The organism is Arthrobacter sp. HY1533 (genome assembly GCF_027568515.1).
In the GTDB taxonomy this organism is placed as follows: Bacteria; Actinomycetota; Actinomycetes; order Actinomycetales; family Micrococcaceae; genus Specibacter.
Window position 1 is genome coordinate 568,513 of sequence record NZ_JANKZF010000001.1, and the last position, 56,431, is coordinate 624,943.

General features: G+C 66.9%; 52 protein-coding genes, 2 tRNA genes and 1 riboswitch (2 of these 55 running past the window's edge). Of the genes, 9 read left to right on the forward strand and 45 right to left on the reverse strand.

Features of this window, described 5'->3' with window-relative positions; translation table 11 throughout:
- The 4 genes in view from PCK14_RS02615 to PCK14_RS02630 are tightly spaced (each overlapping or abutting the next) and all read right to left on the reverse strand, a layout consistent with a single transcriptional unit that may run on beyond the window.
- Positions 1–235, reverse strand: the 5' end (the start) of a protein-coding gene (locus tag PCK14_RS02615; protein ID WP_269936892.1) for an HIT family protein. Its footprint begins 341 nt before the window's first position; the window shows 235 of its 576 coding nt (coding positions 1–235); it begins with the start codon at positions 233–235; its stop codon lies beyond the left edge, outside the window.
- Positions 232–2,259, reverse strand: a complete 2,028-nt coding sequence (thrS, locus tag PCK14_RS02620; RefSeq protein ID WP_269936893.1) for a threonine--tRNA ligase — start codon at positions 2,257–2,259, stop codon at positions 232–234. The genes PCK14_RS02615 and thrS overlap by 4 nt, the downstream gene beginning before the upstream one ends.
- Complete coding sequence (locus PCK14_RS02625; RefSeq protein ID WP_269936894.1) at positions 2,210–5,755, reverse strand: DNA polymerase III subunit alpha; 3,546 nt, start codon at positions 5,753–5,755, stop codon at positions 2,210–2,212. Before PCK14_RS02625 ends, thrS begins: the two co-directional genes overlap by 50 nt.
- On the reverse strand, positions 5,748–6,095 hold the full coding sequence (locus tag PCK14_RS02630; protein WP_269936895.1) for a hypothetical protein: 348 nt from the start codon (positions 6,093–6,095) through the stop codon (positions 5,748–5,750). Before PCK14_RS02630 ends, PCK14_RS02625 begins: the two co-directional genes overlap by 8 nt.
- 276 nt (positions 6,096–6,371) lie before the next feature.
- On the opposite strand from PCK14_RS02630, the gene PCK14_RS02635 reads away from it, so the two are divergent.
- Together PCK14_RS02635 and PCK14_RS02640 are read left to right on the forward strand one after the other, a co-directional pair.
- Positions 6,372–6,878 carry a GNAT family N-acetyltransferase gene (locus PCK14_RS02635; protein ID WP_269936896.1) on the forward strand — a complete coding sequence of 169 codons (507 nt, stop codon included), beginning with the start codon at positions 6,372–6,374 and terminating at the stop codon, positions 6,876–6,878.
- Between the two features lie 9 nt (positions 6,879–6,887).
- Positions 6,888–7,310 (forward strand): VOC family protein, encoded by a 423-nt coding sequence (locus tag PCK14_RS02640; RefSeq protein WP_269936897.1) that lies wholly within the window; start codon positions 6,888–6,890, stop codon positions 7,308–7,310.
- Positions 7,311–7,342: 32 nt separating this feature from the next.
- On the opposite strand, the gene PCK14_RS02645 is transcribed toward PCK14_RS02640, so the two are convergent.
- On the reverse strand, positions 7,343–8,068 hold the full coding sequence (locus PCK14_RS02645) for an SOS response-associated peptidase (RefSeq protein WP_269936898.1): 726 nt from the start codon (positions 8,066–8,068) through the stop codon (positions 7,343–7,345).
- A 116-nt stretch (positions 8,069–8,184) separates the two neighbouring features.
- On the opposite strand from PCK14_RS02645, the gene PCK14_RS02650 reads away from it, so the two are divergent.
- From PCK14_RS02650 to PCK14_RS02660, 3 genes are all read left to right on the forward strand, one after another.
- On the forward strand, positions 8,185–8,442 hold the full coding sequence (locus PCK14_RS02650) for a mycoredoxin (RefSeq protein WP_269936899.1): 258 nt from the start codon (positions 8,185–8,187) through the stop codon (positions 8,440–8,442).
- A gap of 79 nt (positions 8,443–8,521) precedes the next feature.
- Entirely contained in the window at positions 8,522–9,610 is a 1,089-nt protein-coding gene (locus PCK14_RS02655; RefSeq protein WP_269936900.1) for an S-(hydroxymethyl)mycothiol dehydrogenase, read from the forward strand.
- On the forward strand, positions 9,607–10,227 hold the full coding sequence (locus PCK14_RS02660; RefSeq protein ID WP_269936901.1) for an MBL fold metallo-hydrolase: 621 nt from the start codon (positions 9,607–9,609) through the stop codon (positions 10,225–10,227). Before PCK14_RS02655 ends, PCK14_RS02660 begins: the two co-directional genes overlap by 4 nt.
- A 76-nt stretch (positions 10,228–10,303) precedes the next feature.
- Here the strand turns inward: PCK14_RS02660 and PCK14_RS02665 are convergent, their stop codons facing one another.
- The 3 genes from PCK14_RS02665 to PCK14_RS02675 form a co-directional block, all read right to left on the reverse strand.
- Positions 10,304–11,023 carry a lipoate--protein ligase family protein gene (locus PCK14_RS02665; RefSeq protein ID WP_269936984.1) on the reverse strand — a complete coding sequence of 240 codons (720 nt, stop codon included), beginning with the start codon at positions 11,021–11,023 and terminating at the stop codon, positions 10,304–10,306.
- A gap of 11 nt (positions 11,024–11,034) precedes the next feature.
- Positions 11,035–11,907: a thioesterase family protein gene (locus tag PCK14_RS02670; protein WP_269936902.1), complete on the reverse strand. Its 873-nt coding sequence runs from the start codon at positions 11,905–11,907 to the stop codon at positions 11,035–11,037.
- A 70-nt stretch (positions 11,908–11,977) separates the two neighbouring features.
- Complete coding sequence (locus PCK14_RS02675; RefSeq protein ID WP_269936903.1) at positions 11,978–12,520, reverse strand: DedA family protein; 543 nt, start codon at positions 12,518–12,520, stop codon at positions 11,978–11,980.
- Between the two features lie 234 nt (positions 12,521–12,754).
- Here PCK14_RS02675 and PCK14_RS02680 point away from each other — a divergent pair, with 234 nt between their 5' ends.
- Both PCK14_RS02680 and PCK14_RS02685 read left to right on the forward strand, forming a co-directional pair.
- Positions 12,755–14,383 (forward strand): AMP-binding protein, encoded by a 1,629-nt coding sequence (locus PCK14_RS02680; RefSeq protein ID WP_269936904.1) that lies wholly within the window; start codon positions 12,755–12,757, stop codon positions 14,381–14,383.
- A gap of 288 nt (positions 14,384–14,671) precedes the next feature.
- Positions 14,672–16,051, forward strand: a complete 1,380-nt coding sequence (locus PCK14_RS02685; RefSeq protein ID WP_269936905.1) for a reverse transcriptase family protein — start codon at positions 14,672–14,674, stop codon at positions 16,049–16,051.
- Here PCK14_RS02685 and PCK14_RS02690 read toward each other — a convergent pair.
- From PCK14_RS02690 to PCK14_RS02730, 9 genes are all read right to left on the reverse strand, one after another.
- Positions 16,041–16,505 (reverse strand): NUDIX domain-containing protein, encoded by a 465-nt coding sequence (locus PCK14_RS02690; RefSeq protein WP_269936985.1) that lies wholly within the window; start codon positions 16,503–16,505, stop codon positions 16,041–16,043. The genes PCK14_RS02685 and PCK14_RS02690 overlap by 11 nt on opposite strands.
- A 131-nt stretch (positions 16,506–16,636) precedes the next feature.
- On the reverse strand, positions 16,637–17,101 hold the full coding sequence (yiaA, locus tag PCK14_RS02695) for an inner membrane protein YiaA (RefSeq protein WP_269936906.1): 465 nt from the start codon (positions 17,099–17,101) through the stop codon (positions 16,637–16,639).
- A gap of 147 nt (positions 17,102–17,248) precedes the next feature.
- The gene (nrdF, locus tag PCK14_RS02700) at positions 17,249–18,226 is read right to left on the reverse strand and encodes a class 1b ribonucleoside-diphosphate reductase subunit beta (protein ID WP_269936907.1); all 978 of its coding nucleotides are present in this window, start codon (positions 18,224–18,226) and stop codon (positions 17,249–17,251) included.
- A 112-nt stretch (positions 18,227–18,338) separates the two neighbouring features.
- Complete coding sequence (gene nrdE, locus PCK14_RS02705; RefSeq protein ID WP_269936908.1) at positions 18,339–20,459, reverse strand: class 1b ribonucleoside-diphosphate reductase subunit alpha; 2,121 nt, start codon at positions 20,457–20,459, stop codon at positions 18,339–18,341.
- A gap of 14 nt (positions 20,460–20,473) precedes the next feature.
- Positions 20,474–20,950, reverse strand: a complete 477-nt coding sequence (nrdI, locus tag PCK14_RS02710) for a class Ib ribonucleoside-diphosphate reductase assembly flavoprotein NrdI (protein ID WP_269936909.1) — start codon at positions 20,948–20,950, stop codon at positions 20,474–20,476.
- 127 nt (positions 20,951–21,077) lie between these two features.
- Positions 21,078–21,326: a glutaredoxin-like protein NrdH gene (nrdH, locus tag PCK14_RS02715; RefSeq protein ID WP_269936910.1), complete on the reverse strand. Its 249-nt coding sequence runs from the start codon at positions 21,324–21,326 to the stop codon at positions 21,078–21,080.
- A 438-nt stretch (positions 21,327–21,764) separates the two neighbouring features.
- Entirely contained in the window at positions 21,765–22,985 is a 1,221-nt protein-coding gene (locus tag PCK14_RS02720; protein ID WP_269936986.1) for an MFS transporter, read from the reverse strand.
- An 11-nt stretch (positions 22,986–22,996) separates the two neighbouring features.
- The gene (locus tag PCK14_RS02725; RefSeq protein ID WP_269936911.1) at positions 22,997–23,581 is read right to left on the reverse strand and encodes a TetR/AcrR family transcriptional regulator; all 585 of its coding nucleotides are present in this window, start codon (positions 23,579–23,581) and stop codon (positions 22,997–22,999) included.
- On the reverse strand, positions 23,578–24,162 hold the full coding sequence (locus tag PCK14_RS02730; protein ID WP_269936912.1) for a sugar O-acetyltransferase: 585 nt from the start codon (positions 24,160–24,162) through the stop codon (positions 23,578–23,580). The genes PCK14_RS02725 and PCK14_RS02730 overlap by 4 nt, the downstream gene beginning before the upstream one ends.
- Positions 24,163–24,306: 144 nt before the next feature.
- On the opposite strand from PCK14_RS02730, the gene PCK14_RS02735 reads away from it, so the two are divergent.
- The gene (locus PCK14_RS02735; protein ID WP_269936913.1) at positions 24,307–25,239 is read left to right on the forward strand and encodes a LysR family transcriptional regulator; all 933 of its coding nucleotides are present in this window, start codon (positions 24,307–24,309) and stop codon (positions 25,237–25,239) included.
- 18 nt (positions 25,240–25,257) lie between these two features.
- Here the strand turns inward: PCK14_RS02735 and PCK14_RS02740 are convergent, their stop codons facing one another.
- The 10 genes from PCK14_RS02740 to PCK14_RS02785 all read right to left on the reverse strand — a co-directional run bounded on the left by PCK14_RS02740 (position 25,258) and on the right by PCK14_RS02785 (position 38,416).
- Positions 25,258–26,718, reverse strand: a complete 1,461-nt coding sequence (locus PCK14_RS02740; RefSeq protein WP_333474338.1) for an aldehyde dehydrogenase family protein — start codon at positions 26,716–26,718, stop codon at positions 25,258–25,260.
- 65 nt (positions 26,719–26,783) lie between these two features.
- Complete coding sequence (locus tag PCK14_RS02745) at positions 26,784–29,402, reverse strand: hypothetical protein (protein WP_269936914.1); 2,619 nt, start codon at positions 29,400–29,402, stop codon at positions 26,784–26,786.
- 172 nt (positions 29,403–29,574) lie between these two features.
- Entirely contained in the window at positions 29,575–31,890 is a 2,316-nt protein-coding gene (gene metE, locus PCK14_RS02750) for a 5-methyltetrahydropteroyltriglutamate--homocysteine S-methyltransferase (RefSeq protein WP_269936915.1), read from the reverse strand.
- Between the two features lie 54 nt (positions 31,891–31,944).
- Positions 31,945–32,898 carry a methylenetetrahydrofolate reductase gene (locus PCK14_RS02755; protein ID WP_269936916.1) on the reverse strand — a complete coding sequence of 318 codons (954 nt, stop codon included), beginning with the start codon at positions 32,896–32,898 and terminating at the stop codon, positions 31,945–31,947.
- Positions 32,899–33,273: 375 nt separating this feature from the next.
- Complete coding sequence (locus tag PCK14_RS02760) at positions 33,274–34,050, reverse strand: tetratricopeptide repeat protein (protein ID WP_269936917.1); 777 nt, start codon at positions 34,048–34,050, stop codon at positions 33,274–33,276.
- Positions 34,047–35,090 carry a VWA domain-containing protein gene (locus tag PCK14_RS02765; RefSeq protein WP_269936918.1) on the reverse strand — a complete coding sequence of 348 codons (1,044 nt, stop codon included), beginning with the start codon at positions 35,088–35,090 and terminating at the stop codon, positions 34,047–34,049. The genes PCK14_RS02760 and PCK14_RS02765 overlap by 4 nt, the downstream gene beginning before the upstream one ends.
- A complete protein-coding gene (locus PCK14_RS02770) occupies positions 35,087–36,070 on the reverse strand; it encodes a VWA domain-containing protein (protein WP_269936919.1) in 984 nt (327 codons plus the stop codon). Before PCK14_RS02770 ends, PCK14_RS02765 begins: the two co-directional genes overlap by 4 nt.
- Positions 36,061–36,531: a hypothetical protein gene (locus PCK14_RS02775; RefSeq protein WP_269936920.1), complete on the reverse strand. Its 471-nt coding sequence runs from the start codon at positions 36,529–36,531 to the stop codon at positions 36,061–36,063. Before PCK14_RS02775 ends, PCK14_RS02770 begins: the two co-directional genes overlap by 10 nt.
- Positions 36,521–37,402 (reverse strand): DUF58 domain-containing protein, encoded by an 882-nt coding sequence (locus tag PCK14_RS02780; RefSeq protein ID WP_269936921.1) that lies wholly within the window; start codon positions 37,400–37,402, stop codon positions 36,521–36,523. The genes PCK14_RS02775 and PCK14_RS02780 overlap by 11 nt, the downstream gene beginning before the upstream one ends.
- Positions 37,403–37,408: 6 nt before the next feature.
- Positions 37,409–38,416 carry an AAA family ATPase gene (locus PCK14_RS02785; protein WP_269936922.1) on the reverse strand — a complete coding sequence of 336 codons (1,008 nt, stop codon included), beginning with the start codon at positions 38,414–38,416 and terminating at the stop codon, positions 37,409–37,411.
- A 135-nt stretch (positions 38,417–38,551) separates the two neighbouring features.
- Here PCK14_RS02785 and PCK14_RS02790 point away from each other — a divergent pair, with 135 nt between their 5' ends.
- Entirely contained in the window at positions 38,552–38,749 is a 198-nt protein-coding gene (locus tag PCK14_RS02790; protein ID WP_269936923.1) for a hypothetical protein, read from the forward strand.
- 40 nt (positions 38,750–38,789) lie between these two features.
- On the opposite strand, the gene PCK14_RS02795 is transcribed toward PCK14_RS02790, so the two are convergent.
- The 18 genes from PCK14_RS02795 to PCK14_RS02880 all read right to left on the reverse strand — a co-directional run.
- A complete protein-coding gene (locus PCK14_RS02795; protein ID WP_269936924.1) occupies positions 38,790–40,058 on the reverse strand; it encodes an ROK family transcriptional regulator in 1,269 nt (422 codons plus the stop codon).
- A 141-nt stretch (positions 40,059–40,199) separates the two neighbouring features.
- Complete coding sequence (locus tag PCK14_RS02800; protein WP_333474339.1) at positions 40,200–41,369, reverse strand: class I SAM-dependent methyltransferase; 1,170 nt, start codon at positions 41,367–41,369, stop codon at positions 40,200–40,202.
- Between the two features lie 83 nt (positions 41,370–41,452).
- Positions 41,453–41,914 carry a YchJ family protein gene (locus PCK14_RS02805; protein ID WP_269936925.1) on the reverse strand — a complete coding sequence of 154 codons (462 nt, stop codon included), beginning with the start codon at positions 41,912–41,914 and terminating at the stop codon, positions 41,453–41,455.
- Positions 41,911–42,654, reverse strand: a complete 744-nt coding sequence (locus tag PCK14_RS02810) for a FadR/GntR family transcriptional regulator (RefSeq protein WP_269936926.1) — start codon at positions 42,652–42,654, stop codon at positions 41,911–41,913. The genes PCK14_RS02805 and PCK14_RS02810 overlap by 4 nt, the downstream gene beginning before the upstream one ends.
- A 155-nt stretch (positions 42,655–42,809) precedes the next feature.
- Positions 42,810–42,885: transfer RNA gene (locus PCK14_RS02815), tRNA-Ala, on the reverse strand.
- Between the two features lie 59 nt (positions 42,886–42,944).
- Positions 42,945–43,020, reverse strand: a tRNA-Ala gene (locus PCK14_RS02820).
- A gap of 103 nt (positions 43,021–43,123) precedes the next feature.
- A complete protein-coding gene (locus tag PCK14_RS02825; protein WP_269936927.1) occupies positions 43,124–43,873 on the reverse strand; it encodes a histidine phosphatase family protein in 750 nt (249 codons plus the stop codon).
- A gap of 34 nt (positions 43,874–43,907) precedes the next feature.
- Complete coding sequence (gene rsfS, locus PCK14_RS02830) at positions 43,908–44,315, reverse strand: ribosome silencing factor (RefSeq protein WP_269936928.1); 408 nt, start codon at positions 44,313–44,315, stop codon at positions 43,908–43,910.
- 64 nt (positions 44,316–44,379) lie between these two features.
- Positions 44,380–46,209 carry a hypothetical protein gene (locus tag PCK14_RS02835; RefSeq protein WP_269936929.1) on the reverse strand — a complete coding sequence of 610 codons (1,830 nt, stop codon included), beginning with the start codon at positions 46,207–46,209 and terminating at the stop codon, positions 44,380–44,382.
- Positions 46,209–46,826, reverse strand: a complete 618-nt coding sequence (gene nadD / locus PCK14_RS02840; protein WP_442864649.1) for a nicotinate-nucleotide adenylyltransferase — start codon at positions 46,824–46,826, stop codon at positions 46,209–46,211. Before nadD ends, PCK14_RS02835 begins: the two co-directional genes overlap by 1 nt.
- A 58-nt stretch (positions 46,827–46,884) precedes the next feature.
- A complete protein-coding gene (locus PCK14_RS02845) occupies positions 46,885–47,130 on the reverse strand; it encodes a hypothetical protein (RefSeq protein WP_269936930.1) in 246 nt (81 codons plus the stop codon).
- A 147-nt stretch (positions 47,131–47,277) separates the two neighbouring features.
- A complete protein-coding gene (locus PCK14_RS02850; protein WP_269936931.1) occupies positions 47,278–48,558 on the reverse strand; it encodes a glutamate-5-semialdehyde dehydrogenase in 1,281 nt (426 codons plus the stop codon).
- Between the two features lie 27 nt (positions 48,559–48,585).
- A complete protein-coding gene (gene proB, locus PCK14_RS02855; protein WP_269936932.1) occupies positions 48,586–49,764 on the reverse strand; it encodes a glutamate 5-kinase in 1,179 nt (392 codons plus the stop codon).
- The gene (gene obgE, locus PCK14_RS02860) at positions 49,764–51,377 is read right to left on the reverse strand and encodes a GTPase ObgE (RefSeq protein ID WP_269936933.1); all 1,614 of its coding nucleotides are present in this window, start codon (positions 51,375–51,377) and stop codon (positions 49,764–49,766) included. The genes proB and obgE overlap by 1 nt, the downstream gene beginning before the upstream one ends.
- A gap of 145 nt (positions 51,378–51,522) precedes the next feature.
- A complete protein-coding gene (gene rpmA, locus PCK14_RS02865) occupies positions 51,523–51,780 on the reverse strand; it encodes a 50S ribosomal protein L27 (protein ID WP_209682077.1) in 258 nt (85 codons plus the stop codon).
- Between the two features lie 59 nt (positions 51,781–51,839).
- The gene (rplU, locus tag PCK14_RS02870; protein WP_054011346.1) at positions 51,840–52,148 is read right to left on the reverse strand and encodes a 50S ribosomal protein L21; all 309 of its coding nucleotides are present in this window, start codon (positions 52,146–52,148) and stop codon (positions 51,840–51,842) included.
- A gap of 397 nt (positions 52,149–52,545) precedes the next feature.
- On the reverse strand, positions 52,546–54,093 hold the full coding sequence (locus PCK14_RS02875; RefSeq protein WP_269936934.1) for a bifunctional hydroxymethylpyrimidine kinase/phosphomethylpyrimidine kinase: 1,548 nt from the start codon (positions 54,091–54,093) through the stop codon (positions 52,546–52,548).
- Positions 54,084–54,182, reverse strand: a riboswitch (TPP riboswitch). Its footprint overlaps the gene before it by 10 nt.
- Positions 54,183–54,302: 120 nt before the next feature.
- On the reverse strand, positions 54,303–56,431 hold the 3' portion of the coding sequence (locus PCK14_RS02880) for an Rne/Rng family ribonuclease (protein ID WP_269936935.1). Its footprint extends 1,318 nt past the window's final position; the window shows 2,129 of its 3,447 coding nt (coding positions 1,319–3,447); the start codon falls outside the window, past its right edge — the gene reads right to left on this strand; the stop codon is at positions 54,303–54,305.

Consider the following 56,431-nt stretch of genomic DNA (forward strand, 5'->3'; position numbering starts at 1 on the left):
GGTACAGGTTCAGGACCACATAGGCGAGCTTGCCGCGGTGGACGATGAGGGAATCCTCGTCGCTGCGGTTCGGCGCCTCACAGAAAGGGCAGTTGTCCTTGCCCTTGAACTGGTCCTGCCCGCCCTTTACATAGGCGAGCCGGTGGGGCGTCCACAGGCGCTGAAAGGCATCAGGAACCCCGGGGAGTTCAAAATCGTCCACAACGGGTCCGGGCGCCCCACCAAGTTCACTCACGCCGTGCGGTTCCGCACGGCCTCAACGATGCGGCGAACTGCCTCTTCAACGGGCACGCCGTTGTCCTGGCTGCCGTCGCGGAAGCGGAAGGACACCGCATTGGCATCGGCGTCGTCCCCGCCGGCGATCAGCACGAACGGGATCTTGTCCTTGCTGGCGGTGCGGATCTTCTTGGGGAAGCGGTCGCTGGAGATGTCCACCTCGGCACGGATGCCGGCCTTCTTCAGCTGCGCGACGACGTCGAACATGTAGTCGTTGAACGCCTCGGCCACGGGGATGGCCACCACCTGGACGGGTGAGAGCCAGGCCGGGAAGGCGCCGGCGTAGTGTTCGGTCAGCACGCCCATGAAGCGTTCCACGGAGCCGAACAGGGCACGGTGGATCATGACGGGGCGCTGGCGCGTGCCATCGGCTGCCTGGTACTCAAGCTCGAAGCGCTCGGGCAGGTTGAAGTCCAGCTGGATGGTGGACATCTGCCAGGTGCGGCCCAGGGCGTCCTTGGCCTGCACGGAGATCTTGGGGCCGTAGAACGCGGCTCCACCGGGGTCGGCAACAAGTTCCAGGCCGGAGGCCTCGGCAACCTCGGCCAGCGTGCGCGTGGCTTCTTCCCAGACGTCGTCGTCGCCGACGAACTTCTCCTCGTTCTTCGTGGAGAGCTCCAGGTAGAAGTCCTCCAGTCCGTAGTCCTTGAGCAGGGACAGGACAAAGTTCAGCGTTTCGGTGAGCTCGTCCTTCATCTGCTCCTTGGTGCAGTAGATGTGGGCGTCGTCCTGTGTCATGCCGCGCACGCGCGTCAGGCCGTGCACCACGCCTGACTTCTCGTAGCGGTACACCGAGCCGAATTCGAACAGGCGCAGCGGCAGTTCGCGGTAGGAGCGGCCGCGGGAGCGGAAAATCAGGTTGTGCATGGGGCAGTTCATGGGCTTGAGGAAGTAGTCCTGGCCGGGCTTGCGCACCGTGCCGTCCTCGTTCAGCTCGGCATCAACGTGCATGGGCGGGAACATGCCGTCGCGGTACCAGTCAAGGTGGCCGGAGACCTCGTAGAGGTGGCCCTTGGTGATGTGCGGGGTGTACACGAACTCGTAGCCGGCCTCGACGTGGCGCTTGCGCGAGTAGTCCTCCATCTCCTTGCGGATGATGCCGCCCTTGGGGTGGAACACCGGCAGGCCGGAGCCCAGCTCGTCGGGGAAGGAGAACAGGTCCAGTTCCACGCCAAGCTTGCGGTGGTCGCGGCGCTCGGCCTCGGCGATGCGCTCCTGGTAGGCCTTGAGGGCTTCCTTGGTGGGCCAGGCCGTGCCGTAGATGCGCTGCAGCTGCTGGTTGTTCTGGTTGCCCAGCCAGTAGGCGGCGGAGGTGCGCGTCAGGGCGAAGGCGTTGGAGATGAGCTTGGTGTTCTGCAGGTGCGGGCCGCGGCACAGATCGCACCACACCTCTTCGCCGCTCTTGCGGTCGATGTTGGAGTAGATGGTGATCTCGCCGGCGCCGACCTCGACGTTCACGCCTTCTGCGGAGTCGCCGTCGTTCTTCTTGCCCAGCAGCTCCAGCTTGTAGGGCTCGTTGGCCATGGCAACGCGGGCCTCGTCCTCGGAGACGACGCGGCGGGCGAACTTCTGGTTCTGGTTGACGATCTTGAGCATCATCTTCTCAAGCGTCTTCAGGTCTTCAGGCGTGAAGGGCTCGGCCACGTCGAAGTCGAAGTAGAAGCCGTCGGTGATGTACGGGCCGATGCCGAGCTTGGCGTCGGGGCGCAGCTGCTGCACGGCCTGGGCCATGACGTGGGCGGTGGAGTGGCGCAGCACGTCCAGGCCGTCGGGGGAATCGATCGTGACGGCCTCAACGGAGGCGCCCTCTTCCAGGACGGCCGCGAGGTCCTTCAGCGCGCCGTCAACGCGCATGACAACAACGTCGCGGCGCTCAAAGAACAGCTCCGCACCCGTGGTGCCTGTGGCCACCGCAGTCGTCTCGCCGTCGACATTAATGGTGATCTGTGAATCCACTGGCACTGGTAACTCCTTGTTTGTCATGTACGGCCCCATATCCAAGCAACATACGGGGGTTGCTGTGGGCCTCTTCGATGGTATCGGTTTGGCGCGGCCCCAACCAACCCGGCGGGGCTCCCGCCGGCACCGGCAGCGAGGCCGTGTCCTGCAGGTCCCACGCCTCCAGTGCCTGGACAGTGATCCCGCGCGGCCCGGTGCGCCGCGTCAGCCCCCGGATCAGCAGCATGCGGGTGCCAAAAAGCAGCGGCCCGGACTTCTCCTGCGCCTCGGTGAAGAAGGTGGTGTCAACGCAGCCCGTGCCGTCGTCGACGCTGATGAACACCACACGCTTGCCGCCGCGCATGGGCGGTGTCTGGGTGGCCACCCGAACCCCGGCCACCAGCACCTCGGTGTTGTTGCGCAGGCCCAGGAGCGCGCTGGCACGGCTGACCCCCATCGAATCCAGCAGCGGCGCATAGCTTTCCATGAGGTGGCCGCTGACGTCCAGGGCCAGCAGGTCCAGCTCGGTGGCCACGGTCTCGGCCAGGCCCGCCGCGGGATGCCCGGCTGCGAGCGCGCCGAGTTCCACATCCTCCATGGGCAGGGCCAGCTGCCCTGTTATGGGTTCACCGCGCCTCCCCGACTTGTGCACGGGCAGGGAGTTGACGTGGGCCACGAGGTCGGCGCGGTTGGCGGTGCTTCCCGTGCGGCCCTTGGCCTGGTTGTGCAGCGAGTCAAGGGCACCGAGCTGGGCCAGGCGCTTGAGCGAGGGCCGGCTGAGCCTGGCCCTGTCCCGGAGATCGGCAAGGGAGGTGTAGGGCTGCCCGGCCAGGATGCGCTTGAGCTCCGTGCCGGAGAGCCCGTACACGCCGGCCAGGCTCAGCCTGACCCCGGTGGCCCCGGTTTCCGTCCGTTCGGCCAGGTATTCGCCGCGGCTGGCGTTGATGTCCAGGGGCAGGATGGGGATGCCCATGCGCCTTGCCTCGGCGACGAGCAGCCGGCGCGGGTACATGCCGGGGTCGTGCTCCCACAGCCCGGCCATGAACTCCGCCGGATGGTGCGCCTTCAGCCAGGCCGACTGGTAGGTGGGCACGGCAAAGGCCGCGCCGTGGGCCTTGCAGAAGCCAAAGCTGCCAAACGCGGCCAGGACCGCCCACACCTCCTCAATGACGGCGGCACTGTAGCCCTTGCCGGCAGCCTTGTCCCTGAAGGCCTTCTCCACCGCCGGTTCCACGGCGGGGTTGCCCAGTGCGCGGCGGAATTCATCGGCGCGGGACAGGGTGCAGCCCGTCATGGTGGCGAAGGTGCGCAGCACCTGTTCGTGGAACACCGTGACCCCATGTGTTTCGGCCAGCACGGGGACAAGGTCCGGGTGCGGGTAGTGCGGCCGGGCAAAGCCTGCCCGGCTCTCCAGGTACGGCTTGACCATGTTGGATTTCATGGGGCCGGGTCGGAACAGGGAGATGTCAATGACGAGGTCGCTGAACACCTCAGGGGCCATCTTGCCCACGAGCTCGCGCTGGCCGGGCGACTCGATCTGGAAGCAGCCCAGCGTGTGGGTGCTGCGGATCAGCTCAAAGGTGGGTTCGTCGTCGAGCGGGACGGCGTCAAGGTCAATGGCGCCGCCATCCCCAATGAAGGGCGCGTCCGGGGCGTGGCCGCCCTGGGCAGCCACAGCCTCCCTGGACGGGTGCAGCCTGATGACCTCCCGCACGGCATGCGCCATGGCGCTTTGCATGCGCACACCCAGGACGTCGAGCTTGAGCATGCCCATGGCGTCCATGTCGTGCTTGTCGAACTGGCTCATGGGCAGGCCCATGCCGCTGGGCTGGACGGGGGTGCGGGCCAACAGGGAGGAGTCACCCAGGATGACCCCGCACGGGTGCATGGAAATGTGCCGGGGCAGCCTGTCCAGCCGTTCCGTCAAATCCACCAGCATGTCCAGCTGCCCGCCGTGGCCGTGACCTCCGTGATCGCCGGGATCGCCGGGGCCATCCACCCCCCGGGAGGCCCGCACCTGGGCGGCGAAGTCGCGGAGTTCGGGCTTTTCCTCCAGGGCCTCCCGGAAGGAGCTGGCGGAGAAGCGCCACAGCTGCTTGGCGATCTGGTCGATCTCGTCCCGGTCCATGCCCAGCGCCAGCCCGGCGTCCCGGACGGCGCCGCGGGCGCGGTAGCTGTTCTGCATGCTCATGAGCGTCACCCGCTTGGCGCCGAAGCGCTCAAAGATGCGCCGGTACACGTTGTGCCGCTGCGCGCTCTCCACGTCCAGGTCAATGTCCGGCAGGGTGGAGCGGTCCCTGGACAGGAAGCGCTCAAAGAGGAGGTCGTTGGCGATGGGGTCCACGGCGCTGATGCCCAGCAGGTAGTTGACCAGCGAGGACGCCCCGGATCCCCTGGCCGCACGGCGCACCCCCATGCCGGCGATCATGTCCGAGACTTCCGCCACCGTGAGGAAGTAGGAGTCGAAGCCCAGCCCGCCGATCGTGTCCAGCTCCACCTCCAGCCGGGTGCGCACCTTCTCCAGTGCGTCGCCGCGCAGGGATCCAAAGCGCCGGTTCAGGCCGGCCTCGGTGCGCTGGCGCAGCTCGACACCGGCGGGGTGCACAAGCCCCAGCACGTCAAGCTCGGGAGTCCTTGGCTGCTTCCAGCCCAAATCCGCCACGGGGTCGATCCGGCACTTGTCCGCCAGCTGCGCCGTGTTGGCCCACAGCCTGGCAAGCTCGGCGCTGCCGTATCCGCCCTGGTGCACAACTTCATGCGCCACCGCCTCCATGGCTGCCGCACCCTTGAGCCAGGCCTGCCCCGTGGGCTGGAGGTCCTCCAGCTGGTCCAGGGGCGCAATGTTGCGGGCCGCGTCCAGGACATCGGCCGTTGCCGCGTCCTCCTCGCGGCTGTACCGCACGGCATTGCTCAGCACGGCGGGCACATCGAACTCCTGTGCGAGCTTGAGCATGCGCACGGCGTGGACTGTGCTCAACGGGGCGCCGGGCGTGCTCAGGTGGCTGACCACCTCAACCACCAGTGAGCCTTCCGGCATGGCATTGCGCCATTGCCGCAGGCGGGTGCGCGGCAGCAGGTAGCGCCGCCCGCCCAGCGCCCGGCCCACGGGAGAATAGGGGCCCAGCAGCACCGTGAGCGCCACCTTCCCGGTCTCCGGGTCAAGCACTGCGGCGGCCATCTCCTCCAGCGTCACCCCCACCCGGCTCCGGGCGTGCGCAGTGGAGACGAGGCGGCACAGTGCCGCGTAGCCGGCCGCGGGTGCCGGGAAGCTGCTGCCGTGGGCCAGGACCACCACCCGGCCGGTCGTTTCCAGCCCGTCCGGGCCTTCCTCCACAATGGCCAGGTCAACGCCCACGATGGGGTCGATCCCGGCGTCCATGCAGGCCTTGACGTGCTTGACCATCCCATACAGGCCATCCCTGTCCGTGACGGCCAGGGCGTCCCCGTCCACGGCCGCCGCCTGTGCCAGCTCCCCCGGCCACGACACGCCAAAGTGCGCACTGTAGGCCGAAGAACTATGCAAATGGACAAAGTTAGGCACTGTCCTGCTCCTTAAAGACATCATCGACGGCGTCATGGATCTTGATGACACGCCAGCTCCCGCCGGGTCGTTGCTGCACCACATCAAGGGTGAGGCAGCCGCCGTCGTCCGCAAGGCCATGCGGATCTTCCTTGCGCACCTGCAGCCGCCAGATCCGGGTGTCCACCATGCCCACGCCCTCCCCCGGGGGCATGCGGGTTTCCCGCTCCCACCAGGGCCGGCGCTCGTACCAGCACAGCGGTTCGTCGCAAACGCTCCAGCACCCACCACGCCACCACAGCCGCACGGGGGTTCCGCCGGGAGGGCACTCGACGGTGATGCCTTCCGTGAAGATTCCCATGCGCGCCCCGTCCCCATTCGGCAGCCCGCGCCGCGCAGCCACTAGGCACTGCGTTCCGAATGATACTGTTGTATTAGTACATATATTCTAATAAATTTAAGTGTACGCTCAACCTCACATGGATAGAACCGCAACGGGAAGCACACCCGGGCGGCATGGCCCCGCGCACAATGCGTCAAGTAGATGGCCCACAACGCAACTGGCGTCTAGCATGGCCTTATGGCCACCGGCTCAGTAGCGCTGCTGGCGCCACCACGATTTTTGAAGGAGCGTTCCATGACTGACATGGTCACCCTCATCGCCAAGACCGCCCCGCTGGAGCGGGACCTGAAGATCACCTCCCGCACGGTCCAGAAGTCCGACCTGGCCCGCCTCGGGGAGCTGTATTTCACGGCCTACGACGCAGGTGTAGCCGGCGACAGCGTGGACGCGGCCATTGCCGACATGCGGGATTCACTGGCCGGAAAGTACGGCCCGTTCCTGCCCGAGGCCTCCCATGTGGCGCTGGATGAAAACGGCAAGATTGTCGCCGCCGTGCTGGTGGTGGAGCACGCCGTGGGCGATGACACCCCAGACGCCCCGTTCATCATTGAGCTGATCACCGACCGCGGCCACCGCCGCCGCGGCCTGGCCGAAGACCTGGTCCTGGCCACCCTTGACACGCTTTTCAACGACGGCAAGAAAGATGTTGCCCTGCGGGTTGAATCCAGCAATTCCGCCGCCCTGGCCCTGTACCTCTCCCTTGACTTCCGCCGCTGGTCGCCGGAATCCAACGACGACTAGGGACACGCAATGGAGCAGCGCCTCACCTTTATTTCGCTGGGAGTCGCCGATGTGGCCCGTTCGCGTGAGTTTTATCTCACAGGCCTGGGCTGGACGGCCCACCAGGAGGTCCCGGGCCAGGTCATTTTCCTGCAACTGAACCACGGGCTCATCCTGTCCCTGTGGAACCGCACCGCGATGGCCGCCGAGCTGGGCGTCGAACCCGCCACCGGCGTCCCGCCCATCACGCTGAGCCACAATGTGGGCAGCCCGGCGGAGGTGGACGCCGTCCTGGCGCAGGCCGCACAGGCGGGTGCCGCCGTCGACCGTCCCGCCGTGCAGCAGGCATGGGGCGGCTACAGCGGATACTTTGCCGATCCCGACGGCTTCCGCTGGGAAGTTGCCTTCAACCCCACCTGGGCCGTGGACGACGCCGGCAACGTCACCGTCTGAGCCCTGACGCACGGGCGGCCCGCCCGCTACAACTACAACGCAACGGCCTCGATGAGTTCGGGGCCGTTGTTGCGCACATTGCCAACAGCGGCACCGACGGGATCCAGGACCCATTCGGCGGCCAGCTCCCATGCCTCCGCAAGTGCGGCCTCCAGCAGCGGCGCCGGCACCTTGTTTTCCGGGTCAAGCCATTCGGCCAGGCCTTCGGGGTCCAGCGGGATGGGCAGGCGGTCGTGCAGGGTGGCCAGTTCGCCTTCCTCCGGGGAGGGCATGGTCAGGATGCTGCAGGAGAGCAGCCACTGGTCAGCGGCGCCGTCCTCCTTGGCGGGATCCTTCCACCATTCATACAGGCCGGCAAAGGTGATGAGCTCCCCGCCCGGCCGGTGCACAAAGTACGGCTGCTTGCTCTTGCCGTCCGGGGACTTCTTCCATTCGTAGTAGCCCTCCACGGGCACCCCGCAGCGCCGCGCCTTGGCGGCGGCGCGGAAGGTGGGCTTTTCCAGCACTGTTTCGCTGCGGGCATTGAAGGCCCGCACGCCCACGGCGGGATCCTTGGCCCAACCAGGCACCAGGCCCCACTTGGCCACATGGACCTGGCGGTGCACGGCGCCGTCAATGATGCGCTCCAGCACTATGGGCACATCCGTGGTGGGGGCCACGTTCCACGATGCCCGCAGTTCCAGTGAGGCCTCCGCCTCGGCTTCAAGCTCTGCCACGAGGTCGCCCACGGCCCTGGCCATCACATATCGTCCGCACATGTCATCCATGGTGGCACAACTCGGGGAATATGCACCCGGCCCGGTAGCGTTGTCCCTGGCAGCGGGCACATGCGCTGCCAGCAAACCTTTCTACTGCAATCCAAGGAGCACCTGACGTGGACTTCACCCCCGAGGCCGGAACCATCACCATGTTTTCAACCACCTGGTGCGGCTACTGCAAGCGCCTGAAGAAGCAGCTGGATGCTTCCGGGATCGGCTACACGGAGATCAACATCGAGGAAGTCGACGGCACGGCCGAGCTCGTGGAGAGCCTGAACGACGGCAACCAGACCGTTCCCACAGTGCTTTTTCCGGACGGCTCCGCTGCCACCAACCCGTCACTGAAGGACGTCGTGGAACGCCTCGCCGCCTAGCTCCTTTCAGCCGTGTAGCCTGTGGGGAACCCCATTGGATGTTCCCGACAGGGACACGGCTGCTCAAGGAGCATGTTTCATGGTTCACAAAGTCAAAGGCGCAGTAGTTCTGGCCAAGAATGCCCCCGTCACCCTGGAGACTGTCCTGGTGCCGGATCCCGGACCCGGCGAGGTCCTGGTGGACATCCTGACCAGCGGCGTCTGCCACACAGACCTGCACTACAAGCAGGGTGGCATCAACGACGACTTCCCGTTCCTGCTGGGCCATGAGGCGACGGGCGTGGTCAACACCGTGGGCGCAGGCGTCACCAATGTGGTCCCCGGCGACCGGGTCATCCTGAACTGGCGTGCCGTGTGCGGCCATTGCCGCGCCTGCGCCAAGGGCCAGGCCCAGTACTGCTTCAACACAGCCAACGCCACCTCCAAGATGACGCTCGAGGACGGCACCGTGCTCTCCCCCGCCCTGGGCATTGGCGCGTTCATTGAAAAGACCCTTGTCGCCGCCGGCCAGTGCACCAAGGTCGACGCCGATGTGGACCCGGCCGCCGTCGGCCTCCTGGGCTGTGGCGTCATGGCCGGCCTCGGCGCCGCCATCAACACCGGCGGCGTCAAGCGCGGCGACACCGTGGCCGTGATCGGCTGCGGCGGCGTGGGCGCCGCCGCCATCGCAGGCGCCGCACTGGCCGGCGCCACCACCGTCATCGCTGTTGACCGTGACCCCAAGAAGCTGGCCGCAGCCGTGGCACTGGGAGCCACCCACACGGTGGATGCATCCACCGAGGACGCCGTTGTCGCCATCCAGAACCACACCGGCGGCTTCGGCGCCGATGTGGTGATTGACGCCGTCGGACGTCCCGAAACCTACAATCAGGCCTTCTACGCCCGCGACCTGGCCGGCACAGTTGTCCTTGTGGGCGTGCCCACGCCGGAGATGGTGCTGGAGCTTCCTTTGCTGGACGTGTTTGGCCGCGGCGGCTCGCTGAAATCCTCCTGGTACGGCGACTGCCTGCCGTCCCGCGACTTCCCCATGCTCGTGGAGCTGTACAAGCAGGGCAAGCTGGACCTGGACGCGTTTGTCAGCGAACGCATCACCATCAACGACATCGAAGCCGCGTTCACCAAGATGGGCGAAGGCTCCGTGCTGCGTTCGGTGGTGGAATTCGCATGAGCGCACGCATTGAACGGCTCATCACCTCCGGCACGTTTTCGCTCGACGGCGGCACCTGGGACGTGGACAACAACGTGTGGATCGTGGGCGATGACGCCGAGGTGTATGTGATCGACCCCGCGCACGACGCCGCGGCCATCGCCGCCGCCGTGGGCGGGCGTGCCGTCAAGGCGGTGCTGCTCACGCACGGGCATGACGACCACATCCGCTATGCCCGCGACTTTGCCACACTGGTCAACGCACCCGTCCTGATGAATCCGGCGGACCAGATGCTCTGGGAAGACATTTTTCCCGGCACCACGCCGGACGGCACCATCGCAGACGGGGATGTCTTTGAGGTGGCAGGCACTCAACTGACCGCACTCCACACCCCGGGCCACTCCCCCGGTTCCACGTGCTTCCACGCCCCGGAGCTGGGCACGGTGTTCACGGGCGACACCCTGTTCAACGGCGGGCCCGGGGCCACGGGCCGCTCCTACAGTGATTTCCCCACCATCGTGGCATCGATTGCCGGCCGACTCATGACGCTGCCGCCGGAGACCGTGGTCAACACAGGCCACGGCGATTCCACCACGGTGGCCGCCGAGGCGCCGGGGATCGCAGCCGCACAGGGCTAGGTTTCGAGCTGGCGCCAATCCAAACAGCAGCACATGCAGATTCTTCGCGAATTCATTGCATGTGCTGCTGTTTGAATTAAGGGAAAACCAGTTCCGTGTGCCGCGCATAGGCGGCCAGGACTGCCTGTTCGACGGCGTCCACGGTCACCCCGGGGACCAGGTCCTCGGCGGCGCCTGCCGTGGCGGGGTCCCAATCAAGCCCGAGGGCGGCATAGCAGTCCGTGAGGACCTGGCGGATGGGCGCCGACTGCTCCACGACAATCACCGAGCTGAACAGCCAGGCACCGGACACGACGCGCTGCGCGGTGCCCACAAGCTTGATCGAGGCATCAGGCCCACGCCCGTGGACGCTGAATTCGCCGGGGCAGTACTCCCCCGGGATCTCCCCCACTGCGGCGTCGACGCCGAGCGCCTGCAGCGCCTCCGTAAACAAGTCGCCGAAGAAGCCAAATCGGGCTTTGGCGGCCGCCACGGCATCCTGTTCGCGCTGGATGTGGTCCACCACCAGGGTGCCCCGGTGGTAGGCAGCGGCCCGGCCACCGGCGCGCCGCACGGCCGGGACAAATCCATGGCTGCGCGCGGCATCGCTCGCGGCGGCAAAGCCGGGCAGCTTGGCGTCACGCTGGCCGAAGGCAACTGTGGGCTCGGGCCGGTACAGGCGCAGCATGGCCTCCCGGGTGCCCGCCTTGACCTCCGCGAGGAGGTCAAGGGCGTGGTCCAGGTCGGCTTCCGCCCCCTGGTTCACCAGCTGGCGGTGGACCTGCAGGCGCGGGGCCAGCGGCGCGGCGGCGGCCATGTTCCCGGCGCTCACTGGGCGTGCGGGATGGGTCGGACGGTCAGGATTTGTTCGCTGCGCCCGAACGGCCCCTGTGCGTCGTGGAGCACGGAGGAGGTCAGGCCCACGCCGTCGCCGGCCAGGGTGACAGTGGTGTCCAGGCCCAGCCATTCGCCCACCGGATCACGGTAGAGGTGGATTGAAAGGTCCAGGTTGGGGAACATCCACCCGCCCGGCTCCGGCCGCAGTCGGGCGGAGACGCCGTTGGCGCTGTCGGCGAGTCCCAGCAGGCGCACGAGCGGTGAAGCGTGCTCGCCGCCGTCGAGCATGGTGTGGCCGCTGTGCAGCCAGGCACGGCCGCGGCCCGGCCGGTGGCCGGATGCTGCCCGGCCGGTGATGGTCTTGATGAAGCCGCCGGGCCACACGGACATGCCGTCCCAGGGCTCTGCCTCGTCCACGCCGGGGAGGGGCTCATCCTCGTAGGCCTCAACGGAGGAGGTGTCATTCTTCTGCAGGCGCCAGGCGGTGGCGCGCACCGCCGTGCGGCCGCCGGCCACGAGCTCGGCCTGCAGCAGTTCAATGGTTCGGCCGGGGCGCAGCAGCGTGGTCTCGATGGTGAACTCGCCGCCCGGGATGAGGCCCAGGATGTCGAAGTTGAAGCGGGCCAGGCGCATGTCGCTGCGCGGCTCAAACTGCTCAAGGGCGTGGACCAGGATGCCGGTCACCGGCGCCATGTGCTGTTCGTGCGGGTTCCAGGCACCCTGGGCGTGGATGGTGGACTCATAGCGGTTGCCGCCCAGGTGGCGGTAGTAGGAGTCCGGCGCGGTCGATGCGGCGGGCGCGCCGCCTGTTGCGCTGGCTGTTTCGGCCGTCGTGGCCACGGGGGAAGGTGATGATTCCGGCATGGCTAAGACTCTACCGCCAGCGGCTGCCGCTGCAGCACATGCTGCGCGCGGATTGGCGGCGGGGCCGGTGCTATGCCTGCAGCGTGGGCTTGATGGCCGCTTCCGGGGTCATGACGGGGCAGTCGTCCAAGGCGGCACGGTCCAGCTTGCGGGTGCGTGAGACGCGGAACAGGTGAACACCCAGGATGGCGCCGCCCACCAGCAGGACCAGGGCAATCAGGGCCAGCGGGGATCCGGCGGCTGCGGCAATGGCGGCATCAAAGGCGGCCATGCCGATGGTGGCGTAGACGGTGGCCCAGGCGATGGAACCCACCACGGTGGCGGGGATGTAGCGGCGCAGGGGCATGCGGCCCAGTCCTGCGGACATGTTGATGGCCGTCTGGACGCCGATGGTCAGGAAGCTGACGCTGACGGCGGGGGCGCCCCAGCGGGCAATGACCTTCTCGGCGCGCAGCACAGCCGGGGAATCCAGGTACTTCTGCATTTTCGTCTTGCGGCCACCGGCGGCGATGCCGCGGCCGGCCCAGTACGTTCCGTTGGAACGCAGCATCACAATGACGAACAGGATGAGGAAGGCCCACACGAATGGAAGGGAAACAATGCTGTCCATCATGAGTGCGAGGAACCCCCTGCTGAGAATTTATAATATGGCCACACAAGTGTGGGCTATTAGCCTTACCTTATCGTATCGACAATTCAATAGGTAAGCCTAATCAAACCCGAGCAGCGCTCAGCATCCAGCCGGGTCCGGCACCCCGGCGGCCGGGCACAGCCGCGCCCCGACGCCGCGAAAACCCCCTCCTGTGAGTTAGCGCACATTAACCAGCGCAGGTACTAGCATCGTCACATGACCACTGATGTTCATGAATCCCACACGTCCGGGCCCACCTCCACTGCCCTGCTGGTGGACACCGTCGGCAGCAATTTCCAGGCCACCGCCCGGCGTTTCCCGGACCGCGAGGCGCTGATAGACCTGCCGTCCGGCCGGCGCTGGAGTTACGCGGAACTCGACGCCGCGGTGGATGCCCTGGGCCGCGGGCTGCTGGCTGCCGGCATTGCCAAGGGCGACCGTGTGGGCATCTGGGCACCCAATGTGCCCGAGTGGGTGCTCATGCAGTACGCCACGGCCAAGATTGGCGCCATCCTGGTCAACGTCAACCCGGCCTACCGGGTCCACGAGCTGAAATACGCCGTGCAGCAGTCGGGCATGAAGATGATCGTGGCCCTGCCGGAGTTCAAGGGCTCCGACTACCAGGGCATGGTGGCCCAGGTCCGGCCCGAGTGCCCGGAGCTGGAACTGGCCGTCTACATTGGCACGCCATCCTGGGAGGCGCTCGTGGCGGGCGGGGAAGATTTGCCGGCCGACGCCGTCGAACGTGCCCTGGCGGCGCTGAAGCCGGACGATCCCATCAACATCCAGTACACCTCCGGCACCACAGGGTATCCCAAGGGCGCCACCCTGAGCCACAGGAACATTCTGAACAACGGCTTCTTCGTGACGGAGACGATTGGCTTCACGGAACAGGACAAATTGTGCGTGCCGGTGCCGTTCTACCACTGCTTCGGCATGGTCATGGCCAACCTGGGCGCCACGAGCCACGGGGCTGCGATCGTCATTCCGGCGGCCTCCTTCGACGCGGCGGCCACCCTTGCGGCGGTGGCACAGGAGCGCTGCACGGCGCTGTACGGGGTGCCCACCATGTTCATTGCCGAGCTGAACCTGCCGGATTTTGCCAGCTACGACCTCTCGAGCCTGCGCACCGGGATCATGGCTGGCTCCCCGTGCCCCGTGGAGGTCATGAAGCGTTGCATGGCGGAGATGCACATGGAAGGCGTCTCGATTGCGTACGGCATGACGGAGACCTCGCCCGTTTCGATGCAGACGCTGATGGACGACGACGTGGCGCACCGGACCGGGACAGTGGGCCAGGTGCACCCTCACCTTGAGGTGAAGATCGTGGACCCGGACACGGGCGCCACGGTGCCGCGCGGAACGCCGGGCGAGTTCTGCACGCGCGGCTATTCGGTCATGCTGGGCTACTGGAACGATCCCGAGAAGACTGCCGGCGCCATCGATGTGCAGGGGTGGATGCACACGGGCGACCTCGCCGTCATGTTCGACGACGGCTACGTCAACATCGTGGGGCGCATCAAGGACATGGTGATCAGGGGCGGGGAAAACCTCTACCCCCGGGAGATTGAGGAGTTCCTGTACCAGCACCCCGACATTGCCGACGTGCAGGTCATCGGGGTGCCGGATCCGCGCTACGGCGAGGAGCTGTGCGCCTGGCTGCTCATGAAGCCCGGTGCCGAGCCGCTGGATGCCGCCGCCGTGGCGGCCTACTGCGAGGGGCACCTGTCGCGCCACAAGATCCCGCGCTATGTCCTGGTGGTGAATGAATTCCCCATGACAGTCACGGGCAAGGTGCGCAAGATGGACATGCGCGAGCGGACCGTGGAGATCCTGGGCTTGTAGCGGACCGGTGATCGAGCCTGTCGAGATCCGGCACGTCGCCACTGAAACCCATAACCGTCAGGTGGCCGTGTTAGCGTGTCAGCAGGTGGAGGCCTCCTCGCGAGGTGGAGAAGCGTTTCATGTTCTCCTCCCCGGGGCTACCCCGGGGCACGCAGCATTTCCTGGACAAGCGCCGCACGTGGGGCGCAGCGCTCCGCGCAGCACGCCACGCGCACAGACAGACGGGTCGCGGGGAGGCTTCCACCGCCGACTTGCCCGCCGCGGCGGGAATCAACAGGGGGAATTCGCATGGGGACGAATGCCGGACACGCCACCCGGATGCTTGCTGCCCACACGCCGCATCCCTCCCCCGAAACTGTGGCGGCAGCCCTGTCACATGCTTTTCTCGCAGCAGACGGGTGGTCGCCCGAGGCACTGCTTGCCGCCGGCACCGTGACGATGGGGGCACGACGGCGCTGGCTGGGTCCGCTGGTCCGCTCCGTCCTTGCCGCGTACCACCGTAAACCTTCCGATGCGGCGCGGGAGCTGGCCGCCCACATTGCCGCTAGCGATGCCTTCGTGGGGGCTGTGGCCAAGGCCCAGGAGCAGCGCAAGCCCCTCAAGGTGGCCAGCTACACGGTGTCGGGGCCGGAACTGCGGCAAGGAAGCTTGGCTGTCCCTCCAATATCGGGCCTGGGACAACTGGCCGGATTCCTGGGGCTGGGCCTGGGTGAACTGGAATGGTTTGCCGACACCCGCCACTGGAACCGGCTGGCCCGCCGTGGCCCCCTGCACCACTACCGGTACGTGTGGCACCAGCGGCCGGGCCGGACGCCGCGGCTGCTGGAGATTCCGGGAATGAGACTGCGGGCGGTCCAGCGCCAGGTTTTGGACGGATTGCTGGCCCCCATCCCGCTGCACGGTGCCGCACACGGCTTCGTACCCGGCCGCAGCGCCGCCAGCGGGGCCGCGCGCCACACCGGCGCGCACGTGCTCATCGCCCTCGACCTGGCCAGCTTCTTCACGAATGTCACCGCCGGGAAGGTTTATGGCGCCCTCCGCGGGGCGGGCTATCCGGAAGCCGTGGCCCACAGCCTGACCGGGCTGTGCACCCATGTGGCTCCCCCTCACGTCATCACCGCCATGCCACCGGGAGGCCCGGCCAGTGAACGCTTTGCGCTGGCCCAGGCGCTGCGGCTTCCGCACCTGCCGCAGGGTGCGCCCACCTCCCCCGCACTGGCCAACATTTCCGTGCGCCGGCTCGACTCCCGGCTGCAGGGGTGGGCAGATGCTGCCGGTGCCAGTTACACGCGCTATGCCGATGACCTCAGTTTCAGCGGTGGTCCGCAACTTGCCCGCCGTGCGGACAGCTTTGTCCGCGGCGTGCGGCGCATTGTTGCCGACCAGGGCCATGCCGTGAATCCCCTCAAGACACGCGTGCGCCCGCGCAGCACGCGGCAGCAGGTCACCGGGATCGTGGTCAATGAACGCATCAACGCACCACGCCGGGAATTTGATGCCCTCAAGGCCGTGCTGCACAACTGTGCGGTGCACGGCCCCGAGTCACAGAACCGGGGGCAGCATCCGGACTTCCAGGCCCAGCTGCTGGGGCGGATTGCCTGGATGGAACAGCTCAATCCTTCCCGCGGCGCGCGGTTGCGGCGTGACTACGGGCGGATCAGCTGGTAGCTGAGGGTTTCGGCAGTCGCTCCCGCAGCCCCGACCAAGCCGCACCGAATCCGGGGTGCAGCGGCAGCCCGGCCACGGCGTCAAGCGGCACCCATTCCAGGGCCAGGCTTTCGGGGTCGCTGATGACGGGCTCAAAAGGAACTTCCACGGACACTGCAACTGTGGTGTAGCTCCAGTAGCCCACGTCGTAGACGGAGGTGAACAGCAGTTCCACATTGGCCCGGGGAACGCCCGCCTCCTCCCACGCCTCGCGCAGGGCGCCGTCCACTGCCGATTCACCCTCATGGAGGGCGCCGCCCGGCAGGCCCCACGTGCCGCCGTGGTGGGACCAGACGGCCCGGTGCTGCAGCAGGACCCCGCGGCCGGCGTCGAACACCAGGAGGCCTGCGGAACCAAACTTGCCCCAGAACTTCCCGGCCTCCCCCTCCACCCAGGCATCGCCGGAATTCTTCATGCTGCCCAGATGTCCCGGACGCACCAGCGCCGCGGCGTCCTGGATGAACCTGGCTGCCGCGGCGCTGCGCTGTGCGTGGGTGTTGCGCTCATTCATGGACTTCACAGTACCAACAGCGCCGAGCCCCCTGCCTAAAATTCCTGCTTGTCAAGGAACCCGGGGCGGGCCTGCACATGCTGCTCCGGGTAGGCTGCCTTGTGCGCGGCGAGGTCCCTGATGTTCTTCTGCACGGCCACGACTGCGAACAGGCTCATGGCGAAACCGATGCCGTAGAAGCCCTTCTCCGACAGCAGCAGGCTGGCGTTCCACAGCCCGATGGCGAGCAGAAGAAGTGCCGCCAGCAGGGCAAACCAGGCGATGCCGAGGTAGATGGGCGTGACCGGGATGTCTTCGGCCTTGTCGCGGACGGCCTTCTGCAGCGACACTGCGGCAAAGAGCCCGAACAGGAAGACGGTCAGGTAGAAGCCCTTCTCATTGAGCTCCATCTTCGCGTTCCAGAGCCCGATGAAGTAGACACCCATGCCCAGTCCCAGCGCAATCCAGGACGCGCCGATGAATGCCCCTGTTGGCTTCCCCAGCTGATTTGTCTCGCCCATGGCGTGTTCCCCTAACCTTGTCAACGAATTTATCCATTCTATGGATTAACAGCATAGAGGACCGGTGGGCAACACACGTGATTTCCAAAAACAAATGCGCGCAAGCCGACCCTTGCGGATCAGCTTGCGCGCATTGGAAAGAGTGGGCTAGAAGTCCCAGTCGTCGTCTTCGGTGTTGACTGCCTTGCCGATGACGTAGGAGGAACCTGAACCGGAGAAGAAGTCGTGGTTCTCATCCGCGTTCGGTGACAGGGCCGACAGGATGGCCGGGTTCACGTCCGTCACTGCGGCCGGGAACATGGCCTCGTAGCCCAGGTTCATGAGCGCCTTGTTGGCGTTGTAGTGCAGGAACTTCTTGACGTCCTCGGCCAGGCCAACGGAGTCGTAGAGGTCGTGCGTGTACTGGACCTCGTTCTCGTACAGCTCAAACATGAGCTCGAAGGTGTACGCCTTCAACTCTTCCTTGCGCTCTTCGGAGAGGCCTTCCAGGCCCTTCTGGTACTTGTAGCCGATGTAGTAGCCGTGCACGGCCTCGTCGCGGATGATCAAGCGGATCAGGTCAGCGGTGTTTGTCAGCTTGGCGCGTGAGGACCAGTACATGGGCAGGTAGAAGCCCGAGTAGAACAGGAAGGACTCCAGCAAGGTGGAGGCAATCTTGCGCTTGAGGGGGTCGTCGCCGTAGTAGTAGGACTCAATGATCTGAGCCTTCTTCTGCAGGTTCGGGTTCTCAACGGACCAGCGGAAGGCCTCGTCGATTTCCTTCGTGGAGCACAGGGTGGAGAAGATCGAGGAGTAGCTCTTGGCGTGCACGGACTCCATGAACGCAATGTTCGTGTAGACGGCTTCCTCGTGCGGGGTGATGGCGTCCGGGATGAGCGAGACGGCGCCCACTGTGCCCTGCAGGGTGTCCAGCAGCGTCAGGCCGGTGAACACGCGCATGGTCAGCAGCTGCTCTTCCGGGGTCAGCGTTGCCCACGACTGGATGTCGTTGGACAGCGGCACCTTCTCCGGCAGCCAGAAGTTGTTGACCAGGCGGTTCCAGACTTCAACGTCCTTCTCATCCTGGATGCGGTTCCAGTTGATGGCCGCCACGTGGCTCGCCAACTTCAGCTTGTCCGGTGTCATCGCTGCTTTTCTCCCTTGTGTAAATCCTGCTGGCCCGTAGGGCCTGGTCTATCTTAAGCCAAAGGCACGACGGCGGGAGTCCCCCGCCGTCGTGCGCTTCAGTTGTGTATTGCTACAGCGCGCAGCTGACGCAACCCTCTACCTCGGTCCCTTCCAGCGCGAGCTGGCGGAGGCGGATGTAGTAGATGGTCTTGATGCCCTTGCGCCAGGCGTAGATCTGCGCCTTGTTGATGTCACGCGTGGTGGCGGTGTCCTTGAAGAACAAGGTCAGGGACAGGCCCTGGTCCACGTGCTGCGTGGCGGCGGCGTAGGTGTCGATGATCTTCTCGAAGCCGATCTCGTACGCATCCTTGTAGTACTCAAGGTTGTCGTTGCTCAGGTACGGCGCCGGGTAGTACACGCGGCCCAGCTTGCCTTCCTTGCGGATCTCAATCATCGAGGCGATCGGGTGGATCGAGGACGTCGAGTTGTTGATGTAGCTGATGGAACCGGTGGGCGGGACGGCCTGCAGGTTCTGGTTGTAGATGCCGTGCTCCATGACGGAGGCCTTCAGCGCACGCCAGTCCTCCTGCGTGGGGATGTGCACGCCCTCGAACATCTCCGTGACCTTGGCGGTCTGGGGAACCCATTCGCCGTCGGTGTACTTGTCGAAGAACTCGCCGCTTGCGTACTTGGAGTTCTCGAAGTTGGCAAAGGTGCTGCCGGTTTCGATGGCCAACAGGTTCGAGGCACGGACGCAGTGGTACACAACCGTGTAGAAGTAAATGTTGGTGAAGTCCAGGCCCTCTTCGGAACCGTAGTGGACGCGCTCACGGGCAAGGTAGCCGTGCAGGTTCATCTGGCCCAGGCCAATGGCGCGGGACTGACTGTTGCCCTTGGCGATGGAGGGAACGCTGGTGATGTTGGACATGTCCGACACCGCCGAGAGCGTGCGGATGGCCGTCTCAATGGTGTTGCCCAGGTTCGGGGAATCCATGGCCTTGGCAATGTTCAGCGAACCCAGGTTGCAGGAGATGTCCTTGCCGGTCTCGGCGTAGGAGAGGTCATCGTTGTACGTGGTGGGCTGTGAAACCTGCAGGATCTCCGAGCACAGGTTGCTCATGATGATCTTGCCCTCGATGGGGTTCTCGCGGTTCACCGTGTCTTCAAACATGATGTACGGGTAGCCGGACTCGAACTGGATCTCGGCCAGGGTCTGGAAGAACTCGCGGGCCTTGATCTTGGTCTTCTTGATGCGGGCGTCGTCCACCATCTCGTAGTACTTCTCGGTGACCGAGATGTCGGAGAACGGCATGCCGTAGACCTTTTCGACGTCGTACGGGGAGAACAGGTACATGTCCTCGTCGCGCTTGGCCAGTTCAAAGGTGATGTCGGGGATGACAACGCCGAGGGAAAGGGTCTTGATGCGGACCTTCTCGTCGGCGTTCTCGCGCTTGGTGTCCAGGAAGCGGTTGATGTCCGGGTGGTGGGCGTGCAGGTACACGGCACCTGCACCCTGGCGGGCACCGAGCTGGTTGGCGTAGGAGAAGCTGTCCTCGAGGAGCTTCATCACGGGGATGACGCCGGAGGACTGGTTCTCGATCTGCTTGATGGGCGCGCCCACCTCACGGATGTTGGTCAGTGCGAAGGCAACGCCGCCGCCGCGCTTGGACAGCTGCAGTGCGGAGTTGATGGAGCGGCCAATGGACTCCATGTTGTCTTCAATGCGCAGCAGGAAGCAGGAGACCAGCTCGCCGCGCTGGGCCTTGCCGGCGTTCAGGAAGGTGGGGGTGGCGGGCTGGAAACGGCCGTCGATGATTTCATCGACAATCTTCATGGCCAGCTCTTCGTTGCCGCGGGCCAGGTGCAGGGCTACCATGCACACGCGGTCCTCGTAGCGCTCCAGGAAGCGGTTTCCGTCGAAGGTCTTCAGCGTGTAGGACGTGTAGAACTTGAAGGCGCCCAGGAACGTCTCGAAGCGGAACTTCTTCTTGTACGCCTTCTGGAACAGTTCGCGGGTGAAGTTCATCGTGTACTGGTCAAGCGTTTCGCGCTCGTAGTACTCGTTCTTCACCAGGTAGTCCAGCTTTTCTTCCAGGTCGTGGAAGAACACGGTGTTGTTGTTTACGTGCTGCAGGAAGTACTGGCGGGCGGCGGCGCGGTCGGCGTCGAACTGGATTTCACCCTTGGAGTTGTACAGGTTCAGCATGGCGTTGAGCTCGTGGTAGCCCAGGCCTTCCCATGCCGCAGGCATGTCCTTGGACGCCTTCACTGTTGAGTCTTGTTCTGAGACAATCGTGTCCAAAATTCTTCCAATCCTTCGCGAACGCGGTCCACATCAGCAGATGTGCCCATGAGTTCAAAACGGTACAAATGAGGTACTTGGCATTTCTCGGCGACGATGTCCCCGGCAATGCAGTAGGTTTCCCCGAAGTTGGTGTTCCCGGCGCCGATGACGCCGCGAATCCACTTGCGGTTTTCCTCGACGTTGAGGAATTTGATGACTTGCTTTGGCACTGCGCCCAGCCTGTTCTCCCCGCCATAGGTGGGAAGCACCAGGACAAATGGCTCCTGGGCCAGGAGGGTGTCTTCATGGGTGTAAAGGGGCAGCCGCGCTGCCTCTTCGCCGAGCTTGACCATGAATCGGTGGGTGTTGTCGGAGGCTGAGGAAAAGTAAATCAGCCGGCTGCCGGTGAGTCTGCCGTCCGGCGCGCCCACAGCGGGTTCTGCTGCAACTGCGTGCATGACAATCGCTTTCCAACTTCTTATCTTGCTGTCGCGGGGCCGGCCGCTTGACCGGCCAGCCCCACGGGGTGTGCGCAAGGCACGAGACGTTCCTGGTGGTCCGCGGGCACTGCCGCGGACCGGATCACTAGGCTACACTGGCGGACTCTACCGCTGCGGCCAGTTCGGCGATCTTGTCCGGGCGGAAACCCGACCAGTGGTCGGCGTCGGTGATTACTACCGGTGCCTGCTGGTAGCCCAGGCTCAGCACGTGCTCCAGGGCGGCCGGATCGGTGGAGATGTCCACGCTCTGGTACGTGATGCCCTTCTTGTCCAACGCACGGTAGGTGGCGTTGCACTGGACGCATGCAGGTTTGGTGTAAACCGTGACGGTCATGATGGTTGTTCCCCTTTGTCTGTATCTGCCTGTGGCTGCCAGTTTCGGCACGCTCGTTGTCGGTGGGACCAACGGTTCTCGCCACGGTCTCGCCAGCTGTTCGAGCTGTTTCAGCCGGCCTGTTCGGACCTGCCTGAATTCTGTATTCGATACTACATGTAGTGCAGACGCCCGAGGTTGACCCCTACATGATGTATTACAAGTATGTCATTTAATGCACCGTCCGTCCACAGGCCAGGGGATTTAAAAGCGCTAGAACTCAACGTTTAAATCCAGATGTCCACAGGGTGTGGAGGAGTAACCCACAAAATATTCACCCGCGTGTCGGATGCCCTCGGCGTGTCGCGCAGGGTCCAAATGAGTGGCCGGCACAACATGTGGTGGTGACCGGGGCAACGTTAATCCGCCGCCACATTCCAGCTGCACGGGCACGCCAGGCTAGCGCGCCTTCTTTCCCGCCAGCACCGGGGACAGCAGCAGCACCATGACGCCGGCCAGCGGCACCACCCAGAGCCCTGCCCGCAGTGAGGTGGCGTCGGCAATGGCGCCCACCACGGGCGGGGAAAGCAGGAAGCTGATGCGCATGAGCCAGCTCAGCACCGTCAGGCCGGTGCCCGGGCGCAGGCCCTCAATGTTGTCGGCGCCGTGCATGGCTGCGGGAACAAGCGTTGCGATGCCGAAGCCGGCCGCGGCAAAGCCGGCCAGGGAACCCGGAAGGCTGGGGAACAGCAGGGCCGTGCCCATGCCCAGGGCCACGAACGCCCCGCCGGCCTGGGCCACCAGGCGCTGGCCGAAGCGGTCGACGAGCCGGTCCCCCACCAGCCGGCCCACAAATTGGGCACCCACCAAGGCCACAAAACCCAGGCCGGCAATCGAGGCGGGGGCGGCGAAGCCCTCCTTCAAGTACAGGGCGGCCCAGGTGTTGCCGGCATCCTCAACGAGCGAACCGGCGGCTGCCACCAGCACCAGGGCCAACAGCACCAGGTACTTGCCGCGGCCACCGAAACGCGACGCGGTGCCGCTCGCCTGGGCGGGCCGGGCGCCGTCGGACGTCTCCTCGGCGGGCGCGGGCTCCGCAGACTCCTCCCCGGCGCCGGGCAGCAGGAAGCGCAAGCTGGCCAGCGACACAGCTGCGAACAGGGCGCCGGAAACGGCCAGGTGCAGCTGCACGGGGATGCCGAGCCCGGCAGCGGCAGCACCCATGAGCCCGCCCAGCACGGCGCCCATGCTCCACACGGCGTGGAAGGAGTTCAGGATGGAGCGGCCAAAGAGTTTCTGGACACGCAGTCCGTGCGAGTTCTGCCCCACGTCGGTGATGGCATCCATGGCCCCGGCAACGCCCAGGCCCGCGGCAAACAGCAGGCCGGTGGGTGCCATCCCGGCGCAGGCCAGGGCCAGTGCGGTCAACACGGTGCCGGCAACCGCCACGCGGGCGGAGCCGAAGCGGCGGATGAGCGCCCCGGCTGCGAGACCAGCCAGCATGGCACCCAGCGGGAACGCGGCGGCAGCCAGGCCAAAGCCAGCGTTGTCCAGGCCCAGCATGGCCTTGATCTCCGGGAAGCGCGGGAGCAGGTTGGCGAACAGGGCGCCGTTGGTCAGGAACAGCGCGGCAACGGCCACACGGGCCCGCCGCACGGGCTTGGCGACCGCACGGTCCATGGTCTTCAGGCTCAAGGGATTCTCACAATTCGTTCGACGGCTTCTTCGACCGTGCGCCGGGGCATCGGGTCAAGGGACAGGGCTCGGTGCATGGACAGGCCTTCAATGAGGGCGTCGAGCATGAGTGTGGTGGCGGGGTCAAAGAACCTGCCAAGGGCCACCCGGCTCCGGGCCATCCAGGCGTGGGTCACGCGCCGCAGTTCGGGGCGGCGGACTGCGAGCGCATAGAGCTCGTAGGACAGGACCATGGTGCGGGGGTCGTTGAGGAGTTCGCCCGTGATGAGGCTGACGACGGCGTCGCGCGCCTCCTCCTGGTTTCCCACCTGTGCCATGGCAGCCTCGAAGCCGTCGGCCGTGCGGTCGGCGAGCTTGGTGAAGGCCTCGCCGAGGAGTTCATCCAGGGTGGCGTAGTGGTACGTCAGCGACCCCAACGGGACTCCCGCTGCTGCGGCGATCTTGCGGTGCGTGGTGCCGGCCACCCCGTGTTCGGCAATCACATCCAGTGCGGCGTCGCTGATCCTGGCACGGCGCTCAGGGTCGTGGCGGCGGCGGGCCCTGCCCTGGGCCGGACCCGCACCTTCTTGCTCCGTGCTCATGGCAGCTGCTTGCTGATGCGTGCCGGGTTGCCCACCGCCACCACATTGGCCGGCAGGTCGCGGGTGACCACGGAGCCGGCCCCCACCACGGTGTTCTCCCCGATCGTGACGCCGGGCAGCACAATGACTCCCCCGCCCAGCCACACATTGTCGCCAATCACGATGGGCTTGGCCGCCTCGAGCTTGTCCCGGCGCAGCCATGGCTCCAGCGGGTGCGTGGGCGTCAGGAGCTGGACGTTGGGCCCGATCATGACGTCGGCACCAATGGTGATGGGTGCGACGTCCAGGGCGGTGAAGTTGTAGTTGATGAAGGTTCCCGCGCCAATGCTGATGTACCGGCCATAGTCCACGAACAGGGGCGGGCGGATCTCCACGTCCTCCCCCAGCGAGCCAATGAGCTCCGCCAGAAGGAGCTCCGCGGCGTCGCGGTCCTCGGGCCACAGCTGGCCGTAGCGGTGTGCCTGCGTGATGGCGCGCTGGGAGGCCACTGCCAGCTCGGCGTCCTCGGCGAGGTACAGGTCCCCGGCCTCCATGCGCTGGCGCATGGTGCGGGGGTCGTTGGCAAAATAGGGGTGCGTCAAGATGGTCCATCCTCGGCTCGGCAATTCGTTATGTACAAATGTACATAACGACGGCGCCTGCACCACCCCCGCTGCGCCACATTACGCGGGCCTGCGCCTATGCTTGGCTAGGAAACATCCCGGCCCGAAAGAAAGTGGGTTTCCGTGATCAACCCCGTGCACCTGCGCACCCTGCTGGAGGTGGTCCGGCGCGGTTCCTTTGCCGCCGCGGCCACGCAACTGGGGTACACGGCGTCGGCCGTTTCGCAGCAGATGTCCACGCTGGAGCGCGACAGCGGCGTCTCCCTGTTCACGCGCTCGGCCCGCAGCGTGCTGCCCACCGAGGCCGCCCTGGTCATGGCCCGGCATGCCACCAAGGTCCTGACCGACATTGACGCCCTGCTGGCTGCGAGCGCGCGCTCGGACGAGAGCGCCGGGCAGCCGCTGCGCCTTGGCATCTTTCCCTCCCTGGCCACGTATGTGCTGCCGAAGCTGCTGGGCGGCGCGGACTGGCCCGGGCTGGGCATCAACCTGCACGTCTCGGTGGGTGAGCCGCAACAGACCATTGGCGGGCTGCGCGCCGGCGGCGAGCTGGACGTGGCGCTCGTGTACCAGGTGGGGCAGTCTGGCCTGGCCTGGCCGCACTCGTTGAACCGGCAGTGGATTGGCGACGACAATTTCCGCGTGGTGCTGCCCAAGTCCTGGGGCATCCGTCCCGGCTCAGTGGTTGCCGCGGAGCAGCTCTCCGACATGCCGTGGATCATGCACCACCCCGGCACGAGCGACGCCGCCGTGATTGAGCGGCTCTTCGCCGCCTGCAACCTGCACCCCCGTGTTGCCGCCTACAGCGACGACTTCAATGCCAGCCTGAAACTGGCCAGCGTGGGGCTGGGCGCCGCCCTGGTGCCGGAACTGGCGCTGTCGGCGCGGCCGGACAACGTGGTGGTGCTGGATGTGCCCGACATCCGCCTGGCCCGGAACATCTTTGCCCTGCTCATCAACGAGAACCGCACCGCCCGCGTGGAGGTGTTCGTGGACAAGCTGGCCGGCATCCTGCAGGGGCTCACGAGCACCGGGACCGTGGACCCGGTGCCCTGAGCGCCCTGTTCGTTTGCCTCAGCCCTGGCGGAACTTCTTCGCCGGTGCCACAATGCGCCTGATGAGCTGATTCTTCACCCTGCCAAATGGCGGGTAGATGAAGGAGAGTGTGTCCGGGGCCAGCGACTTGTCCAGCACGGCCTTGTGGTGCGAGAAGGCGTCGATGGAATGCTCCCCGTGGTAGCGCCCCATGCCGCTCTCCCCCACCCCGCCAAAGGGCAGTCCCGGCACCGACAGGTGCGCCACGGGGACGCCAAAGTTCAGGGCGCCCGACGACGTCTGTTCCGTGAAGGCGCCGCGCACCCCCTGGTCTTCGCTGAAGACATACAGGGCCAGCGGCTTGTCCCGGCCGTTGATGAAGTCAATGGCCGCCGCGGCCGAGTCCACAGTGACCAGGGGCAGGACGGGGCCGAAGATCTCCCCCTCCATGAGCTGAGCCTGCGCATCGACGTGCAGCACTGTCGGTTCAATGTAGCGGGTCCCGGCATCGCTGCCGCCGCCGCTGACGAGGGATGAGCCGGCGTCGTGCTCCAGGTCCGCGGCCAGCAGCCCCGCAAGCCGGCCGAACGCGTCGTCGTTGATGATGCGCCCGTACGCCGGGCTCTGGGCCGGATCCTGCCCGTACAAATCCTCGATGGCCAGTGGCAGTTCCTTGGCGAGCTTGGCCAGGGCCGCATCCGTGCCGAGCACGTAGTCGGGGGCCACGCAGGTCTGGCCGGCATTCATGAACTTGCCCCAGGCGATCCGGCGGGCCGCGGCAATCATGTCAACGGTTTCGTCAATGTACACGGGCGACTTGCCGCCCAGTTCCAGCGTCACGGGCGTCAGGTGCTTGGCGGCGGCGGCCATGACGATGCGCCCCACGCGGCCGTTGCCGGTGTAGAAGATGTGGTCAAAGCGCTCTTCAAGCAGCGCAGTGGTCTCGGGCACCCCGCCCTCCACAATGCTTACGGCCCCGGCCAGGTATTCCGGGATCCAGCGGGCCAGGGCGGCCGAGCTCGCCGGGGCCAGTTCGCTGGGCTTGGCCACCACTGTATTCCCCGCGGCCAGCGCACCGATGACGGGGGCCAGCAGGAGCTGGATGGGGTAGTTCCAGGGCGCAATGACCAGCACCACGCCGAGCGGCTCGAGCACCGTCGTGGCCCGGGCCGGCTGGAGCGCGAGCGGCAACGCCGACTTGCGCGGTTTGAGCCACTGAGCCAGATTTGCCACGGTGTGGGTGATTTCCTGGGTCAGGAAGCCAATCTCGGTCAGCCAGGCCTCGGTGGGGTGCTTGCCGAGGTCGGCGGCGAGGGCGGCGGCAAAGTCGTCGCGGTGTTCAAGCAGCATCCGGTTCATGTCCTTGAGCCGGTCCAGGCGCCACGCAAGGGGCTTGCTGGCCCCGCTGTTGAACACTGCCCGGGCTGCCGCCACAGTTGCAGCAATGCCGTTTGTTGACATGGTGGTGGGGTCCTGGATGTCCAGGTGCTGTGCGCTCATGGCCCCAATCTACCCCCTAGTGTGCGGCGTGGTGTGGACGGTTGCGCCGCGGCTGGGGGTGCGGGCTACCTTGCGCGACGGGCATAGCGTTCGGCCGTCTTCTGGGCACGCGCGGCAGACCGGAAGTCAGATTCGGTGAAACCGAAGTTTGTGCAGGAACGCACCCAGGCGTAGGTCTGGGCCGCTGCCCCATGGTCACCGAGCCGGGTGAGGCACTCGGCCAGGGCGAACGCCGAGAGCCGGGCGCGCTGGCACAATTCAGGGTCCGGGTTGCCTGAAGCTATGTCCAGGATGCTGCGGTGCGCACTGGCCGCTTCCGGCAGCCGGTTCAGGTCATTCAGCAGTTGGGCCTTGTTCCGCAGCGCCTTGGTGCGCCGGAGCCGGCGTGACTGCGAATCGCCGCTGCTCGAGTGCACTGCGAGAACATGGTCGTAAGCTGCAATCGCCCCCTGGGCATCACCGAGATCGTCGATGAGGACCGCACGGTTGTACACGGCCTGTTGCCGGGTGGTCATGACGTCATCGTCAGTGGTGCTTGCGGCCACTGCATCGAGCGCCTCGTAGGCCGCGATGGCTGCCAGCGGGTCCCCCACCCGTCCCTGTGCAATGCCGAAGCGGAGGTAGGCCCGGGCGCGCATTCGCTCGGCCCGGAAGTCCAGCCGTTGCCGCACCACCATGCCCCGGCGGGCCACGTCGAGGAGTTCCACCCACTGCTGGGTGTCATTGAGGTGCCCGCCCCACATGTCCAGAGCCACCAGGCCAATGACTGCGATGTTCGGGTCGCTGCTGTCGTGGGCGGTGTGGGCCAGCTCGCGCCATATCTGCACAGCTTCTGCTGCACGTCCGGACGCATGGATGCCGTCTGCCTCGTGGAGTTGGCCACTCAGCACACGGTATTGCGCCTGCGCCTCGGAGCCGGGTGCTTTTTCCTCCGCGGCGGTCAGCGACAAGACGTTGAGGTTTTGCCTCGCGATCCGCACGGTGTCGGCAGTGTCGGCGTCGGCATCGCCCGCATGCCGGGCAATGAGTTCCTCAAGCACATGGATCGCCTGGTTGGTGGCTCCCCGCTCATGGGCGCGCACGGCCTGGTTCAGGCGCCGGCTGGCGTCGCGCCGGCGAATGCGCGGGTCCGCGTCATCGCCGAAGGCCTCGGCGAATCTGGCCTGCATGGCGTCGGCTTCCGACGGGGCCAGCTCCGGGTCGCGGCTTGCGGAAAAGAGCGCGTTCGCAGCCCACACCCGGACATCGAGATCGGGGTCCTGGCCAAATTCGGCCACCACGGAGTCAACGGCGCTGCTGGCCTGGGCGTAGTGCCCTGCCTCGCGCAGAAAGCGGCCCCTCCAGTAGTCGGCTTGAGCGAAGACGTGCCGCAAGTTGTTGGCGGGTGCGTTGGAAAACTTCGAACGCACCCCCGCCAATACAGACAATGCCTGCTCACGCTTGCCGAGGTCAGACAGGCGCAGTGCCCGGTCCACCAGCAGCCGGGCCATGGTTGCCGCCAGCTCGGGATCGGCTGCGGCGTCGGGAAAACGGTGTTCAAGCTCTTCCGAGAGGCGCACCGCCAGGGCCGGGTCCCGGCGGGGCGCCGAGGGCGATGTGGCACTTCCGGGGTCCGGGTATCCAAGAACCTCAACGATTTGGGCGGCCACCCTGAACCGTGCCACCGCCGTCCCGGAGTGCGCGTCATGGAGCGCAGCGGCGTCAGCGAGCTGGAGGATCTGCAGATCCGCGGCGGTGAGATCGGATACATCGCCTCCCCGGCCCAGGACGTGGGCGAGCACGGTTGCCCGTACCTGCGGGTCGGCGTTGGAACTGTAACGCTCGATCAGCCGCGCCCATTCGGCGGCGGCCATCTGCCCAGATTCCGCAGCGGGAATCCGGTCCAGCAGCCGTTCCAGGTGCCGGCAGCGCAACGTGGCATCCTGCCAATCATCCGCATAACCATCGTGGAGCGCGGCTGTGGCCTCGGCGAGCGCCTCCGCCGGGGCCGCTCCTGCATCAAGGGCCAGGTCCGCGAGACTGAGAGTCGCTGAATAGTAGAAACGCCGCGCCGGGGAACATTCGCTCCCTTCGCTGATCACTGCACGCAAAAGGTAGTCGACGTGGGACGCATCGTTGCCCTGCTCGATCCGCAACCGCGCCGCCGTGAACATGGCATTGATGCGGATGTGGCGCATACGGGTGTCGCCCTCAGCTGTCAGGCCCAGTGCCAACGACTCAAGTTCCACGGCGATGGAGGCGGCATCTTGGTTGAGCCATTCACGAATCATCTGCGCCGTCATGGCTGCTTCGGCGGCGGCCCGCCGCACGCCCAGGTGCTCCGAACCGTGCCCCCGTGCGGAAAATTCGCTGGCGCCGCGGAGTACGTCCACCAGCACCACCGGATCTGGGTCATCGTGCCCATGGATCCATTCGAACCGGCTCAATTCGGCCTCGGCACGTGCCGTGGCGGCTTCATCGCCGTCGAATGCCCCACACAACCGGTGCATCCGCTCCAGGTGCGCATCAATGGCCGCCTCCGGGAGCATCCCGACATCCAGGTCGATGAGGAGCCCCGTGGCTTTTGCGATGCCGACGGCCTCCTGGTCAGTGGCTGCGGGGCTGCATGCAAGGAGGAACCGTGTGAGCAACGCTTGCGCGTCCCCCTGGTCGCCTGCATCGATCAAGGCTTCGGCCGTGTCCACGACCTCCCCAATGGTGCTCCCGGACATATGACCTCTTCAGACTCGTGCCAGCTCTTTTCCACCGCTGAGCTTGAGCCTAGCAAGTGTGCAAACGCAAAAGGCGTTCCTTGCCTCCCAAAAGGGAAGGCAAGGAACGCCTTTGGTGTGGCTGGCTCTAGGGAGCAGCAGGCGGTTAGACCAGCTGTGCGCGGACTTCCTTCGTTGCGTTGACCAGGTTGCGCAGGGACTCTTCAGTCTCGGCGTAGCCGCGGGTCTTCAGGCCGCAGTCCGGGTTGACCCAGAGCTGGCGGGCCGGGACGTGCTTGACGGCGGTGCCCAGCAGTTCGGAGACCTCGGCCTGGCCGGGGACGCGGGGGCTGTGGATGTCGTACACGCCGGGGCCGACGCCGCGGCCAAAGCCGTGTGCTTCGAGGTCGTTGACAACGTCCATGCGTGAGCGGGCGGCCTCGATGGAGGTCACGTCGGCGTCCAGGCCGTCAATGGCGTCGATGATGACACCAAATTCGGAGTAGCACAGGTGGGTGTGGATCTGGGTGCCGTCCACTGCACCGGCGGTGGAGAGGCGGAAGGAGTTGACGGACCAGTCAAGGTAGGCGGCCTGGTCGGCCTTGCGCAGGGGCAGCAGCTCGCGCAGGGCGGGCTCGTCCACCTGGATGATCTGGATGCCGGCGGCTTCCAGGTCTGCGATCTCGTCGCGCAGGGCCAGGCCCACCTGGTTGGCGGTGTCGCCCAGGGGCTGGTCGTCGCGCACAAAGCTCCAGGCCAGGATGGTGACGGGGCCCGTGAGCATGCCCTTCATGGGCTTGTTGGTCAGTGACTGTGCGTATTCGGCCCACTCAACCGTGATGGCCTTTTCGCGCGTCACGTCTCCCCAGAGGATGGAGGGGCGGGTGCAGCGGCTGCCGTAGGACTGGACCCAGCCGTGGACGGTGACGTCGAAGCCTTCCAGGTTCTCGGCGAAGTACTGGACCATGTCGTTGCGCTCGGGCTCGCCGTGCACCAGGACGTCGAAGTCGAGCTCTTCCTGCAGGTCCACAACGCGCTTGATCTCATCCTTCATGAGCTGGCCGTATTCCTCGCCCGTGATGGCGCCCTTGTTGGCGCGGGCACGGGCACTGCGGATTTCGCTGGTCTGCGGGAAGGAGCCGATGGTGGTGGTGGGCAGCGGCGGCAGGTCAAGTGCTGCTTCCTGTGCGGCTTCACGGACCGAGTATTCGGAGCGGTTGAAGTCGGCGGGGGTCAGGGCGGCCAGGCGGTCGCGGACCTCGGGGCGCTTGACGCCGGGGGCCACGGCGCGGGAGGCGATGATGGCTGACGCTTCGGCAATGGCTGCAGCGGACGACGCCGGGTCCACCAGGTGGGCGGCCAGCGTCACCACTTCGGTGGCCTTCTGGTCGGCAAACGCCAACCAGCTGCGCAGTTCCTCGGACAGCTGGGTTTCCTCGGTGACGTCGTGCGGGACGTGCTGGGTGGAGGTGGAGGTGGAGACGGTGACCGTCAGGCCTGCTGCCGTGAGGACATCGAGGCGGGCGGCGGACTCGGCCAGGTCGTTGCGCCAGATGTTGTGGCCGTCGACCACGCCGGCAACCACTGTCTTGCCGGCCAGCAGGGCCAGCTCATCGGCGGACGGCACGGCACCCTTGAAGGCGTCAATGTGCAGGGCCTCGATGGGGGCGGCAGCCAGGGTGGGCAGCAATTCGGCGAGGGCGCCGAACGGGGTGGAAACCAGGATGGCGGGGCGGCCGGCGGCTGCGCCGAGGACCTCGTAGGAGCGGGCCACGGCGGCCTGGATCTCGGCGAGCGGCACGTCCTGGTCGGCAACCAGGGCCGGCTCGTCCAGCTGGACCCAGCTGGCGCCGGCGGCACCGAGGCGGGTGAGCAGTTCGGCGTAGACCGGGAGCACATCCTCAAGGCGGGACAGCGGCGAGAAACCGGCCGGGGCGTCGTCGGAGGCCTTGCTCAGCAGCAGGTAGGTCACGGGGCCCACCAGGTACGGGCGGGTCTCAAAGCCGTTGGCCAGGGCGTATTCGAACTGCTCCACGATGCGGTTGGAGGTGACGGAGAAGTTGGTCTCGGGGCCAATTTCCGGCACCAGGTAGTGGTAGTTGGTGTCGAACCACTTGGTCATTTCCAGGGGCTGCTGGTCTTCCGTGCCGCGGGCCAGGGTGAAGTAGGCGTTGATGTCCAGCTGGCCGGCTTCGTTGCGCAGCTCGCCGAAGCGGGCCGGGACGGCGCCAATGTGGGTTGTGGCGTCCAGCACCTGGTCGTAGTAGGAGAAGGTGCCGGGGATTGCGGCGGCTTCCTTCAGGCCCAGCTCGGCCAGGCGGGCCGCGGTGCCCAGCTGGATTTCCTTGGCTGCGGCGTCCAGCTCAACGGCGTCGATCTTGCCGGCCCAGAAGGCTTCGATGGCCTTCTTGAGTTCGCGGCGGCGGCCGATGCGGGGGTAGCCCAGCAGGGAGGCGGAGGGGAACACGGGTGCGTTTGTCATGGGAATTCCTTAGTTATTGTGAAGCAAAATGTGTGAAGTTGGTGGGGTTCGCGGCTAGGCCCGAACCAGGCGCTGCGGGGCCGTGCGCGGTGCCGGGCGCAGCAGTTGGAGCTTGTCCAGGACCTCGAGCGCGGCACCGTGCTCGTTGAACGTGTACAGGTGGATGCCGGGTGCCCCAGCATCCAGGGCGGCGCGGGCCAGGTCCACCGTGGCGGCCACCCCGATCCGCCGGCTTTGGCCGGCGTCGTCGGCCCGGCCCAGCGCGTCCAGCAGTGCCGGGGCGGGTTCGACGCCGGTCAAGTCGCCCAGGCGCTGCACGCGGCGCAGGCTGGTCAACGGCATGACGCCGGGAATGATGGGGATGCTGACCCCGGCCCGGCGTGCCCGGGTGACGAGGTCCTTGTACTGGTCGGCGTGGAAGAACACCTGCGTGATGGCGAAGTCGGCGCCGGAGCGCTGCTTGGCCAGCAGCACCTCAACGTCATGCTCCACGGACGGGGATTCGGGGTGGCGGGCCGGGTAGGCCGCAACCCCGATGGCCACCTTGCCGGCGCACAGCAGGGCCGAGCGGCGCTGCTCCACGCGGCGGATGAGTTCAATCAGGTCCTGGGCGTAGCCAAGGGAGCCTGCCCGGGGCTGGGAGGAGGCGTCCTTGGGCAGGTCGCCGCGGAGGGCGAGGATGCCGCGGACGCCGTGGTCCAGCAGTTCGGAGATGATCTCTGCCAGTTCATCGGCCGTGTTGCCCACGCAGGTCAGGTGTGCCAGGGGGCGCAGCGAGGTTTCGGTCAGCAGGCGGTTGAGCAGCTCAACGGCGGTGTCGCGGTTGCTGCCGTTGGCGCCGTAGGTGACTGCGACGTAGTCCGGGTTGGTTGTTTCCAGTTCCCGGATGGTGTCCCACAGCGTGGCTTCAGCGGCTTCGTTCCTGGGCGGGAACAGTTCGTAGGAGAGGGCTATGGGCGCCGTTTGTGTCGACGGCACCGATGCCTGGATGAGGCTCGGAGGAGACATTTGCTTGGTCCTTGAGGATGGTTCGCCCGTTGCCGCCATTGCTTCTAGAAAGCGGTGGCACCGTGCAATGTGTCGAGAAAGGGGGGCGGGGCGCCACTGTGCACGGCTCATGGAGCTGCAAGTGCGCGTGGATCCGCCAGCAAATGTCAGGCCCACATGGGGGCACCCACACCCCCGGTCCAACCGGGGGTCGCTGACACACGTTGAGGAACTAACGTAGTCACAATATTAGGCAGGGGAATTGCGTCTCAGCAAATCGGCAATCGAATTACGTCGCAACTTTACGTATTATTTCCGCCATTGCGTTCGGCCGGACCCGGAATGCGGGCACCTGGGCCGAATTTAATGCAAGGTTTTGTGTCGGCGCCTTGCGGGCTACCAGGGCTTGGCGTATTGTTCCGGTTCTTCGTCGGACAGCGCTTCCTTGAGCTTTTGGCCCTGGCTGCGCTCCTTCTGCGCCTGCTGGCCCTGCTGTTCCAGTTGTTTGAGCTTGTCCGCCGGCGGCTCCGGCGCATCCGTTCCGCCGTCGCCGTCGGAGGGCTGCTGCTGGCCGCCGTCGCCGTCGCCCTTTTGCTTTTGGGCCAGCCGCTCCCCCGCCTGCTTGAGTGATTCGCCCTCACCGTCGCTGTTGTTGGGGCTGTTGGTTGCGAAACAGTCGCGGGGGGCCGCGGCCACGAGCCCGCTGCCCTCGGCGTAGAGCTTGGCGGCCGACGCCGTGTCGCCGCCCTGTTCCTTGGCCGCGCCGAGCTTTTCCACGCTGAGCACCAGGTTCACCCGCACCCTGCACGATTCATCGAAAGGTGCGAGCTCCAGGGCGGCGGTGAACTCGTCCCGGGCCTTGTCGAAGTCGCCCTGCAGCACATGCCCGTCGCCCAGGGCGAAGTGCGCCTTGTACCGCTCCACCAGGTTGAGCGTACCCATGGCCTGCCCGGCCTTCACGGTGCCGGCCGCATTGCCGCCGGCAAAGGAGTCAGCAGCCTGGCCGGCGGCAATGGGCAGGCTCAGCAGCTTCACTGCCAGGACGGCCGCGGCCAGGAGTCCGGGCGCAGAGAGCAGCAGTAGCCGCCGGCGGCGGCGCAGCCGCGCCGGCAGCACAGCCTTGGCAGCCGGGCCGGTGCCCGGTGACTGCACGTTTACGGTGTCGATGCTCATGCGGCTCCCCTGTCGTTCCGGCGCCATCGGCTGCCCGCAGCACGCCCACTCGGTGCCGCAGGGGCTTGCATGTCACGCCGGAGCATGGTCAGCGAGCCCAGTTCCCACAGGGCCACGCCGAAGGCCGCCAGGGCCAGGACCCAGTAGAGTTCCCACCGCCCGGCCCCGGCCCGTGCGTCCGTTCCGGACGGATGGCTCGATGCCTTGGGCGCGGAATCTGCCAGGACAGGGCCCAGGCTGCCGGGCGCCTCCCGGTGCACATAGGGCACCTTGAACTGGCCGGCCACGTTGCGCAGCGCCTTTTCGTCAATGGTTGAAACGGCCGGCGTGAAGCCGGCGTTCTTGTCGGCAATCCATGGCCCGGGCTTGTCGCTGCCAAAGGAGTGGTCGCGCATCTTGCCGCCGGCTGCGGTGCCGTAGCCCAGCACCGCCCCGCCGTCCACCAGGGCCGGCGAGTCCTTGAAGGGTGACGGGGCGGTGGCCGCCGTCTGTTCGCCGTCGCCGAGGTAGTACACCAGCCGGGGCCTTTCGGGGTGGGCCTGCTGTGCCGCGGCCAGACGCCCGGCCAGCACGGAATCGGCCACGCTGATGCTGCTGCCCTTGGAGTTGTAGGCCGGGCGCGGGGCCATGACCTCTGTGAGTGTCCGCAGTGCCGTGGCGTCGCTGGTCAGGGGCAGCACCGCCGCGGCGCTGCTGTCGAAGGTGATGAGGCAGAAACGGGCGCCGGCAAACTCCTCGGCAAGGGCCATGATGTCGGCCTTCATCCCGTCCAGCCGGGGCGAGCTGCCGTTGTAGTCCTCGGCGGCCGAACTGGGCGTGGTGTCCACCACGAAGAAGACGTTCAGTTCGGTGTTGGCCACGGGGGCCGGGGCGCCGCCAAGACCCGGGCGTGCGGCGGCCAGCACCACAAGCAGCACCAGGGCGGCGTAGCGCCACCTGGCCGCGGTGCGGGCCTTGAACAGCAGCCACGAGGCGCCGGCGGCCAGGAGCACAGCGAGGGGCCAGAAAAGCCATGGCGCAATAATGGGCAGGAACGTCATCGCCGCAGCCTCCAACCGGCCACTCCCAGCACCGCCAGGGCCAACAGGGCAATGCCGAGCGGCCACGCCGGGTGGTCAAGCACGGTTTTCTGCGGGGCTCCCAGCAGCCGGGAAGCCTCGGTGGACTGGACCTTGGCAACTATCGATCCCACGGCCGCCTCCGATTCCAGGGCGTAGTACGCCCCTCCCGTGCTGTTGCTGGCGTCCTTGAGCCCCTTGGCTGCGGCCCCGAACAGGGAGGAGGAGCCATAGTCGTTCGGGTTCAGTGTGTACACGCGCACGCCCTGCTTCTTGGCCAGGGCGGCGGCCTCGGCCAACGTGAAGATGGGACGCCCTGCCAGCATGTTGTCGGAGGCAAACACGATGGAGCGGGAGCGTTCCGTCTCCCCCGTGGAGGGGAAGCCGTTGGCGCAGCTGGCCAGCCCGTCGCCAATGAGCGAGGAGCCGGGGGATTCATAGGTGCCGGCAAAGAATTCGTAGCCCTCCGCCGCGCCGCCCAGGGCCTTGCCGGCCGTGGCCAGCTCCGCGGAGACAAACTCGTAGTCGTCCGTGAGCGGGAAAACCGTCACGGCGCTGGAGTCGAAGATGACCATGCCAATGCGTTCCCCCTTGAAGTTGCCCACCAGCTTGGCGAACACATCCACGATGGCCTGGTCGGTGTCGAGCATGGAGCCTGAGACGTCAAGGCAGAGCATGATGTCCCGGTTGACGTGCTCCGGGCTGCTGGTGGTTTCGGTGCTGGGGCGTGCGGCTGCCGCGGCAAGCGAGAGTCCAAGGGCTGCCGTGGCTGCGAGCGCAGCGGCCAGCCAGGTGCGGCGCCGGGCCACGGCTGCCCGGTACCCGGGGAGGGCCGTGAGGCGGTCGGCGTGCGCCACGGGTGTGCGTGCGCCGGCGGGGATGCGCCGCCGCCACAGGATCACGGCCACGGCCGCCATGGCGGCAAGGGCCGCAGGAAGCAGCCACCATTGCGTCAACGCCACGAGGCCACCACGTTCCTGGCCGCAACCGCAGCATCACCCACGGCGGGTGTGCCGCCGTGGGCGGAAAACTCGCCCGGATAGAAAAGCTCGACGGCGTCACCCACCAGCGGGAGGCCGTGGCCGCGCAGCTGGGCCAGGGTCATGCGCTGGGTGTTCAGGCCCGTCATTTCGTGGGCGAAGGTGCGCACGGCGAGGCTCAGCGCCAGGAGGGCCTCGCGCCCGGCCAGCGCCCCGGCGTCGTGCTGGTTTTCAATGGAGGCAATCAGCTCCAGGTAGCGGCGCCGGACGGACTCGGGGTTTCGGGGTGCCACAAAGCCGGGCACGGCGGCGGCGGCCGTGGCCCGGGTGCTGGTCCACACCCAGGCCAGCCAGCCCAGGCAGAGCAGCAGCAGGGCGGCGCCGGCCAGCGGCCACCAGGGCGAATAGGCCACGGGGGCGTAGAAAGTTCCTTCAGCGGGCACGGCGGTGCCTTTCCAGCAGGGCGAAGACCTTGCCCACCACGTCGTGCGTTGATGCGAGCGTGGTGGAGGCAATGCCGAGGGATGCCAGCAGCGCCTCGATCCCCCGCGTGCGCTCCTCGACGGCGGCGGCATAGCTGGCGGCCAGTTCCGGGTCCTGGGCGAGCAGCAGGTGCACGGTGTCCAGTTCGGCGGCACCGACCCCTGTGCCGTGCACGGCGCCGGGCCCGGCCAGGGCGGCGTCGGCCACCTGGACCCAGAGGATTTCGTGCTGGGCCGCAAGCCGGCGCAGCACCGTGGCCAGGCGCGCGTCGGCGGCGACGTCGTCGGCCAGCACCACCAGGAGCGTGCGTTGGCGGGTGTGCAGGGCTACGTGCTCCAGGCGGGCGCACAGCTCGCTGGGTCCGCGGTCCAAATCCACTGCGTCCATGCAGCGCAGGAGCCGCTCCAGGTGGCCTTCGGTGCCCTTGGCCGGCAGTGACTCGGAGCGGTCCCCGTGGCCGTGGACCAGTGCCACGGAATCCCCGTGGCCCACGGCCAGCGAGCCAATGATCCCCATGGCCATGACGGCAATGTCCTTCTTGGGTTCCCCGCCCAGGGCGGCCGCTGCCATGTTGCGGCCGGTGTCGGCCACAAACAGGACCTGCTGGCGGCGGATGGCAACGTAGCGCTTGATGAGCGGCGCACCCGTGCGGGCCGTGGCCTTCCAGTCAATGTCCCGGACGTCATCGCCCGGGACGTAGGCGCGCAGGTCCTCGAAGTCCAGGCTGCGGCCGCGGAAGATGGAGGCATACTCGCCCTCCAGCAGGCCCCGGGCCCTGCGGTGGGCAAAGATGTACATCTTTGACTTCACCGCCAGAAGCAGGCTTGCCACGGCGGCCTAGGGTGTCTGGACGGAGTCGAGGACGGCGGCAATGACGGACTCCACCTTGATGTTCTCCGCCACCGCTTCAAAGCCCAGGATGATCCGGTGCCGCAGCACACGCTCGGCGAGGGCCTTGATGTCCTCGGGGATGACATGGCCGCGGCCCTGCAACAGGGCCAGTGCGCGGGCGGCCTGGGTGAAGGCGATGCTGGCGCGCGGGCTGGCCCCAAATTCAATGAGCCGGGCCAGTTTGGGGTCGATGTAGGCACTCGCGTGGCGGGTGACGTACACCAGGCCAACGATGTAGTGCACCAGGGACTCATCCAGGTACACCTTGCGGGCCGTGGCCTGCAGTTCACGGACATCGTCCAGGCTGGCCACGGGCGGCGGGGTGGATTCGGGCCGGTACACGCCGGCATCCAGTCGGCGGATCACCTCGGCCTCCTCGAGCGGGCTGGGGTAGTCCAGCACGTCCTTGAGCATGAAGCGGTCCATCTGCGCCTCGGGCAGCTGGTAGGTGCCCTCCTGCTCGATCGGGTTTTGGGTGGCCATGACCATAAAGGGCGACGGGAGCGGGTGCACCTCGCCGCCAATGGTGGTCTGGCGTTCCTGCATGGCCTCCAGCATGGCCGACTGGGTCTTGGCGCTGGAGCGGTTGATCTCATCGAGCAGCACAATGTTGGCATGCACGGGACCCAGCTGGGTCACGAAGCTGGCCTTGGCGGCGTCGTAGATCTGGGTGCCCACAATGTCGCTGGGCAGCAGGTCCGGTGTGCACTGGATGCGGTGGAAGCGGGCGCTGATGGAATCGGCCAGGGTCTGGGCGGCCGTGGTCTTGGCCAGGCCGGGAACGGATTCCAGGAGCACGTGCCCGCCCGTCAGCAGCGAGATCAGCAGTGTCTCGCGCAGCCGAGCCTGCCCCACCACTTTCGCCTCGAAACTGCCGGCAATGGCGTCGGCCACCTGCTGCGCCCTGGCCAGTTCGTCCGGCGTGATGTGGGCGCTTGCGGTGGTGGGTAGCACGTGTGCGGGCCTTCCGGGGAAAGGGTAGGGGATGTATTCCAAGCTACCAGCCTCGTCACCGGCCGCCGCGGGCGCAATGGGCAGATGTTCCCTTGGGCCCTGTGCGTGGCGCGGTGCGCGGGCTACAGTAGGGCCATGAACCAGTTGCCAGCCGCGTATGAAGCGTACCTGCAGGGCAAGAGCGAGGACTTTGTGGCCACTGTCCTGCCCGTCCTGCAGCAATCGGTCGCCGAGAAGACCCACGGCGTCCATGTGGTCATCAATCCCCATGTGGTCCAGGCCCACACGGACCCGGACATCCCGTTCGGTGAGATCCGCGAGGGAGTGGACTGAGGGCTGCGCGCCCGGTCCCCCGGGCGCCGGCCCGGCGGGACTAGTGTTTTGAGTCCAGGAGCAGCTGCGCCGCGTTCGGGCTGAACGTCTTCTCCATGACCAGGCAGGCGGCGCCGAAGGCTTCCTCGCCCGAGTTGACCACGGTTCCGGCCACATCCACCGAGTGGACGCTGCTGGTGACGCTCAGCCGTTCCAGCAGTGGCGGAATTTGCGCAAGGTGCGTCGGTGCCAGGGCCGGCCAGAACGGGCCGCCAAACACCACGCGGCTCACATCCAGCAGGTTGGTCAGCACGGAGACGGCCCCTGCCATGCGGCGGGCGGACTGCGCCAGGATGGCCGCGGCAGCCTCGTTGCCGTCGGCGGCGGCTTCGGCCAGGGCCGTCATGTCGTCCATGAGCTGGGTTGTGGACGCCGGGTCCACGGGCGGCAGCACGCCGGCCTCGCGTGCGGCGGCGGCCAGGGTTTCGGGCATGCTGGTGACCTTGACGCAGCCGCGGCGCCCGCAGTCGCACTCGGGCCCGTCGGGGTCGGTGATGATGTGCCCGATCTCCCCCACATTCCCGGAGGCACCGCGCACCACGGTGTCGTTGAGCACCAGGCCGGCACCAATGCCGGTTCCCACGTACACGTAGACAAAGTCGCTGGTGTCGCAGGCAGGCCCCGCCCACAGCTCGGCCACGGCCGACGCCGTCACGTCCTTGTCCATGACCACGGGCAGGCCGGTGGTTTCCATGAGGATGTCGCGCAGGGGCACGCGCGTCCAACCGGTCATGTGGGGCGGATCCACCACTGTGCCGCTGGCGGCGTCAACGGGGCCCGGCGTTGCCACGCCAACCCCGGCGATCCTGTGCTCCTCGATGCCCGAGGCGTCGATCATGGCCCGGATCCGGGCGCCCATGGCTGCCACGGCAACCGCCGGTGCGCTGTCCAGGTCGGTCGGTTCCACCACGGATTCCAGCACGGTGCCCACGGCGTCCAGCAGCGCGTAGTTGGTCAGGGCCGGGTCAATGTGCACGCCCACGGCATACATGCCGCGCGGGTTCAGCCGCAGGATGGTGCGCGGCTTGCCCGGGCCGGAGGTTTCCTTGCCGGCCTCAACGATCAGGCCGGAGTCCAGGAGGCGGCGGCAGATGTTGGAAACAGTTTGTGCGGCCAGCCCGGCGGAGGCGGCCAGCTCAACGCGGCTCAGGCCCTCCTCGGAACGGCGGATGGAATCCAGGATGACGGCTTGGTTGAAGTCGCCCATCTTGGGAAGATTTGTGCCGCGGCGCCGCTGGGGCACAGCAATCTCGGGAGCACCCAAAACCATATTCTCCTTGACGAAAAGTCCTTGACATTCAATGCAGCCAGTGACGCCGGCTTCCCATCCCCAGCTGACAGATTACCCCGCCGCGGGCCCGTGTGCGTGCACGCCACGGCGCAGGGCCGGCCCGGGTCGGCGCCGGGCCCCCTAGAGGGCCTTGGTGGACACCGTCACGGTGAACTTGCTGTTGCGCCCGGCCACGCGTGTGGGCCCCACCACGGATTCCAGGGCGCCCCGGTAGTCCAGGTGGCGGTTGTACACGCACCACAGCTCCCCGCCGGGGGCCAGCACGCGGGCCGCCGCGGCAAACAGCTTGTGGGCAATGCCTGCATGGACCGTGGCGCCCACATGGAACGGCGGGTTCAGCACGATCAATTCCGCCGATGCCCCGGCAAAGCCGGCCAGGGCATCATCGCGCACCGCCTCGATGCGCTCCGCAAGGCCGTTGGCCTGTGCCGTGGCGGCCGTTGAGGCCACGGCCGCCGCCGACTGGTCAGTGGCCGTGACGTGCAGCGCCGGCCGTACCTTGGCGAGGGCGGCGGCAATGGTGCCGTTGCCGCAGCCAAGGTCAATGGCCGTTGCCGCGCCGGGCCGCATTTCCGGCAGGAATTCCAGCAGGAAGCGGGTGCCCACATCAACCTTGGTGCCGCCAAACGTTGCCCCGTGAGCGCACAGCCACAGGTCCAGCTCGGGGTGGTGTTCCTTTTTGGGAAAGCCCGACGCCGGGTCCCCCTGCAGCGGTGACGTCGCCTTGAGCGGGCGGGACTTGCGCCACGCACGGCCCGGGACAACGCTGGCAAAGTGTTCGGCGAGGACCTTGTTCATGGCCAGCGCCATGTGCTTGACCCGCCCGCCGGCAAAGACCTGGACATTCGGGGAGGCGTGGGAGGCGATGAGCCCGGCCACCTCGGCAATTTCCTCCAGGCCGCGTGGCAGCTGCCACAGGACCACCTCGGCCCCGGCAAAGAGTTCCGGCACCAGCGGCATTGAGGTAAAGGCTTCGCCGAGGCCTGCCCGTTCGGCATTCGCGGCCAGGGCCCGTTCCCCGGACAGCCCGTCCTGGTGCACGCGCAGCCCGGCCAGGCCGTGCAGGCTTGCGGCTCCGAGAGTGAGGGCACCGTACCGGTCCCCCACCACGGCCACTTTTCCCGGGCCTGCGGCGGAGAGTGCCGCGGCGGCTTCCTGGAGGATCAGCTCGTCCGTGGCGTCGTGGGCAAAGAGGTTCTCCGCCTCGATGTCCGGGTGCCTGCGCAAAAGTCCAAAATCAAAGGTGTTCCCTGCCGCCGCTGCGGCGTCCATGCTGCTGTTTTGCTCCACCTGGCAACTCTACCGTGGGGCTTTTTGCCCGGGGCTGCGCCATGGTCCCGGGTGCCGCAAATCACAACTGCCGCCGGGGCGGCCTAGTGGATTTCCAGGGCCTCGACGTAGAGCCACTGGCCGTTCTCGCGCACAAAGGTGCTGGTCTCGGTGAACGATTCGCGTTCCCTGCGGTTGGTTGCCAGCCGGTGGTGGGCGCGGAAGGTGACGATGCCGTCCCCGTCAAAGGGGCCGCCGCGTTCGGTGCCCAGGATCTCCAGCAGGTGCCACTCGAGTCCCGGGTCAAGTTCCAGCGAGTCCGGGCGCGTGCCGGGGTGCCACGTGCGCAGCAGGTAGGCGGCGTCGCCGAGGGCGAAGGCCGTGAAGCGTGAGCGCATGAGTGCCTCGGCGGTGGGCGCGGGAACCGGCAGGCCGCCGTCGGCAGGCTGGGCCAGGTACCGCCCGCAGCAGTTGCCCAGGATCTCCCCGCTGTTGCAGGGGCAGCGCCGCCCAGCGGCCGGCCCGGTCATGGCTGCCGCTTCGGGGGCGCCTGCTTGTTCGTTCACTGGTGGGTGCTCCCTTGGTGCGGGTTGGTCTGGCTGTGGAACCATTCGATGTGTTCACGGAGCGCCGCGGCCGCTGCACCGCCGTCGTTGGCGAAGACTGCCGCGAGGATCTGTTCGTGCTGGCTGCGCAGGGTGGGCACGATCTCCTGCCAGAGCGGGTCGCTGCCAATGGAGGCGCTGACGTAGCCCTGGATGGCCGACCGCAGCGACTCCATCATGGCGGTGATGACGGCGTTGCCGGCCAGCGAGCTGAGCAGCACGTGGAAGGCGGCGTCGAGGACGTGGAACTCCTCGCGGCCAAGGGCGGGACTGTCCATGGCTGCCAGCAGGCTGCGCAGTTCCTTCTCGGTTGCGGCGTCGCGGGGGCGGCCGGCGGCCTCCACGGCGGCCCAGGTTTCCATCATGACGCGGGTCTGGACAATGTCGGCGACAGGAAAGTGGCTGGTGGCCATGTGCAGGCGAAGGGTGGCGGCCAGGCCCGCGCTGGGGTTGGCGATCACCACGGCCCCGGACTGCGGGCCGGAGCCCACGGCCGTGCGGACCACACCCATGGCGCCCAGGACGCGGATGGCGTCCCGCACGGAAGCCCGGGAGATGCCGTGCTGCTCGGCCAGGGCCCGCTCGCCCGGCAGCTGGTCCCCCACCTTGATCCGGCCCTCGCGCAGTTCGGCCTCGATGCTGTTCAGCACGGCTTCATAGCTGCGGGCTGCGGGAATGGATTCTGGCTCTGGCGTCGACACTGGAACATTCTCGCATCTTTGCCGGCCCGGCCGCTCAATGACCGCCGGCGGGACAGGCCCCCGGACGCCCCAGCCCCAACTGTGATAATCGCCACAGTCCGCCCAATGCGCACAAAAAAATCCGGCCACCCTGGTGGATGGCCGGACTTTTGTTTTGGTGGAGCTGAGGGGACTCGAACCCCTGACCCCCTGCATGCCATGCAGGTGCGCTACCAGCTGCGCCACAGCCCCAAAACTTTTCTATATTCAGTTGTAACGCACGGGAGAATGTTTCCATCTTCCTGTGTGTTTGGTGGAGCTGAGGGGACTCGAACCCCTGACCCCCTGCATGCCATGCAGGTGCGCTACCAGCTGCGCCACAGCCCCAAACACTTGTTTCTTTTTCCCTGACCTGTTGGTCTTGGCCGAAGCAACCTGATTATCGTAGAGCACGTTTTGCCGAAGTGCAAAATCGGCGGTTCCGGCGTGTCTAGTCTTCGACCGGTTCGGCCAAATCTTCGGGCGCCTCAAAGGGTTCCGGCAGGGTGCCAACGTTGTGCTCAAGCAGGCGCCAGGCGCCGATTCCGGTGCCTGAGGCCGCCGGTCCGGATGCCTCCACGAGGGACCAGTGGCAGTTGGACAGGCCTGAGAGCGAGCGCCACAGGGGTTCGGGCAGGCCAAGGATCTTTGCCAGCGCCACGCGCGTGGCGCCGCCGTGTGTTGCCACCACCAGGGTGCCGCCGTCGGGCAGGGAGTCCACGGCGTCGAGGATGCCCTCAACCATGCGTCCTGCCACTTCGGCGCGCGTTTCTCCCCCGCCGGCACGGATGCCGGGCTCGTCGTGCTGCCACTGGAGAATTTCCGCCGGGTAGGCCTCGGCGATCTCATCGAAGGTCAGGCCCTCCCAGGCCCCGCCAAAGGTCTCCCGCAGCCTCTTGTCAACGGCCACCTCGCCTCCCGTGAGCTGGGCCAGCGCGCGCGCCGTGGAATGGGCGCGGGCCAGGTCCGAGGAGACGATGCGGACGGGGCCGCTGCGCTCCCCCGCTGCGAGCAGCTTGCCGGCAAGCAGTGCCGCGGCCCTGCGGGCCTGGAAGGTGCCCACCTCATCCAGCGGGATGTCTGTCTGTCCCTGGAAGCGGCGTGCAGCATTCCAGGAGGTTCTTCCATGGCGCCAAAAAACAACCCGCCGGCGGGGGCCGGCGGGCTGCAGGACAGAGTGCCCGGGTGCAGCAGCCATCATGTGGCAGTCTCCATTCCTGAGCCCTTGTTGGGAACTACGCGTCCGCGTTGGTCTCGTCGGCCGCCTTGGCCGAGGGATCGTGGGCAGCAAGCTGCAGGTCCACGACGGGGCAGTCGCCGTACAGGCGCTCGAGGGCGTAGAACACGCGGTCTTCCTCGTGCTGGATGTGGAAGACGATGTCCGCGTAGTCAAGCAGCACCCAGCGGCCGCTGGAGCGGCCTTCGCGGCGGACGGGACGCAGGTCGAACTTGTGCAGCTCGTCCTCAATGCCGTCGGCAATGGCGTTGACCTGGCGCTCGGTGGCTGCCGAGGCGATGAAGAAGATGTCCGTGATGGCCAGGCGTTCGCTGACGTCGATGGCCGTTACGTTCTCGGCCAGCTTGTCGGATGCCGCGCGGGCTGCGGCCCGGGCGAGTTCGATGGACTGTTCTGTTGCGCTCACTGGTGTTTCCTTTGGTTGTTGAAAATATTCGCGTGCATGGGGGGCGTGCCTGCGTCAGGCACGCCTAGAGGGAGGTGAGGACCATGATGAGACCCACCACGAGCGCCGCCCCACCAACAATTATGCTGCCCCATTGGATGAGCATGTTGCGCTGGGTGCGGCCCAGGCCCGCGGTGACGGCATCGAGCGGTTCGAGCCCGTGCGCATAGTCCGCCGGCATGGGAGGCATTTGCGAGCGGGTGATTTCGGGCTGGGCGGGCGCGGGCGGCACGGCGGGGTGACCGCCGGTTGCCATGGCCTCGGCAGCCTTAAGCGTGCTGCTCCTGCCACCCGTCAGGGCCCGGTTTCCCGGGCCTGGGCGGTGTGCGGCCCGTGCTGCCAGGGCTGCGTCGAAGCGTGCGGCGCTGACGCTGGGCACTGTTGGGCTCTTGGCCGGTGCCGGTGCGGCGGTGTTTGCGGCCGCTGCGTTTGCTGCCTTTTCCGGGGTGGCGGAGGGCTGCACCTTGGGTTCCGGACGCGGCGGAATTCGCTTGCCGGGCGCCTGCCGGGGAGTTGCCCGAGTGACAATTGGCACATGCGTGGTGGTGGGCTGGCGCAGCACCGGGCGCCCTGCACCGGGCACGTCAATGAATTCCAGCGGCGTGACCATGGCCAGGTTGTTGGTGGCCGTGGGGTCGGCTGCGGGGCGCCGGTTCTTGGCACTTTCCTGGGCCAGGCGTTCACGGGCCTGGGCGCGCTCGGCCAGGATGGCGGCCCGCTCGGCCTCGGCGCGCTCGGCGGCCAGGACGCGCAGTTCCTCGGTGGTCGGCGCCACGGGCACGGGGGGCGGTCCCGCCGAGACGGGGTAGTAGCTTCCTCCGGGCACCAGGCCGGGCAGCGGCTCGTAGGCGCCGCCCGCGGGTGGCAGGGGCCAGGTGGAGCGGGCCTGGGCCTTCGCCGCGGCAGCCTTGATGGCGGCCAGTGCCTCATCCTGGGCCGCGTCGGCCTCGGCCGGGGAAATCGTCCCGGGCTGGGCGGCCGTGGCGGCAGGGGCCCCAGCGGGTGATTCGGCCGGCACGGGGTTTTCGGCCACTGCGGGGACTTGCGGCGCTGCAGTGCCGGCGCCCGTTGCCTGTGCACCGTGCTGAACGGAGGGAGAAGCTGTGCGCCCCGGACCCGGTGCTGCACCCTTCAGGGCCGCTCCGGCGGAGCGCCGGCCGCCGCGCGCGCGGGCGCCCGGGGCTGCAGTGCCGTGGCCGGCATCCTGCGTTGCAGCTCCGGTTTGCGGTTGTACGGCGCCTGGCGCTGAAACGTTGTCCGGCTCCTGGCCGGAGGCGGCAGCGCTGCCGGGGACGGCCGGGTCCTGTGCGGCACCGGGCTGCTGCTGTGTCTGCGGGCGGGCAGCCTGGGCCGGTGCCGGCATGCCAGCTGGCGAAATGACGGGGTTGACGGCCGTGACGGGGGCCCGGTCGGCGTCGATCTGGGCCTGGCGCAGGGTGCGCCGTGAAGGCAGGGGGTTCTGGGCCGGTGCTTCGAACAGTTCCTTGTAGGCCCGCAGGGCGGCCCGGTCGCGCGCCCTGGTCTGCGACTCGCGTTCGCGCGGCGCGGCAGGCTCGGCGGCGGGCGCAGCTGCGCCCTGGGCGGAGGATGGTGCAACGGATGGCTGGGCCGGGGCCTTGGGTCCTGGCTGGCCCTGGTGCGCAGGGGCGGCCTTGGCCGGCTTGGCTCCGGGGGTCCCTGAAACCGGACCGGCCGGGGTCGCGCCGGGCTTTGGGGCCCCGGTTGGCGCGTTGCCAGCAGGCGCTTCGGGTGCAGGGCGAATCGGCGCCGGCGGATTCCCCGCGGCGCCGTCTGCTTGTGCCAACTGCTCCCGCAACTGCCTGCGGCTGCGAATCGGCTCCGTTTCCTTGCTCATCAGTTACTCATTCGGTTCTCTTGGGACACCGGCAGGAAGCCTGCGCTGACGTCCATGCCGGGCTGGAGGTACAGCCCGTACTTTGCAATGTATTGCACCACGCCGTCAGGAACCAGGTACCAGACGGGGTTGTGCTCGGCCACCCGCTTGCGGCAGTCCGTGGAGGAGATCGCCATGGCGGGCACTTCCAACAAACTTACATCCTTGCGGCCCCGTCCATCGAGAACGTGGCCGGGACGGGTGACACCAACAAAATGGGCCAGCTTCCAGAGTTCGTCGCTGTCCTTCCACGACATGATCTGTGCCATGGCGTCTGCACCTGTGATGAAGAACAGGTCTGCCTCGGGCCGCATGCGGCGCAGGTCGCGCAGGGTGTCGATGGTGAAGGTGGGGCCGGGCCGGTCAATGTCGACCCGGCTGACAGTGAACCGCGGGTTGGCCGCCGTGGCGATGACTGTCATGAGGTAGCGGTGCTCGGCGGCACTGACCTTCTTCTTGGCCTTCTGCCACGGCTCACCCGTGGGCACAAAAATGACTTCATCAAGCTTGAATACACTCGCAACCTCGCTGGCTGCGACAAGGTGACCATGGTGGATCGGGTCAAACGTTCCACCCATGACTCCGACGCGGAGACGGGCCCGGGCGCCCTCCGTGGAAGGCGCCCGGGTTGCATCCTCAGTGATTGGAGGACGCCGAATCGTCGTCGTGAAGGTGCTTGTTGGTGTGCTGGCGGTGGGGATCGTCCTGCTCGGCAACAGCTGCGTGGCGGTTGCCCAGGTTCATGAAGGAGACCGTCACGAACATCAGCAGCAGCAGCGTTGCCAGCATGGCACCGCCAACTACGTACGGCGGCGCAATGATCGGCGCAAGGTCATGTTCTTCGGCGGCGGCCAGTACGACGCCGGCAAGCTGGGTCAGCATTGTTTCTCCCCTTGGGTGCGTGGCCGGGCGGGCGTTCAATGGTGCCGCGGCCAATTGTTGCTTGGATTCCCTCCAATGGTACGCGTTAACGGCGTGCACTGGCACACCGGCCGCGCCGTTGGAGGCAGAAAAGCCGCGGGTTTGCGGCTATCCGCGGATCTGGCCCTCGCCCTGCACGATCCACTTGGTGGTGGTCAGCTCGGTCAGGCCCATGGGCCCGCGGGCGTGCAGCTTCTGCGTGGAGATGCCCACCTCGGCGCCGAGCCCCAGTTCGCCGCCGTCGGTGAAGCGGGTGCTGGCGTTGACAATCACGGCGGCCGAGTCCACCTCGGCGACGAACTTCTCGGCATTCGCGAGGTCGTTGGTGAGGATGGCCTCGGTGTGCCCGGTGGTCCACTGGCGGATGTGCTTGATGGCCTCCTCCATGGAGTCGACCATCTTCACGGCCAGGTCCAGGTCCATGTACTCGGTGGCCCAGTCCTCGTCGGTGGCGGGGGTGGAGGGCACGCCGGCGGGCAGCACGGCTGCAACGCGTGCGTCCACATGCAGGCGCACGCCGGCCTTGTGCAGTGCCAACAGGACTGCGGGAATCACGGTTGCGTCCTTGTGGACCAGCAGGGTCTCCACGGTGTTGCAGACGCTGGGGCGCTGGGTCTTGGCGTTCAACAAGATGTCGACGCTCATTTCCTCCTTGGCGCTGCTGTCGATGAAGATGTGCACATTGCCTTCACCCGTCTCAATGACGGGGACGGCGGAGTTGTTGACCACTGTCTGGATGAGTTCGCGCCCTCCCCGGGGGATCAGCACGTCAACGGCGCCGCGGGCCTTCATGATCAGGTTGGCGCCTTCGCGGCCGAACTGGTCAACGGACTGGACGGCGTCGGCGGGCAGGCCAACGGCCTCGAGGGCGTCGCGCAGGATGCCCAGCAGGGCCTTGTTGGTGTGGGCGGCCGCCGTGCCGCCGCGCAGGATCACGGCGTTGCCGCTCTTCAGGGCAAGGCCGGCAATGTCAACAGTGACGTTGGGGCGGGCCTCGTAGATGGCGGCGACCACGCCCATGGGGACGTTGACCTGGCGCATGCGCAGCCCGTTGGGCAGTGTCTGCCCGCGGACCACATTGCCCACGGGGTCCGGCAGGGTGGCAAGGTTTTCCAGTGCGTCGGCGAGCCCCTGGACGCGCTGCTTTGTCAGCGTGAGCCGGTCAAGCATGGGCGTGGAGGTACCGTTTTCACGGCCGGCGGCCACGTCCTTGGCGTTTGCGGCCAGGACGGCGTCCTGGTTCTCCAGCAGGGCCTTGGCAATGGCGCGCAGGCCCTTGTCCTTCCAGGCCCGGTTGGCTCCTGCCATGCGGCGTGCGGCACGCCGGGCCCGGTCGGTGATGCCCCGGACTTCGGCTGCCACATTTTGTTCAACAATCTGCTCGGTCATGCCCCAAGTCTATGGCACCGCGTCAACTCAGGCGCTGGCCTGGACGTTGAGCAGCACCAGGTCGTCCACATGGACCACCTCGCGCTCAAACTCCCGGCCCAGGTCCTTGGCCAGTTCCTTGGTGGAGCGGCCCAGCATCTGCGGCAGGTCTGAGTGCCGGTAGTTGACCAGCCCATGGGCGAACACATTGCCCCGGGCATCGCTGATTTCCACGGCATCGCCGGCGTCGAAGTCGCCGGTGACCTGCGTGATGCCGGCCGGCAGGAGCGATTTGTGCCGCTCCCCCACGGCCCGCACGGCGCCGTCGTCCAGGACCAGGCGGCCGCGGATGTCGGCAAGGTGGGCCAGCCACAGCATGCGCACGGGACGCTTGTTGCCGTTGATCCCGAACCAGGTGCCAACATCCTCGCCGGCCAGTGCGGCACCGGCCTGTTCGGTGGAGGTGACCAGGGCCGGGATGCCGGTCTCGGCGGCGATCATGGCGGCCTGGACCTTGGTGGCCATGCCGCCGGTGCCAATGCCGGCCTTGCCTGCGCTGCCGATGACAATGCCTTCAAGGTCCTCGGGGGAATCGACCTGGCTGATCCGGCTTGCGCCCTCCGACGGCGGGCCGTCGTACAGGGAGTCGACGTCGGAGAGCAGCACCAATGCGTCGGCCTTGATCAGGTGGGCCACCAGGGCGGCCAGCCTGTCGTTGTCGCCAAAGCGGATCTCATGGGTGGCAACGGTGTCGTTCTCATTGACGATGGGGACAACACCCAGGTTCAGCAGCCGTTCCAGGGCCCGGTGGGCGTTGACGTACTGGTGCCTGCGCGTCAGGTCCTCGGCGGTCAGCAGCACCTGGGAGGCTGTCACCCCGTGCGAGGTGAAAGCCTTGTTGTAGTGCGCCATCAACAGGCCCTGCCCCACACTGGCGGCAGCCTGCTGGGTGGCCAGGTCCTTGGGCCTGCGCGACAGGCCCAGCGGCAGCAGCCCGGCGGAAATGGCGCCGGAGGAGACCAGGATGATCTCCGTCCCGGACAGCCTGCGCTGCGCCAGGACGTCAACGAGCTTCTCCAGCGCCGCTTCGGAGATGCCGCCGGCGACCGAGGTCAGGGACGAGGAGCCGACCTTGACCACGATCCGTGCCGCGGTGGCAATGTCCTGCCGCGAATGCAGCGCAGCGGGGTGTGCCTGTGTTTCCGTTCCGGTTGCCACTTTGTCCATCAGTCCTGGGCCGCACCCGCGTCGGCTGAACCGCCTTCAGCTGCCAGCTCGGCCTCGATGACCTTGGCCTTGACTTCGTGGCGGTTGTTCAGCTCGGTCCAGATGCCTGCCTTGCGCTCGGATTCCAGCTCGGCACGTGCGGCAGCCTTGGCGTCGCGGCGTTCCTGCTGTTCCTGGCGCTTCTGCGAACGCGTGGGCCGGTCGCCCAAGTCCAGCAGGCGCAGGTCGGTGCCGCGCGGTGCGGCGAGGTGCTCGGCGCCACCCATCATGGTGGGCTCCCAGTCGAAGATCATGCCGTGCTCGCCGCCGATGACCACGGTGTCCCCGGGGGTGGCACCGATCCTGAAGAGTTCCTTCTCGACGCCGGCCTTCGCCAGGCGGTCTGCCAGGTAGCCGATCGCTTCCTCGTTCTGGAAATCGGTCTGCTCAACCCAGCGCTCGGGCTTTTCGCCGCGAACGCGGAACAGCGGAGACAGGTTGCGCTCTTCGCGGCGAATGGTGAAGGAGGATTCGTTGACGGCACGGGGGCGCAGAACCACAGGGGTGACCTTGACGGGGGTGTCGGCGACGGCCTTGCGTGCTGCCGTGACAATTTCTGCCATCGCGAAGCCAAGCTGCTTCAGGCCCTCATGGCTTGCCGCGGAGACCTCGAAGACACGGTAGCCGCGGGCTTCAAGGTCAGCCTTGACGAACCCGGCCATGTCGCGGCCGTCGGGTGAGTCCACCTTGTTCAGGGCCACAAGGCGGGGACGGGCGTTCAGGGGAACCACGTCGCCGTCGGTTCCCGCGAAGCTCATGTCGACGTCGTACTGGTCAAGTTCGCGCTCAATGACGGCCAGGTCGGTGATGGGGTCGCGGTCGGCCTCGAGTGCTGCGCAGTCAAGGACATGCACAATCGCGGCGCAACGCTCCACGTGGCGCAGGAAGTTGTGGCCCAGGCCCTTGCCTTCGCTGGCACCCTCGATCAGGCCCGGAACGTCGGCCATGGTGAAGCGGACGTCACCGGCCTGGACAACGCCCAGGTTGGGGATCAGGGTGGTGAAGGGGTAGTCGGCAATCTTGGGCCGGGCAGCAGACATGGCTGCGATGAGGCTGGACTTGCCCGCGGACGGGTAGCCCACCAGCGCGATGTCGGCAATGGACTTCAGCTCAAGGACAATGTCCTGTTCTTCGCCGGCGATACCCAAGAGTGCAAAGCCCGGGGCCTTGCGCTTAAGTGAGGAAAGGGCATGGTTGCCGAGCCCGCCCAGGCCGCCTGCGGCAGCGATGTACTCCGTGCCGATGCCCACGAGGTCGGCCAGGACGTTGCCGTCCTTGTCCTTGATGACGGTGCCATCGGGGACGTCAAGGATCAGCGAATTGCCGTCCTTGCCGTCGCGCCAGTCGCCCATGCCGGGCTGGCCGTTGCCGCCGCGGCGGTGGGGTGCATGGTGGAAGTCAAGCAAGGTGGTGGTCTGGTCGCTGACGCGGAAGGTGACACTTCCGCCGTCGCCGCCCTTGCCGCCGTCGGGCCCGCCCAGCGGCTTGAATTTTTCACTGTGAACGGAGACGCAGCCATGGCCACCAGTCCCGCCGGATACATGCAATACAACCCGGTCAACAAAGCTGGCCAATGAACTCTCCTTGAGTAGAACTTACTGATGTGGACCAATTCTAGTCCGCAGCCGGAGGCACGGTCCGGGACCGTTCCTTGCCGGCAATCTTGTTAAAAGACAGTGGAGCGGGCCATGCGGCCCGCCCCACTGTAAAGCTTCGGTATTAGACCGCAGCTGCAACGATGTTGACTACGCGACGTCCACGACGCGTGCCGAACTCGACTGCACCTGCGTCCAGTGCGAACAGCGTGTCATCCTTGCCGCGGCCAACGCCTGCGCCGGGGTGGAAGTGGGTGCCGCGCTGGCGGACGATGATCTCGCCAGCCTTGACAACCTGACCGCCGAAGCGCTTCACACCCAGGTACTGAGCGTTGGAATCACGACCGTTGCGAGTGGAACTCGCGCCCTTTTTATGTGCCATTTGAAAATGCCTACCTTTTTACTAAAAGATTCTAAGTGGATCGAACTTGTGGTCGCTTATTAAGCGATTGAAGTGATCTTGACCTTGGACAGTTCCTGACGGTGGCCCTGACGCTTCTTGTAACCGGTCTTGTTCTTGAACTTCTGGATGACGATCTTCGGCCCGCGAAGATCCTCCAACTTCTCAGCCGTAACCTTCACATTAGCCAGGTCCTTTGCGGCGGTGGTGATTGTCTCACCATCGACCAGGAGCAGAGCGGGCAGCTCAAGCGTGCTGCCGACTCCACCGGGGACGCGGTTCATGGTCACGTAGTCTCCGACGGAAACCTTTTCTTGACGGCCGCCTGCGCGGACAATCGCGTACACCACTGGGGAACTCACTTCTCTCGACGTTTATTACAAAGTTTTTATGCCGGCTGCGGATCATGTTTGACCGCCGCCAACCGCATGCGACCGCAGTTCAAGATTGAACAGGCGCGGTGTGCATACTATGTGCCTCAACGCCGTGGACCTCAATGGAGTTCTGCCATGGAGTGGTTGCCCTAGGTGTTGGCGTAAGCACCGAAGATCAAGAATACGCTAATTCTGGCTCCGGGAGCAAATGAGACTGGTTTCGCGTTCCTGTGGCACCCCCTGCAGGACTTGCTGCAATTTCGGGAATGTATCAGGCCCACCAAACCGTACCTAGCAACTTTAGCGCGCCCGCAGGGTGTTTTTGCCATTTAAGCCCGTGGCGCGCAAGTTATCTGGCCGCAGGCGGGTGGTCTTAATCACCAGAGGCTGCGGTTGCCGGTGTTGCGTGGGTGTGCGGGGCCGCAAAGAAATCAACCTCGTACTGCGCCGAGTGGGCGAAAGCCTGGGCCATGCGGCGCCTTTCCGCGGCGGATCCACGCCGGGCGGCGGCGTCCATGATGCCCACGGCTGTGGCTGTTGCCTCGGCAAATCCCTCATCCGCATAGGTTTGAAGCCATGACCCGTAGGGGTGTTCCCCGTCAAAGCCCAGGTAGTCGGCGTGCAGCACGCGCCCCACCTCGGCGTAGAGCCAGTAGCAGGGCAGCACGGCGGCCACCACTTCCCCGTAGCTGCCGGAGAAGGCCACGCCCTGCAGGTGGTCAACGTAGTGCTTGGTGACCGGGCCCTGCGGCGACTCCAGCGGGAAGCGGCTGAGCCAGTCGCGGTGCAGCGACAGCTCCACCTCAAGGCAGTTCTGTGCCCCGCCGGCCCAGAATTTCTGCTCGGCCTCGGTGGGGGCCAGGGCGCTGGCACGTGCCAGGACCCTTGAGTACGTTCCGAGGTACAGGGCGTCCTGCGCAAGGTAGTAGGCGAAGTGGTTGCTTGCCAGGGTGCCGGCGGCGAGTTCCTTGATGAAGTCGAGCGCAAAAATGGCCTCCCGCTGGGGCGCGCAACCGTCCCACACGCTGCGGCTGAAGTCGTCATGCCCCGGGGCGGCCGAGTCCCACAGTGCGTTGAGGTGGTTGACGGGGCCGGCACCTGCGCCCACCTCCAGGACCCCCGAAGTCTCCAGTGCCCCGCGCAGCCACTCCTTGGCCTGCCCGACGCTCCTGCCCCAGTCGCCGCCGCGTGCCTGCAGCACGGCCACCGCGGAGGAGAGGGCGCAGCCTGTGCCATGCGTGTTGGCGGTGTGGACGCGCGGGCCGGTGAATTCCTGCACAGTGCCGTCCGGTTCCACCAGCGCATCGGGGCACTCCTCCCCCGGCAGGTGCCCGCCCTTGACCAGCACCAGCACCTGGTGGGTGGCAGCCAGCTCCTTGCCCTGTTCCAGGGCCTGGCCCCAGCTGGTTGCCGCGGACACCTCCAGGAGGGCCGCCAGCTCGGCCAGGTTGGGTGTGACCAGGTGCGTGTGCGCCAACAGGGCCAGCAGGGCCCCGCGTGCCTCCGGCGCCATGAGCGAGTCGCCGCTTGTGGCCACCATGACCGGGTCAAGGACCACGACGGGCGGCCGGGTTCGGGCCAGCCACTCGCTCACCGCCGCCATGACCCCGGCGGTGCCAAGCATGCCGATCTTCACAGCGTCAACGGCGATATCCGCCGACAACGCCTCCAGCTGTGCGGCGAGGAATGATGCCGGGGGCACGTGCACGCCCTGCACACCGCGGGTGTTTTGCGCCGTCAGCGCCGTGACGGCGGCCATGGCGTAGCCGCCGTGGGCGGAGATGGTCTTGATGTCGGCATGGATTCCGGCGCCGCCGGAGGGGTCGGAGCCGGCTATGGCCAGGACCCTGGGGTGGGGTGTTGCCGGCCGTGCGGCGGCCGCCGTTTCCTGGGCAGGTGAATAGAGTGCTGTCGCAGTCATGTGGACATCCCTTCGCCGGTGCTAGCCGGGCAGGTTCAACGGGTATTGTCTCAGCCGGCCCTTGTGGCCTGGCACCCCGTGTCGCCTTCCACCCTATTCGACAATTCCCGCCGCGCTCCCCTTATTAAGCAACTGACCCGCAGCAGTGGCCGGAAAAGCGCGATTTCTCGGCTTTTCCCGACCACTGCTGCGGGTCAGTTGTGAAGGGGCTAGAGCTCGGAGGCCGGAACCCCGACACCCAGGATGATGGGTTCGGCGCTCTTCACCGGGGCCGCTGCGGGCAGCTCCACGGCGGCACTGCTGTGCGGTGCCGAGCCCTGGCCGTGCTGGGCCGTCTCAGTGGTCTCCACGGCCATGTCGGCACCGCCCTGGGCACTGCGGGCGCTGCGGTTGCGGCGGCCGCGGCGTGAGCGGGAACGGCTGTTGCCGCCGTGCTCGGAAGCGGAATCCTCGGCTGAGTCGGCAACGGGCGGGGCCAGCTGGTCAAGCGCCTGGGCCAGGCCGGCCAGTGCGGCTGCCTGGTCGGCGTTGTTGGCGCCGTTGAAGCCGCCGCTTTCGCTGCGGTGCCCGCGGGGCAGCTCGATGGCTTCCCCGCCCAGGGTGAGGGTTGCGGCGTCGGAGGACTCCGGCGCTGAAGCCGGCTCCACGGCAGCGGACGGCGCGGCTGCATGCTCCGCGTGGTCGTGCTCGTGGTGCGAGGCAGCCGCGGCCGCGGCAATGTTGGCCAGGGCTGCGCGGGCCTCATGGGCCTTCTGGAGCCGGGCGGCCTCGGCTGCCTCATCGGCCACGGGCGCCGGTGCCGGCTCCTGGTGGTGCTCGGCCTCGGGCTGCTGTGAGCGGTTGCGGTTGCGCTTGCGTTCACTGCGGGTGGAGCGGTTGGCCGTGCGCTCGTTCTCGCGCGGCTCGTGGCGGGGCGCCGGGGCGTGGGCGGCAGCAACTTCCAGTGCAGGCGAGTGCGTGCGGCGGTGTTCCACGGGGATCTCGTGGGTGACCATGCCGCGGCCGGCGCAGGTGCCGCACTGCTCGCCGAAGACCTCCAGCAGGCCGGTGCCCATGCGCTTGCGCGTCATCTGGACAAGGCCCAGCGAGGTGACCTCGGCGACCTGGTGCTTGGTCCGGTCCCGGCCCAAGCATTCGACCAGGCGGCGCAGGACCAGGTCCCGGTTGGATTCCAGGACCATGTCGATGAAGTCGATGACGATGATGCCGCCGATGTCGCGCAGGCGCAGCTGGCGCACCACTTCCTCGGCAGCTTCCAGGTTGTTCTTGGTGACGGTCTCTTCGAGGTTGCCGCCGGAACCGGTGAACTTGCCCGTGTTGACGTCAACCACTGTCATGGCTTCGGTGCGGTCGATCACCAGGGAGCCGCCAGAGGGCAGGAAGACCTTGCGCTCGAGTGCCTTGTTGATCTGCTCGTCGATGCGGTGCGCGCCGAAGATGTCCTCGGGCTTGGTCCACTTTTCGAGCCGGTCCAGCAGGTCCGGGGCCACGTAGGTCACGTAGGCCTCGATGGTGTCCCATGCTTCCTCGCCGGAGACGATGAGCTTGGTGAAGTCCTCGTTGAAGACGTCGCGGACCACCTTGATGGTCAGGTCGGGTTCTCCGTAGAGCATTTCCGGGGCCAGCGTCTTGGTGGAGGAGGCACGGTTGTTGATGCCCTCCCACTGGGCGCGCAGGCGGTTGATGTCGTTGGTCAGCTCTTCCTCGCTGGCACCCTCGGCGGCCGTGCGCACAATGACGCCGGCGTTTTCGGGCAGGTGGTCCTTCAGGACGCGCTTGAGGCGGTTGCGTTCGACGTCGGGCAGCTTGCGGGAGATGCCAGTCATGGAGCCGCCCGGGACGAACACGAGGTAGCGTCCGGGCAGCGAGATCTGGCTGGTCAGGCGGGCACCCTTGTGGCCCACGGGGTCCTTGGAGACCTGGACCAGCACGGAGTCGCCGGACTTCAGGGCGTTCTCGATGCGGCGCGGCTGGCCGTTGAGGTTGGCGGCATCCCAGTCGACCTCGCCGGCGTACAGCACGGCATTGCGGCCGCGGCCAATGTCAACGAAAGCGGCTTCCATGCTGGGCAGCACGTTCTGGACCTTGCCCAGGTAGACGTTGCCGATCAGGGAATCCTGCTGGGTCTTGGAGACGAAGTGCTCGGCCAGGATGCCGTCTTCCAGGACACCGATCTGGATGCGGTCGTCGGCCTGGCGGACCACCATGACGCGGTCCACGGATTCCCGGCGGGCCAGGAATTCCGCTTCCGTGATGACTGTGCGGCGGCGGCCCGAGTCGCGGGAGTCGCGGCGGCGCTGCTTCTTGGCTTCCAGGCGGGTGGAGCCGCGCAGGCTCG

Excerpts from the sequence above, each read along its gene's own strand:
- thrS (WP_269936893.1), bottom strand. The coding sequence starts at position 2,259 with ATGACAAACAAGGAGTTACCAGTGCCAGTGGATTCACAGATCACCATT.
- PCK14_RS02630 (WP_269936895.1), bottom strand. The coding sequence starts at position 6,095 with ATGGGAATCTTCACGGAAGGCATCACCGTCGAGTGCCCTCCCGGCGGA.
- PCK14_RS02635 (WP_269936896.1), top strand. The coding sequence starts at position 6,372 with ATGACTGACATGGTCACCCTCATCGCCAAGACCGCCCCGCTGGAGCGG.
- PCK14_RS02640 (WP_269936897.1), top strand. The coding sequence starts at position 6,888 with ATGGAGCAGCGCCTCACCTTTATTTCGCTGGGAGTCGCCGATGTGGCC.
- PCK14_RS02645 (WP_269936898.1), bottom strand. The coding sequence starts at position 8,068 with ATGTGCGGACGATATGTGATGGCCAGGGCCGTGGGCGACCTCGTGGCA.
- PCK14_RS02655 (WP_269936900.1), top strand. The coding sequence starts at position 8,522 with ATGGTTCACAAAGTCAAAGGCGCAGTAGTTCTGGCCAAGAATGCCCCC.
- PCK14_RS02660 (WP_269936901.1), top strand. The coding sequence starts at position 9,607 with ATGAGCGCACGCATTGAACGGCTCATCACCTCCGGCACGTTTTCGCTC.
- PCK14_RS02665 (WP_269936984.1), bottom strand. The coding sequence starts at position 11,023 with ATGGCCGCCGCCGCGCCGCTGGCCCCGCGCCTGCAGGTCCACCGCCAG.
- PCK14_RS02670 (WP_269936902.1), bottom strand. The coding sequence starts at position 11,907 with ATGCCGGAATCATCACCTTCCCCCGTGGCCACGACGGCCGAAACAGCC.
- PCK14_RS02675 (WP_269936903.1), bottom strand. The coding sequence starts at position 12,520 with ATGATGGACAGCATTGTTTCCCTTCCATTCGTGTGGGCCTTCCTCATC.
- PCK14_RS02680 (WP_269936904.1), top strand. The coding sequence starts at position 12,755 with ATGACCACTGATGTTCATGAATCCCACACGTCCGGGCCCACCTCCACT.
- PCK14_RS02685 (WP_269936905.1), top strand. The coding sequence starts at position 14,672 with ATGGGGACGAATGCCGGACACGCCACCCGGATGCTTGCTGCCCACACG.
- PCK14_RS02690 (WP_269936985.1), bottom strand. The coding sequence starts at position 16,505 with ATGAAGAATTCCGGCGATGCCTGGGTGGAGGGGGAGGCCGGGAAGTTC.
- yiaA (WP_269936906.1), bottom strand. The coding sequence starts at position 17,101 with ATGGGCGAGACAAATCAGCTGGGGAAGCCAACAGGGGCATTCATCGGC.
- nrdF (WP_269936907.1), bottom strand. The coding sequence starts at position 18,226 with ATGACACCGGACAAGCTGAAGTTGGCGAGCCACGTGGCGGCCATCAAC.
- nrdE (WP_269936908.1), bottom strand. The coding sequence starts at position 20,459 with ATGCCTGCGGCATGGGAAGGCCTGGGCTACCACGAGCTCAACGCCATG.
- nrdI (WP_269936909.1), bottom strand. The coding sequence starts at position 20,950 with ATGCACGCAGTTGCAGCAGAACCCGCTGTGGGCGCGCCGGACGGCAGA.
- nrdH (WP_269936910.1), bottom strand. The coding sequence starts at position 21,326 with ATGACCGTCACGGTTTACACCAAACCTGCATGCGTCCAGTGCAACGCC.
- PCK14_RS02720 (WP_269936986.1), bottom strand. The coding sequence starts at position 22,985 with ATGGACCGTGCGGTCGCCAAGCCCGTGCGGCGGGCCCGTGTGGCCGTT.
- PCK14_RS02725 (WP_269936911.1), bottom strand. The coding sequence starts at position 23,581 with ATGAGCACGGAGCAAGAAGGTGCGGGTCCGGCCCAGGGCAGGGCCCGC.
- PCK14_RS02740 (WP_333474338.1), bottom strand. The coding sequence starts at position 26,718 with ATGAGCGCACAGCACCTGGACATCCAGGACCCCACCACCATGTCAACA.
- metE (WP_269936915.1), bottom strand. The coding sequence starts at position 31,890 with ATGACAAACGCACCCGTGTTCCCCTCCGCCTCCCTGCTGGGCTACCCC.
- PCK14_RS02755 (WP_269936916.1), bottom strand. The coding sequence starts at position 32,898 with ATGTCTCCTCCGAGCCTCATCCAGGCATCGGTGCCGTCGACACAAACG.
- PCK14_RS02760 (WP_269936917.1), bottom strand. The coding sequence starts at position 34,050 with ATGAGCATCGACACCGTAAACGTGCAGTCACCGGGCACCGGCCCGGCT.
- PCK14_RS02765 (WP_269936918.1), bottom strand. The coding sequence starts at position 35,090 with ATGACGTTCCTGCCCATTATTGCGCCATGGCTTTTCTGGCCCCTCGCT.
- PCK14_RS02790 (WP_269936923.1), top strand. The coding sequence starts at position 38,552 with ATGAACCAGTTGCCAGCCGCGTATGAAGCGTACCTGCAGGGCAAGAGC.
- PCK14_RS02795 (WP_269936924.1), bottom strand. The coding sequence starts at position 40,058 with ATGGTTTTGGGTGCTCCCGAGATTGCTGTGCCCCAGCGGCGCCGCGGC.
- PCK14_RS02825 (WP_269936927.1), bottom strand. The coding sequence starts at position 43,873 with ATGATGGCTGCTGCACCCGGGCACTCTGTCCTGCAGCCCGCCGGCCCC.
- PCK14_RS02835 (WP_269936929.1), bottom strand. The coding sequence starts at position 46,209 with ATGAGCAAGGAAACGGAGCCGATTCGCAGCCGCAGGCAGTTGCGGGAG.
- nadD (WP_442864649.1), bottom strand. The coding sequence starts at position 46,826 with ATGGGTGGAACGTTTGACCCGATCCACCATGGTCACCTTGTCGCAGCC.
- PCK14_RS02845 (WP_269936930.1), bottom strand. The coding sequence starts at position 47,130 with ATGCTGACCCAGCTTGCCGGCGTCGTACTGGCCGCCGCCGAAGAACAT.
- PCK14_RS02850 (WP_269936931.1), bottom strand. The coding sequence starts at position 48,558 with ATGACCGAGCAGATTGTTGAACAAAATGTGGCAGCCGAAGTCCGGGGC.
- proB (WP_269936932.1), bottom strand. The coding sequence starts at position 49,764 with ATGGACAAAGTGGCAACCGGAACGGAAACACAGGCACACCCCGCTGCG.
- rpmA (WP_209682077.1), bottom strand. The coding sequence starts at position 51,780 with ATGGCACATAAAAAGGGCGCGAGTTCCACTCGCAACGGTCGTGATTCC.
- PCK14_RS02875 (WP_269936934.1), bottom strand. The coding sequence starts at position 54,093 with ATGACTGCGACAGCACTCTATTCACCTGCCCAGGAAACGGCGGCCGCC.